The sequence below is a fragment of the Streptomyces sp. NPDC002054 genome (genome assembly GCF_040296685.1).
Lineage (GTDB): Bacteria > Actinomycetota > Actinomycetes > Streptomycetales > Streptomycetaceae > Streptomyces.
The window spans coordinates 55,167-111,431 of sequence record NZ_JBEOXT010000030.1 but is presented as its reverse complement, the minus strand read 5'-3'; the positions used below and the strand labels follow the sequence as shown (position 1 = coordinate 111,431).

The window sequence follows — 56,265 nt, the reverse complement described above, 5'->3', positions numbered from 1 at the left end:
GTCGCCGAGCACACCACCGGCCGCGCGCTCGGCGTGTTCGGTGAGCCGGCCGTCAACGTCGTCACGCTCAACCTGGCGCTGGACCGCGCGTACCCCCGGCACGACTCGAAGAAGCAGGGAGCCTGACCATGGCGGCCTGGATCCAGGCAACGATCATCCTCGCCGTGGTGGTGGGACTGCACGTCCCCCTCGGCGACTACATGGCCCGTGTCCTCGAAGGAGGCCGGCCGGGCCGGGCCGAGAAGGCGCTCTACCGCCTCTGCGGCATCAACCCGGACAAGGAACAGTCCTGGCGGCACTATCTCACCGCCGTCCTGGCCTTCTCCTTCATCAGCATCGCCGCTCTCTTCACGCTCTTCACCCTCCAGGGCAAGCTGCCCTGGTCGGCCGGGCACGAAGGCATGCCGTGGCGGCTCGCCCTGCACACGGCCGTCTCCTTCACCACCAACACCAGCTGGCAGAACTACGCGGGTGAGTCCACGACCGGGCACCTGGCCGTCATGGCGGGCCTGGGCGTCCAGGCGTTCGCCTCGGCGGCGGTCGGCATCTGCGTGGCCCTCGCCCTCGTCCGGGGCCTCGTCCGGCGCAGCACCGACGACCTCGGCAACTTCTGGGTCGACCTGCTGCGCACGATCTTCCGCGTCCTGGTCCCGATCGCGGTCCTCGGCGGGCTGGTCCTGATGGCGGGCGGTGTCGTCCAGAGCCTCGGCGGCGGCCACACCGTCACCACGGTGGCGGGCACCGCCCAGCAGACGATCCCGGACGGACCGGTGGCCTCGTGGGAGGCGCTGAAGCTCTTCTCGGGCGACGGCGGCGGAGTCTTCAACGCCAACAGCGCGCACCCCTTCGAGAACCCGACGGCGTGGACCAACGCCTTCGAGATCGTGCTGATGCTGCTCATTCCGACGGCCTGCATCCGCATGTTCGGCCGGCTGATCGGCAGCCTGAAGCAGAGCTGGACCCTCCTCACGGTGGTCGGCATCCTCTTCGGCCTGCTGCTTGCGGCCGGCACCCTCGCCCAGTCCGCGCACACTGGCACGGTCACCGAGGCCGTCGGCGGCCAGTACGAGGGCACCGAGACCCGCTTCGGGATCCCCGGCTCCACCCTCTTCGGCATCGCGGCCACCGGCAGCGCGGACGGCGCCGCCAACGCGTCGTACGACAGCTTCTCCAGCCTCGGCGGCGGCGTGCTGCTCGCCGCGATGATGCTCGGCGAGATCGCCCCCGGCGGCACCGGCAGCGGCCTCTACGGCCTGATCATCGTCGTCCTGGTGGCCGTCTTCATCGGCGGCCTGATGGTCGGCCGCACCCCCGAGTACCTGCGCAAGCGCATCGGTTACGCGGAGATGCGCTGGGTCGTGGTGTACGCGCTGATCCCGCCCACGGTGATCCTGACGTGCAGCGCGTTCGCGCTGGCGATGGGCGACGCCCAGTCCTCGATGGGCAACGCGGGGGCCCACGGCCTGACGGAGCTGATCTACGCCTACACCAGCAACACCAACAGCAACGGCAGCGCGATGGCGGGCTTCAACGGCGCCACCGACTTCCACAACCTGCTGATGGTGGTCGCCATGCTGGCGGGCCGCTACCTCCCGATGGTCTGCGTCCTGGCCCTGGCCGGCCGTCTCGCCAGGCAGCAGCCGGGTGTGGTCACGGTCGGCACCCTCCGCGCCCAGGGAGTCAACTTCGTCGTCCTGGCCACCGCGGCGTCCGTGATCCTGGCACTGCTCAACTTCCTCCCGGCCCTCTCCCTCGGCACCATCGCCGACGGACTCATGTAGCGGCCCGGGCCGTGGCCGCGGTCCTGGGGGCCGCCGCCGGAAGCATCAGCCTGACCTCGAACCCGGTGCCGGAGGCGCCGGGTTCGAGCGTTCCCCCCATGGTTTCCACCAGGTCCCGGGACATCCGCAGGGTCAGGCCGTGCACCGTACGCCCCGGGCGCGTCCCCGGCGTGCTGCCCTCGGATCCGTCCGTCAGCCGGATCTCCACGAAGCCGGGCCGGGCCTCGGCCGTCAGCAGCGCGGTCCGTTCCGGCGGACTGTGCCGCTGGGCCTCGGCCGCCAGCGCGGTCAACACGCGGGTGAGGACGGCCGCGTCGGTGATCACGTAGGGCAGCTGCTCCGGCAGGCTGCAGCGGATCGTACGGCCACCGGGGCCGAGATCGTCGAGAACGGCGGTCACCACGTCATCGAGGTCGACCGGCCGCAGGTACAGGTCGAGTGCGCCCACATGCAGACGGCTGAGGGCGTCGAGGTCCGAGACCAGCCGGGCGGCGTGGCGCACCGACGACCGTGCCGTGTCAAGGAGGCCGTCCTGCTCCGGGTCCGAGAGGGGTTTGCGGAGTCCGGTGAGAGCCTCACCCGCGGCGCGCAGCGGGCCCCGCAGCTCTCGGCTCGCGGTCAGGAGCAGTGTGGCCCGGGTGTGCTCGGCATCGGCTCGGAGGCCGGATTCGGCGTCATGGGCGGCGAGCCGGCCCTGGGAGTACGCCATGCCCAGTTGCGCCGCGCACACGCCGAGGACCCGCTGGTCGTCGCCGCTCAGCGGTCGCCCCCGGGCGGCCAGGGTGAGGCTGCCGCCGGCGGGGCTTTCCGCGTCGGCGTCGTACGGGCGCTCCGGCGGATCCGCGCCGGTGCTGGCGACGACGTACCAGCGCGGCTCGGCGGCGTGCCCGGTGTCCCTTTCCAGCAGACTCACCGAGTCCAGGCCGAAGTCCTCCCGGACCTGTTCGAGCAGGGTGGGCAGGTCCTCGCCGTGCATCATGGCGGTGGCCAGCCTGCTCAGCGCGGTGGCCTCGGAACTCGCGCGGACCGCCTGGTACGTGCGGCGCGCGGCCGTTCCCGCGGCCATGCCGACGAGAACGGCCGTGACGACGTACACCAGCAGCGCGAGGACGTCGGCGAAGTGCTCGACGCGCAGCGAGTGCAGCGGCGGGGTGAAGTAGTAGTCGGCGAGCAGGCCGGCGGCGAGGGCGGCCAGCAGGGCGGGGACGAGGCCGCCGACCAGGGCGATCACGACGACGGCCAGCAGATAGAGCACCAGCGCGAGGGCGAGGTCCACGCGCTCGCCGAGCAGAACCAGCAGGAACGTCAGGACCGGGAGTGCGACCGCCGCGAGCAGCATCGCCGTCCAGAACCGCCGCGGCCCGGTGGCCCGGGTCGGGTGCGGCAACCGCAGGGCGGGCGACGACCCGGCGGCGCGCTCATGGGTCACGACGAGTACGTCGATGGGGCCGGACCGCTGGATCGTCCGGTGCCCGACGCCGCCCCGGAGGAACGTGGAGAACCTCCCGCGGCGGCTCGCGCCCAGCACGATCTGCGTGACGCTCTCGGCCTCCGCGAACTGCAGCAGCGCTTCGGGAATGTCGTCGCCGGTGGTCTGGTGGTAGCTGCCGCCCAGCGACTCCACCAGCGCTCCTTGGGCCGCGAGGGCGGCCTGATCTCCCCGGACGAGACCGTCGCTCGGTACGACGTGCAGTGCCAGCAGCTCGCTGCCGGGATTGCGGGCGGTGACCCGGGCGGCGCGGCGGATCAGGGTGTCGCCCTCCGGGCCGCCGGTCAGGGCGACCATGATGCGCTCGCGGGTCTCCCACGGGGCGGTGATCCCGTGTTCGGCCCGATAGCGTTGCAGCCCCTCCTCCACACGGTCGGCCAGCCACAGCAGCGCGAGTTCACGCAGGGCAGTGAGGTTTCCCAGGCGGAAGTAGTGGGTGAGGGCCGCCTCGATGCGGTCCGACGGATAGATCTCGCCGTGCAGCATGCGCCGGCGCAGCAGCTCCGGCGGTAGGTCGACGAGCTCGATCTGGTCCGCCCGGCGTGCCACCTCGTCGGGCAGGGTCTCGCGCTGCGGAACACCGGTGATCTGCCGAACCACGTCGCCCAGGGACTCCAGGTGCTGGACATTGAGGGTGGTGACCACGTCGATCCCCGCGTCCAGAAGCTCCTCGACGTCCTGCCATCGCTTGGCATGGCGGGAGCCGGGCACATTGGTGTGCGCCAGTTCGTCGACCAGGGCGACCTGCGGACGGCGGGCGAGCACCGCGTCCAGGTCCATCTCGGTGAACGTCGCCCCGCGGTACTCCATGGTGTGCCGGGGAACGACCTCCAGCCCCTCAGCCAGGGCGGCGGTGGGCCGTCGCCCGTGCGGCTCGACAAAGCCGACGATCACATCGGCGCCGGCCGAGGCCAGGCGCTGCCCTTCCTCGAGCATCGCGTACGTCTTCCCCACCCCGGGGGCGGCCCCGAGGTACACCCGCAATCGCCCACGCGCCATGGTCGCGTTCCTGCCCGGTCGTCACGCCTTCGCCCTCCTCTCCATGGTGCGCCGCCGTGACCGCGCCCGCGCTCTGCCGCCGTCCGTACTTATGCCGCGTGTCTCAGCCCGGTGAGGACGGGCCGGTGGTCGCTGCCCAGGTCGGGCAGGACGCTGGTGCTGGTGGGCGCCAGGCCGCGCAGGAGTACGTGGTCGATCCGGACCATGGGGAAGGCGGCGGGCCAGGTGAAGCCGAAGCCTCGGCCTGCGTCTGCCTGTGCGGGGCTGAGGTGGCGGGCGAGGGGGGCGAGGCCGCGGTCGTGCACGCTGCCGTTGAGGTCGCCGAGCAGCATCACGCGGTCGGCCGGGTCCTCGGCTATGCGGTCGGCCAGCGCGGTGGCGGCGGCGTCGCGGGGCCCGATCGTGAAGCCCTCGTTCGCGCGGACGCGTACGGAAGGCAGACGCACGGCGTAGACGGCGGTGTCTCCGCCGGGCATGCCCGCAACGGCCCGGATCGCATGGGGCCAGGAGCCGCCCAGGTGCATGGCCTCGACGTCATGCAGTGCGTATCGAGACCACAGACCCAGGGTGTTGTAGGTGGCGTGGTGGTGGTAGGTCCCGGCGAGTGCCTTCTTGTACCTGGCCATGTCCGGCACCGGCACCTTCTCCAGGGCGACGAGATCGGCGCCGGTGGCGATCACTTCACGGGCAATGGCCTCCGGGGTGGTGCGGTCCCCGCCCACGTTGAAGGTCAGGGCCTTGAACTCGGAGTGGCCGGCGCGAGGGGTGCCTGCCAGAGCGGGCACGAAGACGTAGCACCAGGCCACCAGCGGCACCAGGGTTGCGGCCACCCCAAGGGGTGAGCCGCGCGTCAGCGCCCACAGCAGGAGCACCGGTATCAGAGCACCGAACCACGGGAGGACGTTCTCGGCGAGGCTGCCGAGTTGGCCCGGAGTGTTGGGCAGCAGCTCCGGAAAGAGCAGCACTACGGCGAGGAGGAGGGCGGCAACGGCTATGCGTTTGGTGTGCCGGGGCCGGCTCCCCGGTCCGTCCAGCACAACGACCACCTCTGTCATGTATCAATGAAATAAGGGAATAAGGGACTATCCCCTCGACAACAGACAGACCATGACATCCATAAATCATCCAGGTCAAATCTGAGCCCTGTGTGGCCTTGTTCATGAGGGCCGGTACTCATGAACAAGGCCGGACAGGGCATCACCGGTCCTGCAGAAGGTTCTTGCCTACGACTCCCGCACAAGTCGCCCCGCTGCCGGCCGCGGCGCGGGCGGGACCGGCGGAGGGTACGGGCCGTGACAGGCAGGCCGGTCGGGGATCGGTCTCTGGTCGGGCGGGCTGCCGAAGGGGGAGGCTCTCGAGGGGGCGAGCACCCCGGGCGGTTCGCCACCACCTCCTCGACTGAGGGTCCCCCAGGCGAATCCGACGATGCCGGCCTGGAGTCGTGACTCCACGTCGAGCTTCGCGAGGATCTGCGCCACATGGGCCTTGGCGGTGCGTTCGGTGATGGCGAGACGGACCGCAATGGTCCGGTTCGACGCCCCCTTGGCAAGGAGTTGGAAGACGTCGAACTCACGCTCCGACAGCAGCGGCACACGGGCCAGGACGGCGTCCCAGGCGCGGTCGTGGGGCGTGGCCCCCCGGTCGGTGACGAGGTAGGAGCCCCAGACGTGCGGGCTCCAGGTCTCTACGGCGTTCATGGTGTTGACGGACTCCTGAGTTCTCGACCGTGGGATGGGCCGTCGGCGGTACCGACGGTTCGACGCAGGCCGTGCGGGGCCTGGGCGTGCACCGCGCGCGAGTTGGGGGGAACACACCGCAGGCGCGCAGGGAGGGAGGCATGGGCAGCACCGTCCGCAGGCCCGACCGGTTCAAGGGGGATGCCGGTGGGCTCAGTGCGGAGGACGGACGGTGATGGTGGTCCGGGCGCGCGGCACGCCGCGCCAGTGACGCCCGGGGAGGATGCACACCACCGCAGATCTGGACGAAACGGACCTGACGGGACCGTAGGCGTCACTCCGGAGGCGTACTACACGGGGGGGTACGACCCGGCTGCGGGCTCTCACCCCCGCCCGGATCCGCCGGACCGGGGTGGTTGTGGTCGCGCGGTCCGGGCGGGCGCGCACTGCGCCCCGCGCGGCGGCGGGTTCTGGGAGGCGGCGCGGGCATGGTGCCGCCCGACCTCCCGCAGGCAGCAGAGAAATCGAGTTCCGTCGGCTACGGCCGAGCACAAGTCTCGGTCGCGGGGTATTGCGGCGACCCGACGCCGGATATCACCGACGGCCGTCACGGGTAAGCCGGCTTCCCGACCCCCGCCGTTCGCCTTCATTTTTTCAGCCATCTGGGCGGCGAATATCCGCCACCTGTTTTCCGGCCACGAGGGAATACAATTCCGGACACGGGAATCGGATAACGGACTCCTCGTCCCCGCAGGCACGCATCCACAGGGACAGAAGGCCCTTGCCGGCAGGAGCAGTTCCCCCCGCCCCACTGCGAGACGATCATGCTGAAGGTCCGTCTGGTCACAGGGTGTACGCCCCTCGCCCATGACAACTCCCTCGGGTGTCTTGAAGGAATGGGTGGCCCGGACGCAATTGGCCGACGCGTGATCGGCGACGAAAGGGATTACTCCCTGGTCACCACGTATGTCACGCTACTCGACGTATTCCTGTGGAGGCAATGCGTGATCCAATATCTGAGACAGTATCCGGCTGAAAATCGTCCGACGCCCGTCCGGATATCTCGCTTTTCTGGTTGCGAAATAAACCAGAAACACGGATGCGCCCGCCGGCGGTGCCGGCGGGCGCATCGGGTCGTTGAGGGACGGGTCTACGGGACTCCGGCCAGGCGCAGCAGCGCCGCCGTGGCTGCGGCGGCGAGCACCACCACCAGGAACGGCGCCTTGCGCCAGGCGAGCACGCCACCGACGACGACGCCGGCGGGCCGGGCCACGCCGGCGAAGTCGGCACCCTCGGCAAGTGCCGACGTGGCAGCGAGGGCGGCGAGCAGGACGACCGCGGAGACCTCCAGCAACTTCTCCGCCCGCTGCGGGAAGGTGACCCGGGCGCGCAGCGCCGGGCCGGAGAGGCGGAGCAGAAAGGTGCCGCCCGCCAGGGCCAGCATCGCGGCCAGGGCCGGCACCACGGGTACGGCGTCGCTCAACGGACCGCTCCTTCGGAGGACTCTGACGGATCGGATGACTCTGACGGATCGGAACTATCTGATGCTGTGGCGGGGGCGTCCTCCGGTCCGGCCGGCGGAGCCGAACCCTCCTGCCGCGCCGAGAGGAGAACGAACAGCGGCAGCGCGCCGAGCGCGACCAGGACGGGCAGGCCGGCGGGGAGGAACGCAACCGCCGCCAGGGCCAGGGCGCAGCCCGCCAGGGCGGTCCGCCGCAGTGCCCGCTCCTTGAGGGCGGGCAGGATCAGCGCCACGATCACCGCGGGGAACATGGCGTCCAGCCCCAGGGTCCCGGTGTCCTCGACCACACTTCCGAGCAGCGCCCCGAGGGCGGCACCGGTCGGCCAGCAGACCAGGATGCCGAGGCCGCAGGCCCAGTACGCGGCGCGCTTGCGCGGGAGGCCGTCCTGGGCGATGGCGAAGACGACCGTCTCGTCGTTCATCAGGTGGGTGCCGAGCAGGCGGCGCCAGCCGCGCCCCAGTACATCGGGGACTGCCAGGCCGAACGGCAGGTGGCGGGCGTTGACCAGCAGGCCGGCCAGGAGGGCGGCGATCGGGCTGCCGCCGGCCGCGATGATCCCGACGAAGAGGAACTCCGAGGACGCGGCGAGGACGAGCGCGCCCATCAGGACGGGGAACCACCAGGCGAAGTCGGCGGTGACCGAGACGGCGCCGTACGAGACGCCGATGACGCCGACGGCCAGGCAGACGAGGGCGATGTCGCGTAACGGGCCCCGGTCCAATGTTCTCCATATCGAACGCATGGCGTTTATGATGAACACCGCAGCAACGTTCGTCAAGGCGAACAATCGACCACTGGAGCGAACGCCGTGTCCGATGCCGATGCCGAAGCCAATCCCGCTCTCAAGCCCCCGCTCGAAGTGATCGCCGCCTCCCTGCGGGCGGAGCGCGTACGGGCGGGGCTCTCCCTCACCGAGGTGGCCCGCCGGGCCGGACTCGCCAAGTCCACGCTCTCGCAGCTGGAATCAGGCGCCGGAAACCCCAGCCTGGAGACGCTGTGGGCGCTGTGCGTGGCCCTGGAGATCCCGTTCTCCCGGCTGCTCGCCGCCCCCCGGCCACAGGTCCAGGTGATCCGGGCGGGCGACGGGCCGGCGGTGGACTCCGCACAGAGCGCCTACCGCGCGACCCTGCTCACCGCCTCCCCGCCGGGTGCCCGACGCGACGTGTACAGCATCGCGGCCGAGCCCGGGCCCCAGCGCTCCTCCGCCGCGCACCTGCCCGGCGTGCTGGAGCACGTGGTCATCAGCTCCGGCCGGGCCATGGTGGGCACCGCCGACGAACCGGTGGAACTGCACCCGGGTGACTACATCTGCTACCCGGCCGACGTGGCGCACGTCTTCCAGGCACTGGAGCCCGGGACCCGGGCCGTGCTCGTCTCCGAACACCACTGAGCGCCGGACCGGACCCGAAGGGGTCCGGTCCGGCGCTCGCCGCCGGCAGCCGGCCGTCAGTGGCCCATACCCAGCCCGCCGTCGACCGGCAGGACGGCGCCCGTGACGTACGCGGCGCCCTCGGAGGCCAGGAAGTGCACGGCCGCGGCCACCTCGTCCGCGTGGGCCCCGCGGGCCAGCGGCACCCGGTCCAGCATGGCGGCCCGCTGCCCCTCGCTGAGAGCCCGGGTCATGTCCGTCTCGACGAAGCCCGGCGCCACCACATTGCAGGTGACCCCGCGGGAGCCGAGCTCGCGCGCCACCGACCGGGCGAAGCCGACCAGGCCGGCCTTGGACGCCGCGTAGTTGGCCTGCCCTGCCGAGCCGAGCAGGCCCACCACCGAGGACACCAGCACGATCCGGCCCCTGCGGGCCATCAGCATCTCCCCCGCGGCCTGCCGCACCACTCGGAAGACACCGGTCAGGTTGGTGTCGAGGACGTCGGTGAAGTCCTCCTCGGCCATCCGCACCAGCAGCCGGTCACGTGTGATGCCGGCATTCGCCACCAGCACCTCCACCGGCCCGTGGGCCTCCTCGACCTCCCCGAACGCCCGCTCCACCGCGTCGGCGTCGGTGACATCGCAGGTGACCGCGAGGCATCCCAGTTCCTTCAGTTCCGCGGGCGGCTCACCGGTGCGGTACGTCACCGCGACCCGGTCGCCCGCCTCGGCGAACGCGCGCGCCACCGCGAGGCCGATACCCCGGTTCCCGCCGGTGACCAGGACCGAACGGCTCATCTCTCCCACGCACCCTTTCCGTACCTCTGTGTCGTCCCGGGGCCGCGAGCGCGGCCAGCGGGGTCAGGCGATCTTGTGGACCCAGCCGAACGGGTCCGGCCGGAGCCCGGTCTGGATCCCCGTCAGTTCGGTGTGCAGGCGCGTGGTGACCGGGCCGGGCTTCCCGCCGCCGATCGTCCAGTCGCCGTCCGCGCTGCGTACGAAGCCGACCGAGGTGACCATGGAGGACGTCCCGCAGGAGAACACCTCGGTCAGCGCCCCCGACTCCGCGTCGGCCCGCCACTGCTCCACGCTGATCCGGCCCTCCTCGGCCTCGTAGCCGAGTTCGGCCGCCAGGGCCAGCACCGAGTCCCGCGTGACGCCCGCCAGCAGGGTGCCCGACAGCTCCGGGGTGACCAGCCTCGACCCGTAGACGAAGAACAGGTTGCTGGTGCCCATCTCGTCCACCCAGCGGCGCTCCGCCGAGTCCAGCCACACCACCTGGTCGCAGCCCTGCTCCCGGGCCTGCGCCTGGGCGACCAGTGTGCCCGCGTAGTTGCCGCCGCACTTGGCCTCACCGGTCCCGCCGGGCGCGGCCCGGGTGTAGTCCTGGGACAGCCAGACGGTCAGCGGCTTTGCTCCCGCGGTGAAGTACGAGGCCGCGGGCGAGGCGATCACCATGAACCGGTAGGCGGCGGACGGCCCGTAGAAGCCGATGGTGTGCTGCGTCGCGATCATGAAGGGGCGCAGGTAGAGGCTGTGCCCCTGCTGCTCCGGGACCCAGTCGCGGTCGGCGGCCACCAGCAGTTCCAGCGCCTCCACGAAGGTCTCCTCCGGCAGGGCCGGCATCGCCATCCGGGCACAGGAGCGGTTGAGCCGCTCGGCGTTGGCGTAGGGGCGGAAGGTGGCCACGGTCCCGTCCGGACGGCGGTAGGCCTTCATGCCCTCGAAGACCTCCTGGCCGTAGTGGAAGACCTGGGCCGAGGGGTCGAGCACCAGCGGGCCATAGGGGTGCAGCCGGGCGTCGTGCCAGCCCCGTTCCCGGTCCCAGTCGATGCTGATCATGTGGTCGGAGAACACCTCGCCGAAGGCGGGTGCCTCGAGGAGCGCGGCCCGCTCGGCAGGGGGCAGCGGGTCGGCCGGCTCGTGGGTGAAGGTGATGGTCATGGCTCGCTCCGAGGCGTCGTCGCAGGGATACCGGTTCACAGCGGGGTGTTGGCGTGCTTGCGGTTGGGCTGGTCCGCGTGCTTGGTCCGCAGCATCCGGAAGGCCCGGATCAGCTGGGACCGGGTCTCGGCGGGGTCGATCACGTCGTCGACCAGGCCGCGTTCGGCCGCGTAGTAGGGGTGCATCAGCTCCGAGCGGTAGTCCTTGACCATCCGGTCCCGTGTCGCCTGCGGGTCGTCGGCCGCGGCGATCTCCCGGCGGAAGATGACATTGGCCGCGCCCTCGGCACCCATCACCGCGATCTCGTTCGTCGGCCAGGCGTAGGACAGGTCGGCGCCGATGGAGCGGGAATCCATCACGATGTACGCGCCGCCGTACGCCTTGCGCAGGACCAGGGAGATGCGCGGGACGGTGGCCTCGCAGTATGCGTACAGCAGCTTCGCGCCGTGCCGGATGACCCCGCCGTGCTCCTGGTCCACCCCCGGCAGGAACCCGGGGACGTCCACCAGGGACAGCAGCGGGATGTTGAAGGCGTCGCACATCCGCACGAAGCGGGCGGCCTTTTCGCTGGCGCGGATGTCCAGGACGCCCGCCAGCGCCACCGGCTGGTTGGCGACGATGCCCACGACCTGGCCGCCCAGCCGGGCCAGCCCGCACAGGATGTTGGGGGCCCAGCGCTCGTGGACCTCCAGGAAGTCGCCGTGGTCGACGATCTCCTCGATGACCTTGCGCATGTCGTACGGCAGCTTGCCCTCGGCCGGCACCAGGCTCAACAGGGCGTCGCAGTACCGGTCGTCCGGGTCGACGGCCACGGGAGCGGGCGGATCCTGCTGGTTGTTCGAGGGCAGCAGGGACAGCAGGTAGCGCACCTCACTGAGGCAGGTCCACTCGTCCTCGTAGGCGAAGTGGCACACCCCGGACAGCTCCGCGTGCACGTCGGCGCCGCCGAGCCGCTCCTGGGTGACGTCCTCACTGGTCACCGCCCGGACCACGTCCGGGCCGGTGATGAACATCTGCGAGGTGCCGCGCACCATGAAGACGAAGTCGGTCAGCGCGGGAGAGTAGGCGGACCCGCCGGCACACGGTCCGAGGATCACCGAGATCTGCGGGATCACCCCGGAGGCCCGGACGTTGCGGCGGAAGATGCCGCCGTAGCCGGCCAGGGCGGAGACGCCCTCCTGGATGCGGGCGCCGGCCCCGTCGTTGAGCGAGACCAGCGGGGCACCGGCCGCGATGGCCATGTCCATGATCTTGTGGATCTTCTCCGCGTGTGCCTCGCCGAGCGCACCGCCGAAGATCCGGAAGTCGTGGGCGTAGACGAACACGGTCCGGCCCTCGACCGTGCCCCAGCCGGTGATCACACCGTCGGTGTGGGGCCGGCGCTCCTCGATGCCGAACCCGACGGCCCGGTGCCGGCGCAGCTGCTCGACCTCGTTGAACGACCCCGGGTCCAGCAGCAGTTCGATGCGCTCGCGGGCGGTCAGCTTGCCCTTGGCGTGCTGGGCTTCGGTGGCCCGGTCGCTCGGGCCCCGGAGGGCCGCCTCCCGGGTCGCGTGCAGCTCCGCCACCCGCCCGCGGGCGTCGGTGCCCGGCTGCGGCGCCCGGCGGGGGGATTTCTGCTGGACGGTCATCTACTCTCGTTCTCCTTCCGGGGAGGCCGGCACGGCCGGTACGGCGACGGCGGTGACGAGTACGTCGCCCGAGACCCGCCAGCGGCCCGTGAGTACGTCGGGCAGATCAGGTACATCGGGCAGGTCGGGCACGTCGGCGCAGAAGGTCTCCGCCGACGGGTCGAAGCGGACGCGGGCCTGGCGGAAGCCCAGGAAGAGCCCGGTGGCCGGGAACCACGCCTTGTAGACGCTCTCTTTCGCGCTGAACAGCAGCCGGTCCCAGCGCACTTCGGGCCGACGGGCGAGCAGTTCCGCCACGAGTGCGCGCTCCTCGGGGCCGGCGACGAACTCCAGCACGTCGGCGTCCAGCGGCAGGTGCGGCTCGGCGTCGATGCCCAGCGCGCCGATCTCGCCGCGCCGGGCCACCGCGGCGGCCGTGTAGCCGCGGCAGTGCGTGATGCTGCCGACCACCGAACGGGGCCAGCCGGGCGCGCCGCGCTCCCCCGCCGGGATCGAGGCGGCGGGCGTACCGAGCCGTTCCAGGGCGCGGTGCGCGCAGTGCCGGCCGTTGGCGAACTCCCTGCGCCGCGCGGGCGCGGAGCTGTGCAGCGAGGCGGCCTCGGCCCGGTGGGGCACGTATTCCGGGTGGTCCTCCGAGGATTCCCAGGCGGCCACCGGCGGGGGCAGCAGCCCTGTGATCACCACCGGGCCCCCACCGGTTCCCCCGGCGCCGGCACCACGGCGGGGCGGCAGCGCTGCCGGTGTGCGCCCAGGCCCGCCACCTCCGCCTCGACCAGGTCCCCGGCCCGCAGGTACGGCTGGTCCGGCCGGCCGAGGGCAACGCCGCCGGGGGTGCCGGTCAGCACCACGTCGCCGGGGTGCAGCACCATGAAGCGGCTCAGGTACCAGACGAGGTGGGCCACGTCGTAGACCATGTCCGCGGTGGTGCCGTCCTGTACGAGTCGGCCGTTGACCTTGCAGGTCAGCCGCAGCGCCTGCGGGTCCCCGGCCTCGTCGGGCGTCACCAGGTACGGCCCCAGCGGGCCGAAGGTCTCGAAGGACTTGCCCTTCACCCACTGCCCGCCGCGCTCCAGCAGCCAGCTGCGCTCGGAGAGGTCGTTGGCGGTGGCGAAGCCCGCGATGTGCGAGGCGGCGGCGGCCCGGTCGGGCAGGTAGCGGGCGGTCCGCCCGATCACCACCGCGAGTTCGACTTCCCAGTCGGTCTTGTCGCCGCCCGGGGGCAGCAACAGGTCGTCGTGGGGGCCGACCATGGTGGAGGGCGCCTTGCTGGCGACGATCGGCTCGTCGGGCAGGGGCAGTCCCGCCTCGGCGGCGTGCGCCCGGTAATTGAGCCCGATGGACAGCAGGTGTCCGCCGGGGCGGACGGGCGGCCCGATCCGCTCGGCGGCCGGATCGACCTCCGGCAGCCTGTCGCCCTCCCGCTCCAGCCGCGCCGCGAGGCCGCGCAGCGCGTCGGGGTCCAGGTGGGCGCCCGTCCAGTCCTCCACCCAGGCGGACAGGTCCCGGACGGTGCCGCCGGGGCCGACGGCACAGGGCCGCTCCCGCCCCGGCGGCCCGATCCTCAGCAGCCGCATGTCAGCCGGCCGCCGGGCTCTGCTCGAGGTACTTCTCGAAGAAGCGGGTCTCCTCGTCGGTCAGCCGCCGGGGCCGTCCGGCCCGGTAGTCGAACGGCGCCATCACCGTCGAGGCGGTGGCGTAGACGGTGTCCCCGTCCCGGACCACGTAGTCGATGGCCACGGTCGCCGACTGGAGGTCGGAGACCCACATCTCGATCTCCACCGGCTCGTGCCGGTGGACCAGCTGCTTGCGGTAGCGGATGGAATGCTCCACCACCACCGAGCCGTCCCGGAAGAAGGCGTCACCGTCGGTCGGTGCCATCCGGAAGACGAAGTCAACCCGGGCCTCCTCCAGGTAGCGCAGGTAGGAGACGTTGTTGACGATGCCGTAGACATCCATGTCCGACCAGCGGATCGGGCAGGGGTAGCTGTGCCGTGCCATCAGGACCGGTCCCCTTCTGCATTGTCCGGGCCGTGTGCGCCGGTCTGCCCCTGGAAAGCCGTCACGTAGTCGTCGGCGGCGATCGGCGCCCGGAGCAGCTCCGGGGTCAGGCCGAACCCGTCGATGAGGGTCTGCACGTACGGCAGCAGGTCCGCGCACAGCGCGTCCCGCTGTTCGGCGATCTCCTCGACCTGGCCGGCGGTGAGCACACCGTTCGCCAGGTACCAGCCCGCGTCCCGGCCGATCTCGGTCAGCCCGTACAGCGCGGTCAGCAGGCCGAGTGCGGCGCCGGACTCCTCGGTGCGCGCGGCGTCGGCCGCCTCGGACAGGCATTCCAGCGCGGTGCGCACGCCGCGCGCCCGGGCCATCTCCAGTCCGGTGTTGATGGTGGCGTTCCACGCCTCGAAGTACGTCCGGTCCACGGAGTCGTCGGCCATGGCCGTACGGGCCCGGCGCAGCAGTTCCTGCTCCCGGTGGCGTACCGCGGCGACCAGGAACCCCGCGTCGCGCAGGTCGCGGCCGTGCGGGTCGGGCACGGCGGGCGGCTCCGCGTCGGCGTCGCCGCCGGCGATGATCTGCCCGGCGGTGGTGGCCAGCAGCACCTGGTTGTCGCCCTCCGCGGTGACCAGGCCCTGGAGCAGGGAACCGTAGTCCGCGATCCGGTTGACGCTGAAGATGCCCTGGGCGCCGCAGCGTTCCCGGCATACGGCGATGACGTCGGTCATCTCCCAGGTGGACAGCGCCTTGGTGATCGACACCAGGTGGTTCAGCTCGGCCGGCGCGGCGTTCGGCGGGGCCGCGGTGAACTCCCGCTTGGCGTGGTTGAGCAGCAGCGTCATCGCGTACGTCCGCGCCAGCGCGGTGAACAGCGCCAGCTGGTGGCTGCGGTACTCGATGACGGGCAGGTCGTTGCGGCCGGGGGCGTTGGTGAGCCGCTGCACCGCGTAGCGCAGGGCGACGTAGACGCTCGCGCGGCCGGCGCCGGTCGCCGCGCTGGAAACGCACAGCCGTCCGGGCAGGATGCGGCTCATGGCCCGCAGGAAGCGCTTGCGCTGGTTGCCGGAGGCGGGGCGGAACACGCCGTCCTCGCCGAAGCCGCCCATGTCGCCGTGGAGCAGGTTGCGGCGGGGGACGCGTACGTGGTCGAACCAGGTGAGGCCGTTGTCCAGGCCCTGCACCGGCTTCTCCGGGCAGGGGGCCGCGTGGATGCCCTCGCACAGCTTGGTGCCGTCGCTGATGCGCACCAGGAACGGGAAGACGCCGTGGTCCTTGCCGTCCGCCTTCAGGCGCGCCATCACCACGGCCAGCTTGGGGACGTCCCTGAAGCCGCTGTAGGACATGTACTTCTGCGCGAGCGCGTCCGGGGTGTTCAGGACGAACGTCTCGGTCTCGGGGTCGTAGACGGCCTCGGTGCGCAGCGCGGCCACGTTGTTGCCGTAGCCGAGCTCGGTGGCCATGTAGGGGCTGAAGGAGTCCAGCCGGTCCAGCTCGTCGACCAGGTCCTTGAGGTCCTCGCGGTCGCCGTGCTCCACGACGGTGCCGAAGGCCAGGTTGTAGTGGACCATCAGCAGCGAGAACGTCGATACGTCCACCAGCGAGGGCCACTCGGCCAGGGCGAAGAGCCGCCAGGGGTTCGCCAGGATCTCCCGCGGGCTCTCCAGGGCGCCGTGCACGGCGCGCGACCGCTCGTAGGCCAGCTTGCCGGCCTCGGTCATGTTCAGGCCCTCGCGGGGGTCGAACACGGGGTCCAGCAGGAGGTCGTGGAGATCCTGGTGGGTCTGCTCGTACCTGCCGTCGAAGAGCAGCCGGGTGAGGTCGGCGGAGGCCGACGAGGTCATCTGAGGGTCCTTTCCAGCGGTTCGGATCGTGCGGGTCGGCCGGCCGGCCGTCGGGGGGCAGTGGGTACGCCGACCCACCGCCCCCGCGCCACTCGAGCGGTCGGTGCCGTCAGGCGGACGCGATCAGCAGGGCGGCGTTCTGGCCGCCGAAGCCGAAGGAGTTGCTCAGGGCCACCTCCACCCGGCGGTGGCGCGCGGCGCCGTGGACGACGTCCACCTCCACCCTCGGGTCGATCTCGGTGGTCCCCGCCGACGGCGGGATGACACCGTGGTGCACCGTGAGCGCCGCGAAGGCGGCCTCGATGGAGCCGGCGGCGCCCAGCGGGTGCCCGGTGACCCCCTTGGTGGAGCTGACCTGGACATCCGTCCCGGCCACCCGGCGGATGACGCCCGCCTCGATCACGTCGTTGAGCGGGGTGGACGTGCCGTGGGCGTTGACGTATCCGACGTCGCTCCCGGTCAGCCCGGCGTCGGCGAGCGCCGCCCGGACCGCCAGTTCGGCCCCCTTGCCCTCGGGGTGCGGGGAGGTCACGTGATGCGCATCCGCGGAGGCGCCGTACCCGATCACCCGGGCCACGGGCTGCACGCCGCGCGCCCGTGCGTGGTCCTCGGACTCCAGTACGACCACGCCGGCGCCCTCGCCGAGGACGAAGCCGTCTCGGCCGGCGTCGAAGGGGCGCGAGGCGGTCTGCGGGTCGTCCAGGCGCCTGGACAGGGCCCGCATCCGGGCGAAGGAGGAGACGTACAGCGGGGTGATGGGGGCTTCGGCGCCACCCGCCACCACGATGTCGGCGAGTCCGGAGCGGATCAGCTCGCGGCCGAGGCCGATCGCGCTGGCGCCCGCGGCACACGCCGTGCACGGGGCCATGCAGGGGCCGTTGGCGCCGATGTCGATGGCGACCTGCCCCGCAGCCATGTTCAGCAGGCCCATGGGCAGGGTCATCGAGGAGACCTCCTCGGGGCCCTCCTCGATCAGCACCCGGTGCTGCTCCTCCAGCGTCGCGGTGCCGCCGGCCCCGGAACCGAGGATGACGGCCACCCGCGAGCTGTCCGCCCACTCGCCGGGGGTGAGCCCGGCCTGCGCCAGGGCTTCGCGGGCGGCGACCAGGGCGAACTGGGAGTAGCGGTCCCACTGCCAGGCAGCGCGCAGGCCCTGTCCGGCCGGGTCGAAGTCGGGCACCCGGCACGCCATCGTCACCGGCAGGCCGGCAAGGCCGGGGTGGTGCGCGGCCGTCGGCCGGCCGTCGACCACCCGGTCCCAGCTCTCCTTGACGCCGATGCCGGCGGGCGTGACGAGCCCGATGCCGGTGATGGCGGCGGCGAATCCGGTCATCAGACCGCGGCGCCCTTCTGCTCGACGAGGGCGACGATGTCCGCAACGACGGAGACCTCGGACAGCTCCTCATCGGTGATGGCGATGCCCAGGCGCTTCTTCAGGGCGGTGGCCAGCTCGATCTGGGAGAGCGAGTCGAGGCCGAGGTCGTCGAAGGTCGCGTCGGCAACGACCGTCGCGGGGTCGAGGTCGAAGCGGGCGACGAAGACCTCGACGACGGAGTCGTGGACAGAGCTCATGGTGTTCCTCCTGAAAGTGGAATGGGCAATGTGGATTGGGGAATTGGGTGCCCGACCGACGGGTCAGTCGACGGGCTCGGCGGGAATATCGGGCCAGACCAGGACGGTCGAACCCCACGACAGGCCGGCGCCGAAGGCGGAGAGCAGCACCCGCTGGCCCGCCTTCAGGTCGCCACGGGCGGCGTAGTCGTTGAGCAGGAGCGGCACGGACGCCGAGAGGGTGTTGCCCACCCGGTCGATGTTCACCGCGACCTTCTCCTCGGGGACCTCCAGCTCCTCCGCCACCGCCGCCACGATGCGGATGTTGGCCTGGTGGCCGACGAACCAGTCGACGTCCCCGACGGCCCAGTCGGCCCGCTTGAGGGCCGTCTGCGCCGACTGCGTCATCCGTTCGACGGCCTGGGTGTAGAGCGCCCGGCCCTCCATCCGCAGGTACCAGTCCTCGGTGGGGACGGAGGCGTGGCCGAGGCCGCCGTCGGCGGACCGCTGGCGCGAGCCGCCGGCCGGGATGGCCAGCAGGTCCGCGAGGGCGCCGTCGCTGCCGAGGTCGAACGGGCCCAGCGCGCCGGGCTCGTCGGGCTCCCCGCGGCGCAGCACCACCGCGCCCGCCCCGTCGCCGAAGATCGGCGCGGTGGCCCGGTCGGCGGGGTTCACCAGGGTGGTGAACGCCTCGGATCCGACGAACAGCACGGTGTCGGCGGTGCCCGACTCGATCAGCCCGGCCGCGGTGGCGAGTCCGTAGAGGAACCCGCTGCACGCCGAGGTGAGGTCGAACGCGGCGATCGTGCCCAGCCCCAGCCGGGAGGCGACCTCCGGCGCGACCGCCGGGCAGAGCCTCTCGGGCGAGGTGGTCGCCACGACGAGCGCGTCGACGCCGCTCAGCCCGGCCGAACTCAGGGCCCGGGCACCGGCCCGTACCGCGAGTTCGCCCGTTGAAAGACCCTCGGAGACGACCCGCCGTTCCCGGATTCCGGTCCTGGTGCGGATCCACTCGTCCGTCGTGTCCAGCGTGCGTGAAAGGTCGTCGTTCGTGACCGCGCTGGGCGGGAGGTACCCCCCGATCCCGGTGACCACTGCCGCCATTGACCCACCCCCTCGTAGAGGCCGCATCCACGGCCCGACCTGGCGTCAACAGACTTGCCGACACGGCTGTGACCAGGCAATTGGCCCTTGGTACACCCACTCTCGAGCGTGTACCAAGGGCCAATTGACCCCCCGGTCGGGCCGGTGCGAGCCTCCCGGCTATGAGCACGACAACCTCTGATCTCACTGATCTCGCCGGGCTCCTCGCCGAACTCCTCCCCGCCGGACGGGTGGTCACCGACCCGGTGCGGCTGGCGTCGTTCGCACATGACGAGGCCGCCGGCGCCCCGTACGTCCTGCCCGCGGCGGCGGTGGAGCCACGCAACACCGCCGAGGTCGCCGCCGTCGTCGCGTACTGCGCCGAGCGCGGCGTACCCGTCGTCGCCCGCGGCGCCGGGACCGGCCTGTCCGGCGGGGCCAACGCCGTGGAAGGCTGCGTGGTGGTCTCGTTCGCGGCCATGGACCGGATCCTGCGGATCGACGCGGAAGAGCGGCTGGCGGTGGTGCAGCCGGGCGTCGTCAACGACCACCTGCGGGCCGCCTGCGCCGCCGAGGGCCTGTGGTACCCGCCGGACCCGGCGAGCGCGCCCTGGTCGACCATCGGCGGGAACGTCGCCACCAACGCGGGCGGGCTGTGCTGCGTGAAGTACGGCGTGACGCGCGACTACGTGCTCGGCCTGGAGGCGGTCACCGGCCGCGGCGAGGTGGTGCGGCTCGGCCGTCGGACGGCGAAGAGCAGCGCGGGCTTCGCACTGGCCGGCCTGCTGGTCGGTTCGGAGGGCACGCTCGGCCTGGTCACCGAGATCACGGTGCGGCTGCGCGGGGAACGCGCGCCCGAGCACACGGTGGTCGGCTCCTTCGACGACCTGCCCGCCGCGGGCCGGGCCGTCGCGCGGGTGGTGGCCTCCGGGGTCGTGCCCAGCGCGCTGGAGCTCGTCGACCGGTACTGCCTGCGCGCCGTGGACGAGTGGAAGAACACCGGTCTGAGCGACACCGGCAACGTACTGCTGCTGGCCCGCTGCGACGCGCCCGGTGAGGCCGGGGTGCAGGAGGCCGACACCGTGCTGGCCTGCTTCCGGGCGGCAGGCGCCACCTGGAGCGCGCGCTCGGAGGACCAGACCGAGGCCGACGCCCTGTTCGCGGCACGACGGCTGGTCTACCCGGCGCTGGAGCGCCAGGGCCTGGTGCTCAGCGAGGACATCTGCGTCCCACGCACCCTCGTTCCGGAGATGCTCGCCCGGCTGGAGGCCACGGGCCGCGAGCAGGACGTACGGTTCGCCGGCCTGGCCCACGCCGGCGACGGCAACCTGCACCCGATGATCGTGGTGCCGCGCGGCGACGAGCGTGAGCTGGCGCGGGGGCGGGAGGTGTTCGAGACCATCGTCGAGGAGGCGGTCGCACTCGGCGGCACGGTCACCGGCGAGCACGGCGTGGGCCTGCTCAAGATGCGCGGGCTGGTGTCCGAGCTCGGTCCGGCGGTACTGGACCTGCACCGGGGCATCAAGCGGGTCTGGGACCCGGCGGGCATCCTCAACCCGGGCAAGATCTTCACGGCTCAGCCGTAACGGGGGCGGCCCCCGCGGAACCGGGGCCGGCGCGGGCCGCCGGGCCTCGGACCCGCAGGGGCCCGCCTCACGGGACGCCGTGGTGGGCCGTCAGCTCCACTGCTGGTGGGCCAGGGAACTCACCGGTACGGGCTTGCCGATGACGGCGAAGGGAATGAAGAAGCCGATCTGGCCGATCGCGGCCACCAGGGTCGCCAGGGCGGTGTCGTCGTAGTGCTCGGCGGCTCGTGCATACAGCTCGTCGGGAACCCGCTCGCCACCGGAGGAGGACGGCTGCCAGACCGCCTCCACCAGCGCCAGTGCTGCACGTTCGGCCTCGGTGAAGTAGGGGGCATCCTGCCAGGACGCCACCGCCGTGATCCGCTCCTCCGACTCCCCCGCCTTGCGCAGGCTGCTGGAGTGCAGAACGGTCAGGTAGGTGCTGCCCACGATCTGCCCGGCCCGCAGATGCACCAGGCTGATCGTCGTACGCGGAACCGAGCGGTTCCCCACCGCCCGGAACAGACTCGCGCTGACCTCCGCCATCCCCGGGAGTAACTCGGTCGGGTCCTGCATGCGCGGAGCGGCAGTCTTCGTCATGATCGACATCCTCAGCATCAGTGGCCACCGCTTGCTGCCGCGGCCTACACCGTACTGACGAAGCCGGGCCCAGGAGTGTGACAGGACCACCCAAGAATGTGGGAGCGGAAAGCAGAAGGACTCACCGGTTGTCGGGCCGGTGAGTCCTTGAGCGCGATGGATCACCAGGGTGAGACGAAGCCGGCTGACTGGTCGAGGTGGAACGGCGAGCCGAAGCTCTCGGGCGTCCAGCCGGCGGTGAGAGCGGTGCGGATGCTGTCAGCCACCTGGGCGGGCAGGACCGGACTGCCTTGTGTTCCCAACCAGTTGCTCGGGTGCGGCTGGTTGGTGGTGATGACCAGTGTGGTGCCGGGAGTCTCGGCGTGTTCGACTGCGTAGGTGAGAGGTGACTGGACCAGGCCCTGGTCATAGGTCGGCCGTCCGCGCAGCCGCCACCGGTAGGCGGTGCCGTCCACGGTGATGAGCCGTGATCCCTTTTTGACCAGTGCCATGTCCACATCCTTACAGGTGTGCGCGCACGGGAACTCTCAGCAGGTGATGGTGACCTCGTGGACCACCGGGTTGGCGGCCCAGGGGAAGGAGGCCACGCCGAAGGTGCCGCGGACGGTCGAGCCGCACGGAACCGTGCTGACCAGGCCGCGTACCTGGAGGGTCGAAGTGGCGAAGATGACCGGCCTGGCCTGCGTGTCGGGCGTGGCACTGCCGACGACCTCTGCGGACAGCGTCGTGAACAGCTCCCTCCCGACGGGCGCCGGGCTGCCCGGGGACGGCGGGCCGGCGAGTCCGACCGTGCCGTAGAACTCGACAGTGGTACCGGTGATTTCGGCGCAGACCCGCGTGGTCAGCCCCGCCTGGAGTCCGGAGTTCCCGCAGGAGGTGACGGTCTCGGTGGTGTCGGCAGGCAGGACGGCGGCGCCGGCCGGGGCGATCGCGAAAACGGCCAGACCTGCGGCACCGGCTGCAATAAGCGCTAAGCGGTTCATCGGTTTCTCCTCGTCATGGATCACCACCACCCGGGGTGCTCCCGGACGGTTCTTATGACATGTGATATTTCACATGTCATAAGAACGCGAGATGGTCAAGATCTGAACTCCTCCCGACTGACCCATGACACTCTCGGCCCAGGGGGACGACACCTTCCGGCTGCGGGACGTCGGGGCGCGCTGAGGCCGCGATAGGCGGTAACGCGTGCCCGGGCACCTGCTGCTGGCTCAGGGCGGAATCAGGGGCGGGTTCCGTCCGGCTGACGCCCGGCGGGCGGCGGGCGGCGCGGGAGGGTTCGGCCTCCTGAGCCGCCCGCCGGGGCGGGTCACATGGCGTTGGCGGAAACCAGCGTGCCGGTGGCCCTGTCGAGGACCGCGGCCGTGCCGCCGCCCCAGCCGCGCAGGTCGTTGCCGGTGATCCAGGCGCCGACGCAGCCCGGGAGCGCGACGATCGCGGCTTCGGCGGCAACCGGGCCGTCGCCCTTGCGGACGACGTTGCCTTGGCAGGACGCGTTGGCCGCGTTACCACCGAGGCGGATGCCGTACGTGGCCGTCGAACCGGACCGGTTGGCGCCGGTGATCTGGTTGTCGCGCAGGGAGACGTCGTTGGTGCCCGCGGCGATGCCGTGCCCAGCGGGGTTCAGGACGGTGTTGTGGGCGATCAGGGTGCCCACCGCGCCGGAATCGACGCCGATGCCGTCGCCCTGGGCATCGGTGACGGTGTTGCCGCTGATGACGGCGTAGGGGGCGTTCTGGACGTGGATGCCCTGGGAGTTGCCGCCCGGGCGTGCGGTTCCGTTGACGGTGTTGCCGGAGATCGTGACGCCGTCGCTCTGGGTGACGTAGATGCCGGCCTCGCCCTTGACCGTACGGATCGTGTTGTCGGTGATGGTGATGCCGTTGTGCCGGTCTCCGCCGCTGGAGACGACGATGGCGCCGCCGGTGGCGGTGTCAGTGCCGGTGCCGGTGTTGCGGATGATGTTGCCGGTGATGGTGATGTCGTTGAGCGCGTTGCCGGCCGGGGAGCCGACCTGGACGGCGGTGACGCCGACGGATTCGATGGTGTTGCCGGCGATGAAGGCCTGCTGCCAGTCGGTGGTGCGGATGCCGTAGGCGGCGCTGCGCTCGATGTGGTTGCCGACGATCCGGATGTCGCGGTGAACCACGTTCTTGACGCCGCCGTGGTCGCCGACGAGCGCGCCGAACGGGCGGCTGCCGTCGGCTCCCGCGCGCAAGGTGCAGCCGGTGATCTGGATGTCCTGGCAGGGCGTGTTGTCGTACGCCGGGGCCGGAAGGCTGGCTGCCGATATGGCGCCGGTAATCTGCACGGCCTCCCGGTTGGTGGCGGTGTCGGTGCCTTCGCCGGTGACGTGCAGCCCGTCGAAGAGGCAGTTGACGATGCGGGCGCGCCGTACCGCGTTGAGTTCGACGGCGTGGGCGGAGGGGGTGTCGAGCACCGTGCAGTCCTGGACGAGGATGCCGCCGGCGTGGGCGAAGCCGATGGCGTCGCTCTGCTGCTTGAACGCGCTGCCGCGCATGTCCCAGGTGCCGCCGAGCAGGGCGATGTCGCCGGCGCCCTCGTAGGCGGAGGCCGGGGTGACCGAGTCGAAGTTCTTGACCAGGGCCCCGCAGTCCTTGGTACGGAAGATGTGGGCGCCGTACGCGGACACGGTCATCCGGGGACCGAGGACGAGGCCCTTGGTGAGCGGGTACTTGCCGGGCGGGATGAGGAGGGTGGCACCCTCGGGCACGGCGCGTGCGTCGGTGAGGGCGGCCTGGAACGCGGCGGTGTCGTCGGTGGTTCCGTCGCCCTTCGCCCCGTAGTTGAGTACGTCGTAGACGCTGCGGCGGTCGCCGAACGCCGCGGCGGCGGGGCCGGCAGCCGCGACCTGGCCGACACCCACAGCCCCCATGAATCCGCCCGCCGCCAATATCACGCTACGTCGCTGCACTTCGTTCTCCCCGTTCATTTGCCCTGTTGAGCGGGCCGCTCAGGCCCGGAGGGGAGGCTATCCGCCGGTACGCGGCTGGTCAGCGGGCGGGGCCATCTCGGCGACGGACTCGGCCAACAGCCGGATCAGCAAGGCGGAGCCGAGCAGCGGTCCCGCAGCGCCTGAAGCCGGTTCTCCGCGCTCGCCAGCAGCATGTCCAGGGCGACCGGGTAGGCGCTGTGGGTCATCCGGGCGGCGAGCAGCCGTGCGGTGGCCGCGATGTGCGGGTACTCCTCGGCCGGCAACCGGGCGTACGTGGACTCCCACTGCTGCTCGTCGGAGGTACGGGAGGTCTCCGCCAGGGCGAGGGAGCCTGCGTCGAGGGCCGCGAAGGCCAGGCTCTGGTCGATGAAGGCGTGGTAGATCAGGACCGCCTCCGGGTCGGGGAAGCCGGCGGTGCGCAGGATGCCGAGGACGGCCTCGTCGGCGGCGATCTCGCGGGGCCGGCCGGTCACCCGGCTGGCGGTCAGCAGGGCGGCCTGCGGGTGGGCGAGGTAGGCGCCGTGAATCCGCAGGCCGAGTTCCCGCAGGTCACCGCGCCAGTCCCCGGTGGCTGCCCAGCCGTCGAGGGCCCGGCCGATCAGCTCCTCACCGATGGCGAGGGTGAGGCCGTCCATGCCGTCGAAGTACCGGTAGAGGGTGCTCGGATCCGCGCCGAGGGCGGCACCGAGCCGGCGGGCGGACAGCCCGGCGCTGCCGTGTTCGCGCAGCATCCGCAGGGCGGTCTCGATGATCAGCCGTTCGGACAGGACGGTGCCCTGCCGGGTGGGGCGTCGCCGCCTGCGGGCCTCCTCGGGGACCACCTGCTTCGCCATCGTGTGCCTGCTCTCCGCGCTATGCGACGTCCGCGTCCCTTATGCCAACACCATTGACCTTATCTCGTCCATCCGGCTTTCATCCCCTCCCATGAGGTGTCGCGGACCCCGCCGCGGATCTCGTCGAGAGAGGGTTTCGTCATGCGTGTTCTGCTTGTGGGCGCCGGTGGCGTCGGTACCGCGATCACCCGGATCGCGGCCCGCCGAGACTTCTTCGACCACTTCGTGGTCGCCGACTACGACCTCGCCCGCGCCGAGGCCGCCGTGGCTGCGGTGGACAATGGCGCCGGCCGGTTCAGCGCGCGCCGGATCGACGCCTCCGACGAGGCGGCGGTCGCCTCGCTCCTCACCGAGGAGCGGTGCGACGTGCTGCTGAACGCCACCGATCCGCGGTTCGTGATGCCGCTGTTCGAGGCCGCCCTCGCGGCGGGCAGCCACTACCTGGACATGGCGATGTCGCTGTCCCGGCCGCACCCCGACGTACCGTACGAGGAGTGCGGGATCAAGCTCGGCGACGAGCAGTTCGCGCGGGCCGAGGCGTGGCAGAAGTCGGGCCGGCTGGCGCTGGTCGGCATGGGCGTGGAACCCGGGCTGTCGGACGTCTTCGCCCGGTACGCGGCCGACGAACTCTTCGACGAGATCGAGGAGATCGGCATCCGTGACGGGGCGAACCTGACCGTCGAGGGGTATGACTTCGCCCCGTCGTTCAACATCTGGACGACCATCGAGGAGTGCCTGAACCCGCCGGTGGTCTACGAGCGGGAGCGCGGCTGGTTCACCACCGAACCGTTCAGCGAGCCGGAGGTGTTCGACTTCCCGGAGGGCATCGGCCCGGTCGAGTGCGTCAACGTCGAGCACGAGGAGGTGCTGCTGGTCCCGCGCTGGGTGGACGCCCAACGGGTCACCTTCAAGTACGGACTGGGCGACGACTTCATCGGCAAGCTGAAGACCCTGCACGCCCTGGGCCTGGACTCGACCGAAGCGGTCACGGTCCGCGGCACGGACGGCGCCCCGGTGCAGGTCTCCCCGCGCGACGTGGTCGCCGCCTGCCTGCCGGACCCGGCCACCCTGGGTGAGCGGATGACCGGCAAGACTTGCGCGGGCACCTGGGTGAAGGGCACCAAGGACGGCCGGCCGCGCGAGGTGTACCTGTACCACGTCGTGGACAACCAGTGGTCCATGCGGGAGTACGGCTCCCAGGCCGTGGTCTGGCAGACGGCCGTCAACCCGGTCGTGGCGCTGGAACTCATGGCAGGCGGCGTCTGGTCGGAGCCCGGCGTCCTGGGCCCGGAGGCCCTCCCGCCGCGCCCGTTCCTGGACCTGCTGACTGCCTACGGCTCTCCCTGGGGCATCCGCGATCAGGCCTGATCGCTCAGGAGAGCGGGCAGTGTGCGCATGTCGTGGAAGACGACGGTGTCAGGGCCTTCGAGCCGTTCCGCCGGGGTGAGCCCGCCGGCATAGCCGAAGGCGCGCATGCCCGCGGCGCGGGCGGCCTGGACGCCGGGCAGGCTGTCCTCGACCACCACGCAGGCCGCGGGGTCGATTCCCATCTGCTGGGCGGCGTACAGGAACAGGTCGGGGGCCGGTTTGCCGCGGGCGACTTCGGTGGCGCTGTAAATGCGGCCTGCGAAGCGGTCGTAGAGGCCGGTACGGCCCAGGGTGTGGCGCATCTTGTCGTGGGAGCCGCTGGAGGCCACGCAGGTCGGCAGGGTGATCGCGTCGAGAGCTTCGGGCAGTCCCTCGACGGGAGCGAGCCCGGCGTCCACGCCCTCGCGGTGGAGCTGTTCGAACCGTTCCTGCCAGGTCGCGGCCACCTCCTCGCCGAGCCGGCCGGCGACTTGCTCACGGATGGAGGCGTGCGAGCGCCCGATGAACCGTTCGATGACCTCGCTCTTGGTGAGTGGCCAGCCCAGCTCCGCTCCGAGGGCGACCTGGACGCGGGCGGCGATGCGTTCGCTGTCGACCAGCACCCCGTCGCAGTCGAATATGACAAGTTCTATCGGCTTGATCATCTCCGCAGCATAGGCGCCGGTGCTCAACCGGTCGTGCAGGCGGTCACGGTGTGTCCGGGCGGCGGCGGAGCAGCAGGAGGGCGATGTCGTCGGCGCGGGGGGCGGTGTGCCGGGCGTGCTGGATGAGGTCGTCGGCGACCGCGGCGAGGGGTTGGGAGTGGACGCGGTCGAGGTGCCGGGCGGCGGCACGGGTGGAGTCCTCGATGTCGTCGCCGCGGGATTCGACGAGGCCGTCGGTGTAGAGGGTGAGGAGGGTGCCGGGGGTGAAGGGGATCTCGGTGGTGGGGTAGCGGGCTTCGGGGTCGATGCCGAGGACCAGCCCGGGGTTCAGGTGCAGGATCTCCGTGGGGCCGCCGGGACGGTGTACGAGGGGTGGCGGGTGGCCTGCGGTCGCCAGGCGGGCGCTGTTCCGGGCCAGGTCGAAGTGGACGTAGAGGCAGCTGGTGAAGAGCCCCGGGTCGAGGTCGGTCAGGAGCCGGTTGGTGCGGGCCAGGACTTCGCCGGGCGGGGCCCCGGCGGTGGCGTGGACGGCGGTGCGGACCTGCCCCATGAGGGCGGCGGCGTTGACGTTGTGGCCCTGGACGTCTCCGATGGCGGCAGCGGCCGTGGTGTCGTCGATGCGGATGAGGTCGTAGAAGTCTCCGCCGATGTCGAGGCCCTGCGCCGCGGGGAGGTAGCGGGCGGCCACTTCCAGGGCCGGGATGTCGGGCAGGGTGTGCGGCAGGAGGCTGGTCTGCAGGCTGTGGGCGAGCAGGTGTTTGGAGTCGTAGAGGCGGGCCCGGTCCAGGGCCTGCGCGATCAGGCCGGCGATCGAGGTCAGGACGGCGCGTTCACCGGGGGCGAAGGGGCGCGGGTGGTCGTAGGCCAGGACGAGGGAACCCACGGGGTGGCCGGAGGCGATCAGAGGAAGGAACGCCCAGGCGGCCATGTCGTCCTGGACGACGGCCGACGGATACTCGGCCACGAGTTCGCCGGCGTCCGCGAAGAACAGCGGATCGCCGGTGCGCAGCACGCGGGTGGTGGCCGTGTCGGAGGTCACCGGTTCGCCGTCGAACCGGGCCATCAGTTCGGCCGTGTAGCCGCGGTAGCCGACGATGCGCAGGCGCTGGTCCTCGGCCACGAGCAGGGCCATCGCCTGCGCGCCGAGTGCGGGCACCAGCTGGTCGGCGGCCTGCTCAACCACATCCTGCGCGTGGTGGGCCTCGGTGAGGGTGGCCGCCAGATGCATCAGCTGGTAGAGGGCGGTGGCCCGGCTGGGCGCCGGCGCGGTGGCCGATGGGGCTGCGACCGGTGGCGGCGCGGGTTGGCCGTCGGCTCCCGCGCCGGCGCCGGCGCCTGTGTCCGTACTTGTGCCTGTGCCTGCGCCTGTGACTGCGGTGATGCGGACGCTGATGCCCGTGTCGTCGGGGAAGAGCTCGAAACGCAGGCGGCGGTCGGGGGGCCGCAGGGCGGTGAAGGACCGGGGCAGGCGGCTGATGACCGCGGCCCGGTAGTGGTCCTCGATCACGGGAGTGTCCATCCACGGCAGTGCTTCCCACGGCAGCGCACCGAGCAGGCCGGAAACCGGCGCGCCGAGCAGCTCGGCCGCCTCGGCCGTGATGAAAGTGACCTTTCCGTTCAGATCGAGGGCGCAGCTGCCGCCGGGCAGCCGGCGAGCGAAGGCCAGCACTGCTGCCGCCTCCAGGGGGCCGGGCGTGGGCGGCGGCAGGGGGCGCAGCATCACGGGGTGGGCGGCCGGCTCGACCGGACGCCCTTCCTCGGCGGCCTTCCGCAGTACGTCGGCCAGGCCGCGGCAGCCGGCCTCCATGGCGTGGCGTTCGCGCTCGGACAGGTGCGGTGGGTGCATGCCCGGCCACAGCAGCACCAGGCCGCCCGGAGCGAGCGCTCCGCCGGCCGGGGGACGGCCGGGCAGGGGGCTGGCGGCGAGCGCGAAATCGTAGGGCAGGACCAGGCCGAGCCTCGGATAGCGGCGGGCCGTCTCCTCCTGGCCGCCCAGCCACACGAGCCGGTGCTCGCGCACGGCGTCGGCCACGGGGATGGGGTCGTCCAGCCCCACGCGGGACCAGGGTGCGGCGAATTCCCGGGACACCCCGCAGGCCAGGGCGAGGTACAGGACGCGCCTGTCGGATCCGGGCAGGTAGACCATGCCGATGGACGCGCCCGTGGCACGGACCACCTCGTCCAGGGCCGCCTCCAGTGGCCGCCGGCCCGACGGCTCGGCTCCGGCGGCAGGTACTTCCCGCACCTGCTCATCGTCTCCCACCGGGGGCGGTGAGCACCTCCGGCACCGGGATCGCCCCTTTGGCACGCCTGAGCCGCCCGTGTACCGCCCGGCCGGGGCACCGCCCGGCCGGGGCCCGCGATCGGATCAGCCTTCGCCGGGTGCACGCGACCACTGGGCCGTGATGTGAGCCGCCTGCCGGATCAGGGCCTTGACCAGGTCCTGTGCACTGGAGGCCGCCGTGGACCGCAGCACCGCGACGCTGATCTCGCGCGCCAGGTCCGGCCCTTCCAGGTCCAGTGGCCGTACGACGATGTCCTCGCGCGCCGCCCCGAGGGCCAGGCGGGGAACCAGCGCGATGCCGGTGCCCGCCGCGACGAAGCCCTGCACCACGGCGTAGTCGTCGGTGCGCATGATGTGCGCCGGCTCGAAGTCGTGCTGGGCGCAGGCCCAGGCCAGCAGCCGGTCGCAGGGGTCGCGGGGGTCGGCCGCGCCCACCCAGTCCTCGTCGCGCAGCTCCTGCAGGGGGACGCGGTCGAGGTGTGCGCAGCGGTGGCCCTGCGGCATGGCCAGCAGGAGGGGGTCCGTCAGCAGGGCATGGAGCTCGAAGTCGTCGCCGAGGTCGAGGTAGTCGTCCGGCTGGGAGAACACGAGCGCTGCCTGCAGCTCGCGTGAGCGCAGTCCCCGGAGCAGCACCGGCAGCTCTCCCTCGGTGAGGGAGACATGGACTCCCTGCTGGTGCAGGGCCTTCACGGCCGGCGGCAGGAGGAGCGCCCCGGCGGTGGGGAAGGTGCCGATGTGCAGGGTCCGGATGCCGCGCTCGGCCAGGCCGCGTACTTCGCGGTCCGCGAGCTGGAGCCGGGAGAGTACGGCTTCCGCGTGCGGCAGCAGTGTCTCCCCCAGCTCCGTGAGGACGGCGCCGCGCGGGCCCCGCTGCACCAGCCGGGCGCCGAAGTGCGCTTCGAGGGCCATCAGGTGGTGGGTGACCGTCGGCTGCGCATAGTGCAGCAGGCGGGCGGCGGCAGCGAGTGATCCCGCCTGGGAGATGGCCCGGAGAACCTGGAGGTGGCGCAGCTCAAGATATAGACAGCGTATGGAGATCCATCAAGGAATGACGCATTCCTCGATGGCTCCCCCGCTGCCACTCTGACTGGCGTGAACAGCAACACCTCTCCCCGGGGCGCCACGCAGTTGCGCGCCCCGTACGCAGAAGCGCTCCGCAGGCACGCCGGCCGGGGCTGGCTCCGCCTCAACGTCCCGGGGCACGCGGGTGACGGCGCGGGCTCCTCCCCGCTCGTCGAGACGTTCGGCCCCGATGCGGTACGGATGGACTTCCCTCCGCTCCTCGACGGGATAGACCTCGGCAAGGACACGCCGATGGACCATGCCCTGGCCCTGGCGGCCGAGGCCTGGGGCGCCCGGCGCACCTGGTTCCTCACCAACGGCGCCTCCCAGGGCAACCAGATCGCCTCTCTCGTGGCCCCGGCGCTCGGCGACACCCTCGTCGTTCAGCGCAGTGTGCACTCCAGCGTGATCGACGGACTTGTCCTCTCCGGCCTCAAGGCGGCATTCGTCCAGCCCTCGCTCGACGCGGAGCAGGGCATCGCACACGGCGTGACGGCCGCCGACCTCGCGGAGGCCCTCGCCCGGCATCCCGGTGCCGCGGCTGCGTACGTCGTCTCCCCGAGCTACTTCGGTGCGGTGGCCGACATCCGCGCGCTCGCCGATGTGGCCCATGCCGCCGGGGTGCCCCTGATCGTGGACGAAGCCTGGGGTTCGCACTTCGGCTTCCACCCCACGCTGCCCGCCGGCGCCCTGTCCCAGGGCGCGGACCTCGTGACCTCCAGTACGCACAAACTCGCCGGCAGCCTCACCCAGTCCGCCATGCTGCACCTGGGCCACGGCCCGTTCGCCGACAGGCTGGAGCCGCTGGTGGATCGGGCGTTCCGGCTCGTCCAGTCCACCAGCGCGAGCGCGCTGCTGATGGCCTCGCTCGACCTCGCACGGATGGCCCTGGTGGCCGGGCGGGATGCCGTCGGGGGTTCCGTCGAGACCGCCGACAAGATGCGGGGGAGGATCCGCGCGCTCGGCCGCTTCGCCGTCGTCAGCGACACCTTCGACCGCTTCCCCGACATCGTGGCGGCCGACCCCCTGCGGATCGCCATCGACACCCGCGCCGGGGGGATCGCCGGGCACGAGGCCCGGCGGCGGCTGCACCGGGACCATCAGGTCATGGTCGAGGTCGCCACCGATTCGGCGGTGGTCGCGGTGGTCGGAGCCGGTGCGGCACCGGACTGCGACCGGTTCATCGAGGCGCTACACACCCTGCCGTCGCCGGCCGACGGCGGTTCCGGAGGTCCGGTACGGCTGTCCCTGCCGCAACCCGGGCCCGCGCGGCTGACCGCACGCGAGGCGTTTCTGAGCCCTGCCCGGGTGCTGCCCGCGGCAGCGGCGGTCGGGCGGATCTCCGCGGACACGCTGGCCGCGTACCCGCCCGGTATCCCCAACATCCTGCCGGGCGAGGTCATCACCGCCGAGACGGTCCGCTTTCTCCAGCACACCGCGACCGCACCGAACGGCCATGTCCGCGGTGCGCTCGACCCGGGAGTCACCCGGCTGCGCGTCGTTGCCTGAAGCCCCGCATCCGGCCCGGGGGGCAGGGGCGGGGCCGGTGCTACAGTGGCCGCGGCCGGGCTGTCCCGGCCCCGGACGAGATGCGCCGTACCCGGTTACGCACGACGACGCGCACGAACCTCTCGATCGAGAGGTTTCGTAGCGGTCTGCACCATCCCGGCAGGCCGTGTCGCCGAGCGGATGGACCCGTACACATGACCGTGCAACTGACCCGGACCCTCTACACCACCGCCGCACACGCCAGCGGAGGCCGGACGGGCACGGTGGCCACGGACGACGGCCGCCTGAATCTCGAACTGGCCCCGCCGCGCAAGAAGACGCCGACGGCCACCAACCCCGAGCAACTGTTCGCCGCGGGCTACGCCGCATGCTTCACCTCCGCCCTCGCCGAGGTGGCCGACGAGTTCGGGGTCGACACGGCCGCCGCCCAGGTCACCTGCCAGGTCCAACTCGGCACCACGGACACGCCGGCGGGCTACGGCCTGGCCGTGACACTCACGGTTGCCGTCCCCGGCCGGACTGCCGCCGAACTGGAGCCGCTGCTACACCGGGCAGACGCCACATGCCCCTACTCCCAGGCGGTCCGGGGCAACATCCCCCTGACGCTGGTGGCTATCGACGGAACCACGGCGCAGTGACGAAACCGCGCACGGGGATAGCCCCTCCGGCCCGCGGCGCATGGCTGCGGCGCGGGATCAGCCGCAATGGTGGCCCGCTGCTGGAGGAGCAAGAGGCCATCTGGCTGCAGGCGGGCCATCACTATGCGGACAGCCGGGGCTTCGCGGGCACCACCTCCTTCGACGGCCATGAGGTCCGCTTCCACCACGTGGTCGGTGAGCCCGGCGAGGACGTGGGCTGCCTGCGCCGGGACGGCGAGAACCTGGTCGAATCGGGTGCGAACCCCGACGGCTCCACCTTCCTGGAGATCTGGATGCCGATGCCGGACGCCTCCGGCCAGACCGGCTCCTGGACCGCCGCCGGATGCCAGGTCGTACGAGTCGGTCCGCACCTGGTGTACGTGGACGCCGAAACGAGCGCGTACCTGCGGATGTAGCCCGGCTGGTTGAGCCGCACCGCGCAGGGCGGGCACCCGGCACCGGGCGGATCACGGGTGGCAGAGGCGCCCGCGGGAAGCATCACGGGTGTGCGCCGAACCCCTGCCACCCTGGCCGTCCTGCCCGCCCTCGCCGTCCTCGCCACCGCGTTCTCCGCCCTCGTCCTGCCCGGGCCACCCGCCGCCGCAGCCCCTGCCACCGAAGCTCCCACCGCTGCCGGAACGGTCCAGCTGACCAGCTACAACATCTGCGGCAACATGTGCTCCCGCCCTCCGTACGACCCGGCGCGCCGCATCGCGGCCGTGGCCGCCGAGGCCGATCCCGGAGGCTGGGGTGCCGACCAGCTGTTCCTCCAGGAGGTGTGCGAACACCAGTACCGCGCCCTCCTCGACCGGCTGGGCCCGCTCGGCTACGCCGGGTTCCACTCCGCCACCCTTCCGGCCGGGAACCCGGCCATCTGCGAGGGCCACGCGTACGGGAACGCCGTTCTCGTACGCGGTCCGGTCTCGGCGACGGCCGCACTCGACCTGACGGTAGGGGGCGAACGCGAGCCCATCACGGTGCCCTGCGCCCTGACTTCCCTGGCGGACCGGCCCACCTGGTCCTGCTCGGTACACCTCTACTGGGACGACGGCACCCTCGCGGTGCCGGAAGCGGACCGGCTGGCGGCGCAGGCCCGCCAGTGGCTGGACGACGGATTCACGGTCGTCCTGGGCGGGGACTTCAATCACTCCCCACGCACCGCCACGCTGTCGCGCTTCTACCGACCGGAGCGGGGGGACGGCGCCGACGGGTCCTTCATCGAGGCCGACGAGAGCGACCCGGAGTTCTTCGACCCCGCCGTCTGCCCACCCGCCGTGTCGGCATGCCGGTCGGGCGAGGCGACCTTCGGCGCGAAGAAGCTCGACTACGTCTTCCTCAGCGCCCCGCACTTTCGAGCGGTGAGCGCCGACGCCTTCCCCCTCGACACGGCGGTCTCGGACCACAACCTGCTGCGCGTCTCGGCCACCACCTGACGGGGCCACCACGGCCAGGCCGACGCGAATGGTCAAGTTCTGAGTCTGGCAGCCTCCGCATGGGCCGCGGCAGCCTGTTCGCCGACCGTGGCGGACTCCTCCTGTCGTCCTACGGCAGACAACCGGTCGCCGAGAGCCTGCAACGAGACGGCGAGCTGGTACTGGAAGGCGACGGGGTTGCTCTTGGCCAGTCGGCGGTTGATCGCCACTGCCTCCTCGGCGGGTTCCAGGGCGTCTTCAGGCCGGCCCAGGCGGGCCAGGTGGTTGCTGAGGTTGCCCAGTTGCCGCGCCAGGCCTGGGAGATGTGCGTGCGGGTCGTCCTCGGCCAGCAACCGGTACATGCCGGCGGACGCCTTGGTCGGGGGCAGCGCCTCCTCCTGTCGGCCCATGCCGAGGAGGCAGGTGCCCAGGTTGCCCATGGCCTGCGCCGCCGAGGAGAGGTACTCGAGACCGTTGCTCCGGGCCAGCAATTCGACGAACAGTTCAACAGCTTCCGCGGTGGCGTCCAGGGTCTCCTCTCGTCGGCCGGTGGCCCACAGCCAGGTGCCGAGGTTGAGCAGAGAGTTCGCCAGGCCGGGCACGTACCCCGGGTTGGCCTCGGCCAGCCGTCGGTTGGCCGACACTGACTCCCTGGCCGCTGCCAGGCCTTCTTCCCGTCGGCCCTGGTCGAACAGGAAGAGGCCCAGGTTGTGCAGCGAGCCCGCCAGGTTGGGCAGGTAGGCGGCGTCGGCCTCGGCCAGCCCCCGGTACAAGCGGGCGGCCTCCTCGCCGGCGGCCAACGCTTCGCCATAGTGGCCTGCGGCACCGCGGCGATTGCTCAGCCTCGTGTACAGCCGCGCGCGTCGGGCGGAATCGGTGGTGCCGGTCAGGTGATGAGCGGCCAAGCGCTCGGCCACCGCCAGGATCCCGATGTCGAGGTCGACATGGCGCCCGTCTGGCATGACCTCCCAGACGGCCTCGAGTACGTGCAGGAGGTCACCGTCGAGGGCGTCCTGGGACATCCCCGGGACGGGTGGGCTTGTCGAACCGATCTGTGCCAGTGTGGTCAGTGCGGCCGACCCCGCCTCCAGGACGAGTCGCGGATCGGACAGCACCACCGGGTACAGGTGTCCCCGGCCGACATGGGGCCAGCGGGCCGCGGCGGCGGCGAGGAACGAGACCGCCCGGCGGACCCACCTCGGCACGGTCCCGTCGTGGCTGCGATGGAGCAGGACGGGAGTGCTCACGCTCGCCCATTCGTCCGACGGATACCCGGTGATCCGACTTCCCGGCAGCATGAGCGCGAGGAAGTCCTCGGCCAGTCGGTCGGGTAACAGAGGCGCCAGTGCGTGGGTCCGGCCGGGGTCGGTGGGCGGGTAGCAGAGGGTGTGGTCGGCGAGGATCTGCTCGGCAGGAAGCCCGGGCAGGAGCCTTTCGAGGATGGAGCGGGCGGTCTCCCGGTCGGTGGCCCCGGTGAGGCTCGCCGTGAACACCGCTCGCGCCATCACCGTGTCGGGTGTGCGGAAATCGAGGCCGCCGCCGGTGTTCTCGTAGAGCTGCCGCCAGTGCTCGTGCTCTCGGTCCAACAGGTAGAGGGTGAGGCCGACCATGTCGGCGGGCGGGCGACGCCCGTATGCTGCAGCGTCCACGGTGACCAGTGCGGCCATGTGCACCGCCAGTGTCAGCGCGAACTCCGGGTGGCCCAGTTGTTCCGGGGGTGCGATCGCTCCAGGGTCGGATATCCGAGGGTAGTGGCGGGCGAAGCAGTCTCGCGCGGCGGTGAACATCCGGTTGCGGCTGTGGCCGTCATCAGGAAGCGGCGGCACCTGCTGGTCGGAGGTGTCGATGGGCACGCGGAGCCGGTTGAGCCTGCCGCGCAGGGCCGGCCAGCCGATGGCCGACCGGCCGATAAGCAGGATGCGCGCCCGCACCGGTTGGTGCAGCAGCCGGTTCTGGAACAGCCAGCTCAAATCCGACAAGGGCCATCGGTCTGCGTAGTCGACCAGCAGCAGCACTCCCTCATGCCCGCCCAGGCGGAGGTCCTGGCTGCCTTCCGCGGGAGGGTGGGTTTCGGTACTGTGCACGGCGTCCACGACCCTCCACCCGGCGGACTGCGACATGGCGGCGAGCCGGGCCGCCAGGCGGGTCTTGCCCTGGCCGCCCTCGCCATGCAGCCATCGCACCGCCAGCCGTGCACCGGAGTCCCGCCAGGTGGTCAGCGCGTCGAGTTCGGCGTGGCGTCCGGTGAAGTCGACCACCTCGGCGCGCGCGTCGAGCATCCGGCTGGGCTGGGCTCGCAGCCACTGCGCGTCCGATCCGGTTACTCGGCGGTGCTCGAACAACAGGTACACGGGGGTGCCGTCGCCGAAGACGTGTATGTCCGCACCGACTGCGCCGTAGGCGTGCCCGCCCTGTGCATGCACCACCTGTTGGACCGCGCTCGGCAGGTGCGGACTGCCGCCGCCCGCCGCGGTCACCGGGACACGCCCTGTCCGTTGCGGCCGTGTTCTGGTGCTACCGGTGCCTGCACCCGCCCCACGATTTCCGCGTTGACCTCGCCGCCTGTGGGCGACTCCATCCCCCACTCCGACATCAGCCTTCATCGCCCTCTGGCTTCGCCTCGCCGACGCTTGGAGCGTCCGGGCGGCGAGCCGGAGCTTCAGCGGAAGGCGTGGGGTGGTGATGGTGAACGATCACGCTGCCGTGCAGTGCACCGTAGGCGCTCGCGTGATCGGAGGCGGTGACGTTCTGGACCGATGATCGCTCCGGGCCGGGAAGCGCGGCTCGAGTTCGGGCGACCAGGGCCCGGAGCTCCTCCGCCGCCTCGGGGTGTCGACGCAGTAGGTCCTCCAACTCGCCCTGCCACAACGGAATGATGCGCTCTCGCGCCGCATTCACGTCATCGGCCCTCTCGATGCGGGCCGCGGTGGACACCAACTGACCCTCGATCACATCCTGCTCGACGGCGCCACCGCGATGGAACAACCGCACAGCTGCCTCGCGTGTGCTCTCCCAGGCCGTGGTTGCCATGGATGCGACCAAGGCGGTCGCACCGGCCATGGCGAGTGTCGTGATCGGCTCCATAAGTCCCCCGGCCCGGTGAAAGATCAAGAGCTGTGCTGAAATTTGTTCGACTTCCCCTGCACCTTTCCTTCCACGGGCACCACAGAAATACGCCTGGATCCGCTTGTGTGGGTCGTTGACGGGATGGGTGAGGGCGAGCCGTATAGGGTTTTGGCAACCGTCCTTCTCGGCGCGGCCTGCCTGCCAAACCCGCCTGCCCGCCTCAGGAGTGCTGCCGTGCCGCCCATGGAGACACCGCCGGCATCCGGCAGCCTCGGTTGGAACCGTGGGACAGCGGTGCTGGTGCTCCTGTCGTTCGCCATGCTGATCGTTTCGCTCGACCAGTACATCGTGGTCGTGGCACTCCCTGACATCGCACGCGACCTCGGCTATTCCGCGCAGACGCTCCAGGCGGTCATCAGCGTCTATGCCGTAGCCTCGGCCGGCTTCCTTCTGTTCGGCGGGCGCGCCGCCGACCTGCTCGGGCGGCGCCGCATCCTGGCCACCGGCCTCGCGCTCTATGCCTGGGCATCGCTCGCGGGAGGACTCGCGACCAGCCCCGGCGTGCTCCTCGCGGCCCGCGCATTCCAAGGTCTCGGCGGAGCCCTCGTCTTCCCCACCACCCTGGCACTTGTCAACACCACCTTCACCGAAGGCCGCGCCCGCAACCGCGCATTGGGGATCTGGGGAGGGGCAGGCGCGGCAGGGCTCGTCATCGGTGTGCTGCTCGGCGGGGTTCTGACGCAGGCGTTCGGCTGGGAAGCGGTCTTCCTCGTCAACGTCGTCCTGGCCGTCCCTGCGCTGCTGCTGGCCTTCGTAGTGATCCCCTGGGACGGGGAGCGCGAGAAGGGCCGTACGTTCGACCTACCCGGTGCGCTCAGCATCTCTCTCGGCGTCACACTCATCGTGTTCTCCCTCGTGCAAGGCCCCGGACTGGGCTGGCTTTCGCCGGGCATCCTGGTCAGCGCAGCGGCAGGCCTGCTGCTGATCGGAGCTTTCGTCATCATCGAGCGGCGCAGCGACGACCCGCTGATGCCGCCCCGGCTGCTCTCCAACCCCAACCTGATCACCGGCGCTGTCATCGCCTTCATGTTCATGGCGACCTTCGGCTCCGTGCTCTACTTCCTGTCCCTCTACTTCCAGGAGGTCCTGGGCTACGACGCTTTGCAGACCGGCGCCGGCTTCGTCATCCCCACGGCGCTGGTGGTGGCCGGTTCGACCACCGCAGGCCCGCTCGTGACGCGGTTCGGTCTCAGGCGCACGTTGTCCGCAGCCCTCGCCGTCGGCGCGGTCGGTGCGGTCGCACTCGGCCTCGCGATCTCGCCGAACGGCACATACATTGGGCTCGTCCCCGGCCTCGTGGCGCTCAGCATCGGCGACGGGGTGGTCTTCACCACCATGTTCATCGCCGCCGCCACCGGAGTCTCCGACCGGCAACAAGGCATCGCCTCCGGCATTGCCTCCACCGCCTCAGGGGTGGGCGCAGCGGTCGGCCTCGCCGTCCTCGTACTGGTGGCGAATGCCGGCCTCGGTGGTCTCTCCGGTGAACAACTCCGAATCGCCACCGCCGAGGGGATCAGCACCACGCTCTTCGTCGTGGCGGGCGGGATCGGCCTGACCTTTCTCGTCGCCTTGAGCCGGTGCCCGACACCGACCGGACCGGTACCCGCTCCCGTGCCGTACCAGACCCGACGCTGCTGACAGCGTCCGGGACCTGGGTGACCGCTCAGGAGTGGCCATGGGGCGGCGCGCCGGGGGTGGGAGGGGGCGGGGCGTGGGCGGTGCCGGATTCGATGGTGCCGCCGAGGCGATCGCGCAGGCCCGGGAGTGCGGACTCCGGGTGGGCGGTGACCACCCAGCGCTCCCCCACCAGATAGGTGCCGCCGTACGCGCGGGCTTCCGTCAGCCATGCCTGCCGGCCGTCGGGCCGTGCGAAGGTGAGCATCCGGTACGAGGTGCCCTGCCCGGTACGGCACTCCCCCTGGCGCACCTCGTCCGCGTCCACACTGACCGCAGCCGTGCAGCCTATGGCGTCGGCGATCTCCTGCAGCGGGCCGGGGCGGGCGGACACCGGGCCGGCGGGGCCCGCGGTCCCGGTCGAGCAGGATCCGTACAGCAGGGCCGCGGCGAGGGCGCCGGCCGCCGCCCCTGTCCGCCGGGCTCGGGCGGGCAGCTTCCTATCCACCGGCCTTGGCCTTCTTCCCGGTGTCGGTGACCGCGAACCAGAGGCCTTGCAGTGCATGTCCCTTCGTGTCGCCGGGCTGCTTGTCGCCGGTGAACCGGTAGACCGGCCAGCAATCGACGGTCAGCTGCTCCGAGCCGTCGGGCCGCCGCACCGTACCGACGAGTTTCCCGGCGATTCCCGACACCTTTGTGCGGTCGACCGGTTCGGCCGGTTTCCACGTGTTCAGGCAGGCGCCGACGCAACCGATTTTCATCGGCCAGGCACTGTCCTTGTCGAATCGATAGAGGGTCATGCCCGTACCGTCCGTGATGATGTTTCCGAGCTCTGCGTTGCGCGTGACCCGGAGTTCCGGAGCGTCCTTCTCCTCCTTCTCCTCCTTCTCCTCGTTCTGTTGGTCTGCGGCCTTCTTTCCGTCGGGGGCGAACGCATGCCAGGTGTTGCCAACGCCCTCGCCGAGGGTGTCCCCTGCTTTCACGTCCTTGGCGTAGCGGTACACGGGCCACCCCGCGATGGTCAGTTGGCGGCTGCCGTCGGGGCGGCCCACCTCGCCCAGGAGGTCGGCGTCGATGCCCCCGGCGGCCGAGGCGCCCGCGGCGGGGACGGGCGGCCAGGCGCGGGCGCAGTCCCCGTCACAGGCCGAGGTGGGGGGCTCGGCCGTGTCGTTGTCGAAGCGGTAGAGCGTGAAGCCCTTGCTGTCCGTGGCCACGGTGCCGAGGGCCGGGACGTCCCGGACCGCCAGTCGGCCGGCCGGGCCGCCCTTGGCCGGCGCGGCCTCCTGCACGGGAGCGGAACCGCTGCCGCCGCCGCTGTAGGCGTCGTCCGCGCCGTAACCCGGTGCGATGCTCTTTTCGCTTCCGGCCGGCCTGACGGCATTTCCCACGGGGGAGGAATTTACGTCGCCGCTGCCGCATCCCGCGGCGAGCAGCATCACCGCGACTGCCGATCCTGCCGATATTCCGCGCATCTTCTTCTTCACGTTCGCTCCTTCGGGTTCGTTCGGGTCGTTCGCTTGTCCGAGAAAATTGATACGGGATCGCGGGCGATATGCGGTCGCCTCCACGGGAATTTGTCGGATCGCGTCAAGAATGAACTCGGGGCGGCTACCGGCCGTGCGCCGCCGTTCACTCCTGCATGCGCAGGGCCAGCGCGGGGCAGCGCCGCACCGCGCGCAGCGCCTTGGGCCGGTGCCGTTTCGACACCGGCATGGATGCCTCCGCCGGGTAGCCGTCCGCGCCCAGCCGTACGACATCGGGAAGGATCTCCCTGCACAGCCCGTGCCCCTTGCACAGCGTCCAGTCCACGACGAGCCGCTCCGGGCTCTCGTCCTCCGGCAGCGGCAGCACACCGAGCACCCGCCGACCGCAGCCGCGGCCCAGGGCGTGGGCCGTGAACTCCTCGGGGAACACGGCGAGCGCGGACGCGACGAACTTCGCCGTGCCGTCGGGGTGGCTGCAGGCACCGCGACCCATGACCGCCCGGGTGCGGGCCGTCACGGCGTCGAGGGCGGTCCGGCCCCCGCCGGCGACCGCCTCCTCCAGTACGGCGGCCAGCGACGGCAGCCCTCGTATGCAGGGCCCGCACTGGCCGGCCGACTCCTCCGCCATCCACCGGGCCACCCGGACCACCTCGCCCGCCGGGCAGGTGTCCTCCGGCAGCGGCAGGACCGCCCCCGCGCCCAGCACCGCCTCGAACGAGGCCAGGGACTGCCGGGAGACCAGCACGGTGCGGGCTGCCTCCGGTGCGAGCCACCGGCCGTGGTAGCCACCGACCAGCACCCCCTGCCCGGGGTCGGTGCCGCACACGTCCAGGATGTACGGCAGCAGGGACCCGGTCGGGGTCTCGACGACGGTGGTTCCGGCGACCGTCAGCAGGACGGTGCCGGGCTCGGTGGGCAGGCCGGCCGAGCGGTAGTCCAGTGCGCCGAGCCGGGCGGCCACGGCGAGTTGGGCGAAGGTCTCGGTGTTGGACAGCAGGGTGGGCAGGCCGGCCAGCCCGCGGTCGCTGGTACGCACCTTCTGTCCGGACGGGAGCGCCGTGCCGCCGTTGAGGCCGCCCACCAGGGCGGTGCCCTCTCCAGTGACAAAGCGTTCGGGCAACCGGATCACGCGCACCCGGCTGCCGTCCGGGCCGCGTTCGGCGACCGCGGCGCGCACCGACTGCTCCACGTCCGTACGGGTGACGCCGACCACCACGTCCTCGGCGGACAGGGCGGCAGCCGCCAGCAGGGCGCCGTCGAGGACCAGGTGCGGGACGTGCAGCAGCAGCGCGGTGTCCTTGAGGCAGCTCGGCTCGCCTTCGCTGCCGTTGACCACCACCGCGGTCCGGCCGTCCCGGGCGACGGCCGTGCGGGCGACCGCCCGGAGCTTGCGGGCGAACGGGAAACCGGCTCCCCCGCGCCCCCTGAGGTCGATGTTCTCGGCGAGTGCGACGAGTTCGTCCGGGCGGTACCGGGGCAGTGAGCCGTGCCGCGTCAGATGGGCGACGCGGTCCAGCCGTGCCGCCGTGTCGAGTCCCGCGAGCAGGCGTGGCGGCCCCACGGAGCCGAGCGCGGGCCGCGGCCCGGCGGTCACGGCCACCGCCCGGGGGCGTAGGTGCTGTCCTCGGGTGCGGGGGCCGGACTCGGTATGTACGCGGAGATGTACGGCGGTTGGCTGGGCAGGGGCGGCGGCGCCTTCGGATGCTCGACGACTGTCGGGATGCCCGCTCCCGGGGCTGCCGGGGGCCGGCGGGGCGCGGGAGGCGGGGCTGCCGCCGGGCGGGCGGCGCCGGCGCGCAGCCGCGACCGCAGGCGCAGCGCGAGCAGGACGGCCACGGCCAGCAGGCCGAGCGCATAGCAGGCCGTCACCCAACCATCCGCCGGGCGCCCGGACTTGAGCCCGTGGACCAGTGACGCACACCACGCCGGGTAGGCCCCCATGTGCAGGGCCCGCCACCATTGGGAGCGGGTCCGGGTGGTGGCGAAGGCGCTGCGGGCCGCTCCGGAGACCGCCACCAACACGAAGAGGTAGCCGGCCAGGGTGCCCAGCCCGATGAGCAGGGGTCGGTCGCGGTCGGCGAAGGGTACGACCACGGACGCGGCGCCCGTATGGTTCTCGGCCACTTTGACCCAGACGTGCAGGGCGAGGAATCCCAGTCCCGCCGCGGCGAGGCCGCGGTGCACTCCCTGGGCCAGAAGCCGGTGGCCCGTCCCGAGAACCAGGCGGTCGGTGGCCACGAGCCCCCACAGCACGGTGGCGGTCAGGGAGACCAGCGAGAGTACGCCCGCCCCGAAGTCGAGGAAGTCCCACATCCGGGTGAGGGCGCCCGCCCGGCCCGCCACGACCAGGGCGAGGACGAGGGCGAGCGCCGCGGCGCCCGCGTACAGGGCTCGGGGACGCCGTGGCCCGATGGTGGGCAGCAGGGTCGTACGGTGGACGGCCCGCCGTCCGGCTGCGGCCGGTACGGCTCCGGCGTGGCGTCTCCTGCGGCGGGCCCGATGAGAGCGGGGGGCGTGCATCTGGGACAGGGGCATCGAGTTCTCCCGTGCACCCGGGTACCGAGGCTCCACCTCTTGCTCGGCACCCGGGGTTCGTGGTCGGAACTGCTCGGCGGCGCTCTGACACACACGCGGCAGGGCCGGTCGCGGCACTGGCGGTGACAGGGGCCCGGTGGGCGGCGAGGGGTCTCCTCGGCGGCGCGGGGCCGGATTGCCAGAAGCATCGTGGAGAGTCTCAGCGCCCCCACGGGATTTATCGAAATGTGACAAGTTCTGGTGCCCGCATCGCCATCACATCGTGTAACGGCGGAGGATTCCCCTCCAGTGGTGCGGGTGGGGCGCCGAACGCCTCATGCGCCGCCTACTCCCTTGCCGGGCAAGGCAATCGGCAGCGGGAGACACGCGCGGGCAGGTCTGCCACCCTGCCATCCGGCAGGCCTTACCCAGGCACGAAGAGGTAACGATGTGCGAACTTCTGAACCGCATCTGGTCCCGCCCCCGCGGCGAGTGGACCCGCGTGCTGCGGAGGGAACTCCCTTCGCTGGCCGCTGAGATAGTGGAGGAGCTTCTGCATGGAACCCCCGGACTGTCCTTGCTCGTCGAGGACGTCGACGACGAACTGCTCAGACAGGCGGTGGAGGAGGCCCTGCTCGGTGCCCTGGGCTACCGGGCCCCAGCCCCGGGGCACGGCCGCCACGACGGCCTCGATCAGGACGGCCGCGGCGACCACGGCGATCACGGCGATCACGGCGGCCACGAGCGGGCCGACGGCCGGGACGAGGACCCCGCCGGCCACGACGGTCACCGCGAGGGCGACGTGCGCGGGCATCACGAGGCGCCTCCCGAACGGGCGCGCCAAGAGCTCTTCAATGCGCTCACCAGCGACTGGAGCCCGGACGACGGCACCGTGGCCGAACTGGCCCGGCAGGCCTCCTGGCCGCTGCCGGAAGCAATTCGTGCCATCGCCCTGACCAGCCCCGGGGAGACCCAGCAGCTGGCCGGCATGCTGGACGACGGCCTCGCCGGCATGGCCGGGGGCCAGCCGTGCCTGCTGGTGCCGAGCCGCGACGGCGACACCCGCACTCCGCTCGAACTCGTCCTGCGCGGCCGGCTCGCCGCCGTGGGCCACCCCGTCGCGCTCCGCGACACCGCCTCCTCGCTGCGCTGGGCCGTGCGCCTGCTCGCGCTGACACCGCCCCGTACTGGCCCGGACACCCGGGCGGTGTTCGTCGACGACCACCTCTCGACCCTGCTGCTGCTCCAGGACGAACCGCTGTCGCACGCACTGGCAGCCCGCCGACTCCGTCCGCTGGCCGACCTGACACCACGGCAGAGCGAACGGCTGGAGGTCACGCTCCTCGCCTGGCTCGAGGGCGGCGGCGCTCCGGAGGCTGCGAAGGCGTTGAGCGTGCATCCGCAGACCGTGCGGTACCGGATGCGGCAGCTGGAGAAGCTGTTCGGGTCCGACCTGCGGGACCCCGGCACCCGCTTCGAGCTGGAAATGGCCCTGCGCAGCCGCCGGTTGATGGCTCAGGTGCGGCGCCAGTCCTCGCGTACCGGACGCAGGGGGCGGCCCCCGCTCTCCCCGGAATTCCGCCCGCTGGGCATCGGACGGATGGCGCGCGTCAACGGACTGTGACCACCGACCATCGACCACCGGCCACGGCCGACGGCCCCGGTCTTCCCCCCGCGCCGACAGGAGGGGAAGACCGGGGCAGGTCTAGCGGCAGGCGCGCCCGCTGTTGATGCAGCGCACTGCCTTGGCCATCAGGCCGTCCGACATCACGTTGATGAAGTCACCATGGTCGGTCACCGGTTTGTGCAGCTGCTCGGGGAAGCTGTCCACGGCGAACCGGGCGCCCGGAGGAACGCTGTAGACGATGCGCTGGACAAGTTGCGGCAGGGCGGTGAACCCGTTCGCGCAGCGGCCGTTGCGGTCCGCGAAGGCCACGTGGGTGCGGTGGTTGGCGCTGTCGGTGTTCCGGCCGTCCCAGCAGCTCTGGAAGTTGAAGGTGCGCACCACGTCACTGCCCCGCGGGCAGAGCGGGTACTTGTCCTTCAGCTGCCGGTTCTCGAACCCGGTGCAGCTCCAGGAGGCGTTGGCGTTGGCCGTGCCGTTGGTGAAGGCCTTGGCGTCGCCCGTGATGATCCGCAGGAATCGCGGCATGGCCTGTACCCGGCCGACCGGACTGCCCTTGAACTCGATGGTCACCTGTTTCGGCCGGAGGATCGTGCCGACGTTGCCGTCCTGGCCGCCGCCGGGGGCGTTGGCGTCCCGTTCCGCCCGGCCGTCGCGCAGCCGCAGCACCGGCCAGTAGTAGGTGGACCGGTCCCCGTTGGTGCAGGTGGTGCCGGCCGCGGCCAGGCTGTCGTTGGTGGAGAAGGCGTCGGTGGAGAGGTTGCCCACGTAATCGTGCATGTGGTGGGCGCCGTTGCTGATCCCGGGCGCAACGATCACGTTGTCCGGGTTGAAGTGGCCGTTCTCGTTTCGGCCGCACCGGGCGGTGAAGGAGCCTTTGGAAGCGCCGGCCGCGGGGGCGGGCTTGCGTACGTTCGGCCGTACGGAGGTGATGGGGGTGAAGTCGCCGCGCGCCGGGCCGCTGCCCTGGCGGGGCGAGCCGCTGCCCTGGCGGGCGGCGGCATTCGGCTGGTCCACCGCCGCATCGGCCGAGGCCTTCTTCATCTCGCAGGCGCGCAGGGCTTCCAGGCCCGTGGGCGCCTGGGCTCCAGTCGCCGCCTGTCCGATCGCGCCGGACAGTTCGGCGATGGCCTCCCCCCGCTGCTTCTCGAGCTCGCCGAGGAGCGGGCCTTCCGCGGCTGCGCCGTCCGCCAGTTTCCGGTAGGCGTCGGCCACTTGGACGTCGAGTTCCGCCAGTTTCGCGTCGACCTGCGGTTTGGCCTGGGCGGGGACGTCACGCAGCCGGTCACCCACGTCGGGGCAGTCGATGGTGGCCGTCACGATGTCCGTACTGCCATCGGCAACCTCTGAAACATCTGAGACTTCTGAGACATCTGCAGCTCGCCCGGAGATGCCGGCGGATGCCGACTCCGCGACGATCGCGATCCCGCCGGCGCCCACGATCACGGCGGCCAGGAGGGCGAGGGAGCTGCGGGACAATCGACGGCGTTTGTGACCCTGTCGACTCATGCCATCACTTCACTTCTTTGACTTGGGGGAGGTGTCGGTCAGTGCCTCGAAATCGACCAGCCCGCTGTCCTCGAGGACCGTGATGTGGTCCAGGACAGTGGCGTTGGCGTCGGTGGCCAGATTGCGCACCATGGTGTTGCGGGTCTGGGCCCGGACCTGGGCCACAAGGGCGAACACCTTGCCGTGCGCCCGGCGCAGGAGCTGGATGAACAGCCTTTCGTAGTCGTCTCCTTGAGCCTGGGTCAGTTCGGCCAGCCAGCCCTGCTGTTGTTCGTTCGGCTGATTGGGGAGATCCAGCCCCAGGGCCTGGCCGACCTGGATGGCGCGCCGGTCGAGCTCGGTGTGTCCTTCGACGAGGTGATCTCCGGCGGTACGCACCGTGTCGCGGCTTCCGCGCTGCTGGGCCTGACGTCCGGCCGGCAGTTCCCACAGCCCGGCCAGCCGTACCTTGCGGACGAAGTCCCGGTCCTGGGCGGTCAGTGGCCCGAACGGCGTACTCATGGTGCCGAGACCGTCGTCATCGGCCGCGGGGGCGGCGGACGCGGAGCTCCTGCCGCCGAACGCCTCCACCGGGATCAGCAGTGCCAGCAGGGTGAAGGCCAGAGCGCCGATGACGATGGCGCTCGCGGTCACGTATCTTGCGCCGGCCGAAAGGCCGACGCCGGACCCTCGACGCAGTGTCAGCACAGTGCCCTCCTTGCTCCGTGGGCCGGGAGGGGTGCACCCCCGTTCCCGGGATGCCAAGGGACGCTAGTGCCGTTGTGGTGCGTACGCGGGAGGGCGATCACCATCGGACAAATATCCGGGCGAGCCCGCGAAAGGCTGCTACATTCCGGCGCCGCCCCATCCGCATACCGCGCCGGACGCACGAAAAATCGCCCGGCCGGGGAGTCCGGCCGAGCGATTTTTCGTGCGTTCTGTTGCTGTCCGCTGGTGGCTTAGTACCAGTGGTTGGCCTGCCAGAAGTTCCAGGCCTCGACGGGGGAGCCGTAGCGCTCGTTCATGTAGTTCAGGCCCCACTTGATCTGGGTGGCCGGGTTGGTCTTCCAGTCCGAGCCCGCCGAGGCCATCTTCGAGGCCGGCAGGGCCTGGACCAGGCCGTAGGCGCCGGAGGAGGCGTTGGTGGCGGTGTGGTTCCAGCCGCTCTCGTGGGAGATGATCTTGTCGAAGGCGGCGAACTGAGCCGGGTCCTTGATCATCTGCTGCGCGATCGCCTTGGCGCTCGTCGGCGCGGCCTGGGCCGGAACCGTGGCGGCCAGCATGGAACCGGCGGCGGCGAGACCGACGACGGTGCCAGCAAAGGTCTTCTTGGAGGTGGCGATGCGGCGGATGACAGAGATGGACACGGATGAGCCTTCCGAAGGGGACAAGGACGGTCGCGGCATGCCGAAGACATGCGTGAGCCACTCACGCGGTGGAGAGGGGTTCGTCCTGGCGGGGGGCGGGAGCCCCGGCCGCCTCGGCGACAACACCAGTTAGCCAGGCCCCGACCGGCCTGGCAACGCCCCCATCTACTAGCGGGATTCGCAGAGCGGGCGGAACGACCCGCGCTGCGGTGGCTACGGAGGCGCGCCCAGAGGCTACTAGGCCGGGTCGTATGTGACCTGGGTCCTGTGGGCCGCCTCACCGGGAAGGGGTGTTTTTGTCGCTTTCTGTGAGGTCTTGTACCTGTTTTTGGGGTGTGTCCTGGGCCACTTCGACCCCTGAATCGAAGGTGTCGGGTCGCCCGGGGCGTCAGAAGCGGGAGCTGTGAACCGGGCCCGTGGAGGAGAGCGGATCGCGGGGGTGGGCCAGCCACAGTGGGGCCACCGCCGCCGCGAAGGCCCGGAAGGCTTCCTCGTCCCCGGCGGCCTCCGGTTCCGGTGCGGCGGCGACGATGTCGCGGGCGATCTCCTCCTCCGGCCGGTCGTCCGCCGGTCCCGGTCCGTCCATGCCCAGCTGCTCGCCCCACGGCTCGGGCCCCAGCTGCCGCTGGAGCGTGCTGAAGTCGGCCGGCAGTGCCGCTCCCTCCGTCCACGACGTGGCGTGCTCGTACAGCACCTGGCCGGGCGCCCGCTCGCGCAGGGCCGGCAGGAGGTCCCGGTCGTGCGCATTAAGGTCGTACGCCACCACCAGCGTGTCCGGCCGCCCGGGCTCGTACGGCACCGGCTCCAGGCCCAGCAGCTCGGCCGCCGCCCGGGCCAGGATGCGGTCCGAGCGCCCGGGCAGGGCACTCACCGCGGCCGGCCGGCGCCCGGCGGCCTCCAGGGCGGTGCCCAGCCGGTCCAGGCCCAGCCGGCACAGCTCGTAACTGTCGGAGAGGTAGGCGTAGCGCCCGGTCATGACCTCGAAGCCGTGCGGCGACAGCGACCCCAGCACCGTCCCCGTCAGCGCGAACTGCCAGCCGCGAAGGTCCGTGGCATCGAGCGGAGCGACCGCCGCGACGGCCTCGGCCCGGGCGAGCATCCGGCCGAGCCGCCCGTGCGCCCAGGTCCAGGTCCCGTCCACGGGGTCCGGCAGCCGGGCGGCGCGGTCCCGGGCCGTGGCGAGGTCCCCGGCCAGCAGCGCGTTGTAGGCGAGCAGGTACTGGCCCGGCCACGGCTCCAGCAGGGACTCGTGGCGCAGCAGCTCCCGCGTGGCCTCGGCATGCCGGTCATCGGACTCCAGCGCCGCCACCAGCTCGGACAGCAGCGGGCGGGCGCCGGGGGCCAGCCGCAGCGCCTCGCGCAGGGCCGGTACGGCGGCGAAACCGAGGCCCCGCTCGACGCAGAGGTAGCCGAATTCATGGAGCCGGCGGGGCTCACCGGGCTTGCGGGCGGCCTTCTTCGCCGCCTTGGCGAGGTCGCCGAAGCCGACGGCCTCGGCGAGGTCACGCACCTCCGCCGCGAGCTCGCCCACGGGGACGGTCTCGGCGACAGGGCGCAGGGCACGGACGGCGGAAGGGATGTCACCGGCGCGGACATGGCGCCGGACGTCTTCGAATGCGTGTGTCATCGCTCCTGATCATGCGCGGAGGCTCCCGGCGGCGGCAACGGATTTTGGGCCGGCCATCAGACGCACTCGGACTTCGCACTCACCGGGGTGAAGTCCGAGGGGCCGACGTTGTTGACCGCCCGCACCTGGAAGCACTGCTTGCCCAACGGCAGGCCGGTCCAGACGAACGACGTGGCGTTCGCAGCCACGCCCTTGGTCTGCTGGAGGGAGCTGTTGAAGATCTGGTACCCCGTCTCGTCGGTCGCGGCGTCCGTCCACTCCAGCTGCACACGAGTCGGGTCCCCGGCGACGCGGGTGGCGATCACGTTCGACGGCTCGGCAGGCCTGCCGATGCCGATTCCGGCGCCGGCCTCGTGCTTCAGGCTGAAATTCACCCGGGTGTAGTCGTCGGAGCCGACCTCACCGTTTTCGGCGGCCAGCCTCCAGTTGGTCAGACTCGTGCCGGGGCGGAATCCGTGCTGGATGCCCTCATCCTGGCCGTCGAGGTCCCTGGAGAGACAGCTCGACCCCTCGAAGAGCCGGAGCGTGGGAGTGGCCACGACCGTTTCGTCGGGCCTGAGCTCGACGTGGACGCTCAGTTCGCCCGTGGTCTCGCCGCCCGCACACGCAGAGGCCGTCAGCGTGTCCTGCGGCCTGTCGTGGCTCAGCCTGACCAGCCTGGTGATGGGGAAGTTTCTCGTGGTCCTGCTCGAACCGAAGCTGGGTGCGTCCGACACGGTCAGTGTTCCGGACATGGAGATGGTGTGCGTGCTGGCCGCGGCGGCCGGTGGGGCCGTCCACACGCACAGCAGGGTGATCGGCACAACCGCCGTCGCGGTGGCGGCACGTCGCAGCCTCATCGCCACACCTCGCAATCGCCTCGTTCAGGCTCGCGGGAAGGATCTGAGCGGACTGCAATGCGTCTTCATCGTCCCGCCGCCCCGTTGCCACGTCCACCGCAGACGACACCGACGCAGTCGCGTCAGCGGGTTGGTTCGATTCCCCAGGCGGCGGCTCGGGCTGCGGCAGCCGCGCGGTTGGGGAGGTCGAGCTTGGCGAGTATGTGCTCGATATGGGTCCCCACGGTGCGCGGTGTGATGTACAGCCGCTCGGCGATCTCCCGATTGGTGCGGCCTGCGGTCAGTTCGGCCAGCACCTGGAGCTCCCGTGGCGAGAGTCCGCCGGGCCGCGGGTCCGCGCGGGGGTCGACGGCCGCGGCGAGGGCCTCGGTGAGCAGGGTGACCACGGCGCGCGCCGGATCGGGCGTGCGCCGTGGCCGGCGGGTGCTGACGTTCAGCATGCCGACATACCGGCCGTCGGCGGCGAACAGGCACTGGGCCACGCCGTCCTCGATGCCGAGGGGAGACAACACCTCCTGGAAGCCCGGGGATGCCGCCAGGAGCTGCCGGGGGACGTCCCTGAGCCAGAGACCGCCGCGGGCCGGGCTGTGGAGCACGGGGAACACCGGGTCGTGGTGGAGGCGCGTCTCGATATAGGCCGTGGCCTCGTCCGGGTAGCTCCCGGCCAGGGTGGTGTGGCGCCGGCGCAGCGGATCCCACCGGACCAGGGAGGCGTGGTCGTACTCCACCACCTCGGTCAGCGCCGCCAGGACCGTCTCGACGCCGGTCGCGCCGATCGTGGCGCTTCTGGCGGCTGCGCGGACGTGGACGGCCGCGTCCAGGATGTCCGCCGTGGTCCGTTCCGCTGTCATTCCCCAATGATGATCATGTGCCCGGTATACGTCAATCGCGAAGGGTGTCGTGCACGACCTTCCCGTCCATGACGGTGAGGACAACGGGCAGTTCGGGGATGTTGTGGGGGTCGGCGGTGAGCAGGTCTCCGTCGAGCACACAGAGGTCGGCGACCTTGCCCGGCTCCAGGGAGCCCTTCCAGTCGTCGGCGAAGTCCTGCCAGGCCGCGTCGATCGTGTACGTACGGATCGCCTCGGCCAGGCCGATGCGCTGCTCGGGGCCGCTGACCTGGCCGGCGGCCTTCGATTCGCGCAGCATCATGGTGGCGATGCCCTGGCGCCAGTCCGGGTAGGTGACGGGAGCGTCGGAGCCGCTCGCGACCCGCACGCCGGCGTCGATGGCATCGCGGTAGGGCCATGCGTACGCGGCCCGTTCGGCGCCGACGAACTGCTCCTCCATGTCGGCGACGGTCCACTTGATGGTGGGGTTCATATTGACGCCGAAGCCGTGCGCGGCCAGCACCTTCATGCTGTGTGCGGTGAGGAAGTCGCCGTGGATGACGTAGTGGCGGGCGTCGGGCCGCGGGTGCTCGGCCATGGCCGCGGCGAAGGCGTCCGCGACGGTGTCGATGGCCCGGTCGCCGGTGACGTGGACGCCCAGCTGGTGACCGGCGGCGTGGGCGTGCCGGATGATGGCGTCGATCTCGGCGGTCCGCTCGGCGTCGGTCTCGCCGCCGACGCACAGGGAACCGCAGCCGCCGCCGACGTACGGCTCGTGCATCCAGGACGTCTTGTTGGGGACGATGCCGTCGGCGAAGACCTTGACCCCGTGGATCGCGAGGCGGCGCGGATCGGCATCCCGTGACTCGCCGAGGGCGGAGAGGGTGCGGGCGAACTCCTCGGCGGTGCTGGCCATTCCGGTGGGCAGGAGCAGGACGCCGAGGCGGGCGGTCAGTTCGCCGTCGGCCAGCAGCCGGCGGTAGACGTCGAGGGTCTCGGCGCCGAGCGCGCCCCGCATGATGCCGTCGCCGCCGGGGCCGAGCCCGGGCTCGGTGTAGCTGGTCACCCCGAGCCGGGCGAGCGTGGCGAGGGTCGACCTGATCGCGTCGGTCCGCTCCTGCCGGCTGAGCGGCGGCAGCGCGTTCTGGACGAGGGCCTGGGCCCCCTCGTGGAGCAGCCCGGTCGGCTCCCCCGCGTCGTCCACGACGATGGCCCCGCCGGGCGGCGCGACGGTGTACCGGTCGATCCCGATGAGTTCCAGTGCCTTGGAGTTGACCCAGGTGGCGTGCCCGGAGAAGGAGTACAGGACGACGGGATGGTCCGGGCTCACGGCATCGAGGTCGTGCAGCGAGGGCAGCCGCGACGGATCGGAGACGCACTCGTCGAGGTAACCGGTGTCCCAGCCGTGCCCCGTGATCCACTGCCCGCCCGGCACCCGCCCGACAGCCTGCCGTACCGCTTCGGCCACGTCGGCGAGGGAGGACACGGCGGGATGGCCGAGGTCGAGGGAGAGTGGCGGGGTCGCCATGCCGAAGGCGCATCCATGCAGATGGGAATCGTTGATACCGGGGAGCAGCGTCGCGCCCCGCAGGTCGACCACGCGGGTGCCGGGTCCGACGAGCGGCGCGACATCGTCCCGCCCACCGACGGCACTGATGATCCCACCGGTCACGGCCAGGGCCGAGGCGACGGAGAACTCCGCATCGACCGTGACCACTCGGCCACCGACAAACACCAGATCCGCATACGTGTCCACAGAAGGGTCCTTTCCAAAACCGGGTGCACCACGGCCACCCGCGAACGTCTCCCGAGGACTATGGCCAGGCCCCCACTGCCCGCACATCGGTCATCCCACCGATACCCGCTCGCCTCCCCCAGCGGCTCTTACACTTGGTCATGTGCCTGACAACGGCACCACCACGAAGGGGGCGATCGGCGCATGACCAAGCCTGAGAGCGCGGCACACGACTACGACGTCGTCATCAGCGGAGCCAGCCTGGCCGGGAGTGCCGCGGCGATCCTGCTGGCTCGGCGCGGTGCCCGCGTCGCGCTGCTGGAGCGCCGCTCGGACCCCGAAGCGTACAAAGTGCTCTGCACCCACTCCCTCACCGCCAACGCCTACCCGGTGCTGGACGAACTCGGGCTCGTCCCCGCTCTCGAGAAGGCGGGAGCCGTCCGCAACCACGCCCGCTGGTACACCCGCTGGGGATGGATCGAACCGAAGGCCGCGCCGGCGGGCCCCGAGCTGCCGTACGGATACAACGTGCGCCGCAGCATCCTCGACCCGTTGATCAGGTCCCATGCGGCGGAAACCCCTGGCGTCGATCTGCTCCTCGGCCACCAGGTGACCGGGCTGGTCCGGGAGGCCGGGCGAACCGTGGGGGTGCGTGCGTCGGCACCACAGGGCGAGCGCGAGATCCGGGCCCGCCTGGTGGTCGGCGCCGACGGCAAGGACTCGGCCCTGGCGAAGTTCGCCGGGGTGCCCACCCGGCAGCACGAGAACGCACGGTTCGGCTATCTCGCGCAGTTCCGCAACCTTCCGCTGCCCGACGGGATCGCTCACGCCTGGTTCCTCGAGCCCGACCTGGCGTACGCGTTTCCCAACGACGACGGCGTGACCGTCCTCGCGGTGCTCCCGGACAAGAAGCGGCTGCCGGCCTTCCGGGAAGACCTGGAGGGCAGCTTCCTCGCGTTCGTCCGCGCCCTGCCCGAGGCACCGCCCATCGACACCGCCGAGCGCATCACGAAGATCATCGGCTCGGTCAACTACCCGCTGCACAGCCGCAAGCCGACCGCACCGGGCCTCGCACTCATCGGCGACGCCGCCCTGACCGGCGATCCCCTGTGGGGAGTGGGATGCGGGTGGGCGCTGCAGTCCGCGCAGTGGCTGGCAGAAGCGGTCGGCCCGGCCGTAACGAGCGCCACCGGCCAGAGCGACGGCGACCTCGACAGGTCACTCGCGGCGTACGCCCGCACACACGGGCGCCGGCTGCGCGGATACCAGTACCTGGCCGCCGACTTCGCCACGGCCCGTCCGTTCAACCCCATGGAACGGCTGATGTTCTCGGCGGCAGCACGCGATGCATCGATGGCGCGGCACATGCACCTGTTCGCATCCCGCCTGATCGGTCCGCTGCAGTTCTTGAACCCCGTGGCGCTGGCCAAGGCTTCGGCCGTCAACATCAGGCATCGCGGGTCGAATCCGAGTCCGAGTGCGAGTCCGAGTGCGACCGCCACCGGAGGCCCGGCGCACTGATATTGCCGTGCCGTGCCAACGCCGGAGGTGCAAACTCGCTCCATGGTGGAGATGCGGGCGTTCCGGGACGAGGTCAATGGCTGGGCGAGCGGCGGTCCCGGCGGGCCGGCGAGTGAGCTGGCTGTGCGACTGGGGGTACGGACGGCCGTGCTGCTGGAAGGGCTGAGTGACCTCGCGGCCGTTGAGGCACTGGCTGCCCGACGCGGCCGGGACCTGGCCGCCGAGGGGGTGTGCGTCGTACCGATGGGCGGGGCGATGAACGTCGGCCGTTACGCCGGCCTCCTCGGTCCGCCCGGCCTCGGCCTGCGCCTGGCTGGACTGTGTGACGAGGGTGAGCAGCGCTTCTACGAGCGCGGCTTGGAGCGGGCACGGGCGCAGCAGGGGGACATCTTCGTGTGCGCCTCGGACCTGGAGGACGAGCTCATCCGCGCGCTGGGCACGGCACGGGTCGAGGAGGTCGTCCGAGTCGAGGGCGACCTCCGTGCCTGGCAGACCTTCCTGCGCCAGCCCGCACACCACGGTCGGCCCCGGCAGCAGCAGTTGCGGCGCTTTCTCGGCACGAAGAAAGGCCGCAAGATCCGCTACGGCCGCCTCCTCGTCGAAGCCCTCGACCCCGAACAGGTGCCGGCCCCACTCGACGACCTCCTCAAGAGCCTGTGAGGGCGGCGTAGCGGACCGGGAGCTCCTTCAGGCCGCGTGCCCGGAGTGACTGGCGCCACTGGGGCGCAGGCCCGACGGGTTCGAGGGTCGGGTAGCGCTCCAGGAGGGCAGCCAGGGCGATCTCGGTCTCGGCGCGGGCCAGGGGGGCGCCGAGGCAGTAGTGGATGCCATGGCCGAGCGCGAGGTGGCCGGAGGTGTCGCGGTCGAAGTCGAGGGCGTCGGGGCGGGAGAAGCGTGCCGGGTCGCGGTTGGCCGCGGACAGGGAGAGCAGGACCGTCTCCCCTGCCGGGACGGTGACCCCGGCGATGGTGATGTCCTCGGTCGCGAATCGGCGGATGGCGAGGAGGGCGGGGCCTTCGTATCGCATGAGTTCGGTGACGGCTGCCGGCAGCCGGGAGGGGTCCTTGCGGAGCAGCGCCAGGTGGTCCGGGTGCTGGAGGAGGGTGTGGATCGCGTTGCCGATGAGCTGGACGGTGTTCTCGTACCCGGCGAAGAGGATGAGGAAGGCGAGGGACATCAGCTCGTCCTCGCTGAGGCGGTCCCCGTCGCCGTCCCGGACCGCGATCAGGTCGGACAGCAGGTCGTCGGCGGGCTGGCTCCGCTTGTGCGCCATGAGTTCGGTGAAGAAGCCCAGCATCGCCCTCACCGCTGCTTTGGCGGCCTCGGGCCGGCTCGGGTCGGGGACGATGAGCGCGTCGGTCCAGGTGCGGAAGTCGAGGCGGCGGTCTTCGGGGATGCCCAGCAGGTCGCAGATGACGATGATCGGCAGCGGGGCGGCGTAGGCGGCCACCAGGTCCGCACTCCCGGCCGGCCCGAGGGCGTCGAGGAGGCGGTCCGCCGTTGCGCGGATGGGTGTGCGCAGCTGCTCGATGCGGCGCGGGGTGAAGGCACGGCCCACCAGGCTGCGGATGCGGGTGTGGTCCGGGGGGTCCATGTTGAGGAGGTTCGCGTCGAGGGCGGGCGGCAAGGAGAAGCCCCGGTAATTGCCTTCGGCGGCGTTGGTCTTGTCCAGGGACAGCCTGGGGTCGGCCAGAGCCTCGCGTACGTCGTCGTACCGCGTGACGAGCCATGCCGGTGCGCCGTCGGTGCCGCTGATGCGGCACACGGGCGCGGAATCCCGCAGCCGCTCGTAGACGGAATACGGGTGCTCGAGCAATTCGCCCTGAAGATCCATGAGTCCACCCTAGGAGGTGCGCTGAATCATCCCGCGGGCCGGGCTCCGCATGGGCGGACGTGCGGACCGGGCCGGACCGGGCCGGACCGGGAAAGTCCCGGCACAACCCGTCGCACATCACATGACCGGCTCGCCGATGCCCAGCAGGTTTCCCTCGCTGTCACGGAACCAGGCGGCCCGCTCCCCTCGCGCGCCCTTGCTCGGGTAGTTCCCGGCGATATCGGCGAGCCCGCCCTTCGTCCGGAACCCGGGCACGTCGACCTCTTCGAACACCACGCCGCGCTGCTTGAGTTCCGACACGGCCTGCTCGATGTCGTCGACCTCCCACCCCATCTGGGTGAAGGTGCCGGGCGAGGATCCTGTCGACTTGAACAGGGCAAAATCCGTGCCTCCGCACCGGTACAGCAGCCCGCCGGGCCGTTCATCGACGGGCTCCAGACCGAGCTGCTCGGCGTAGAAGCGCCGCGCCCGGTCCAGGTCCTGGGCTGGAAGCCTGGTCGCCACGCGCCCCCGGGCCAGAATGTTCCTCTCGTCCGCATTCATGCCTCTACTGTGCCCTGAGTCGCGGCCCAACGGAGACAGGCGCGTGCCACCGTGTCGACTACCGGGGAACGGCGGCGAACACCGGGCCGCCGACGGCCCGCTCCAGGCGGTACCCCCTGAGCACCCGGTCGAAGCGGGCCCGGCTGCCCGGCAGGGCGCCGCGAAGGTCGGCGATCACCGCGCCGTCCGGCACCCGCGCGAGGAGCCCGCCGACCAGTGGGTCCGTACCGGCGCAGCCCCGGAGCTCGGCCGCGGGATACAGCGGCAGCTCGGGGCCGTCCAACTGCAGGCAGTCCCAGAAATCGTCGGCGTACGGTTGGACGCCGTCCTCGAAGCCCGTCTCGTCGACCAGGTCCTCCGCCGTCCC

The 56,265-nt window shown here is 71.6% G+C and carries 52 protein-coding genes and 1 riboswitch (2 of these 53 running past the window's edge); of the genes, 13 read left to right on the top strand and 39 right to left on the bottom strand.

What is annotated here, in order from left to right; genetic code table 11:
• Positions 1-126, top strand: the 3' portion of a protein-coding gene (locus ABT123_RS25960; RefSeq protein WP_351318858.1) for a potassium-transporting ATPase subunit C. 786 nt of this gene lie to the left of the window's left edge; 126 of the gene's 912 nt are visible here — the last part of the coding sequence; its start codon lies off the left edge, out of view; it ends in the stop codon at positions 124-126.
• Between the two features lie 2 nt (positions 127-128).
• The gene (gene kdpA, locus ABT123_RS25955) at positions 129-1,781 is read left to right on the top strand and encodes a potassium-transporting ATPase subunit KdpA (protein ID WP_351318856.1); all 1,653 of its coding nucleotides are present in this window, start codon (positions 129-131) and stop codon (positions 1,779-1,781) included.
• On the opposite strand, the gene ABT123_RS25950 is transcribed toward kdpA, so the two are convergent.
• The 5 genes from ABT123_RS25950 to ABT123_RS25930 all read right to left on the bottom strand — a co-directional run bounded on the left by ABT123_RS25950 (position 1,774) and on the right by ABT123_RS25930 (position 8,210).
• Positions 1,774-4,269 carry a sensor histidine kinase gene (locus tag ABT123_RS25950; protein WP_351318854.1) on the bottom strand — a complete coding sequence of 832 codons (2,496 nt, stop codon included), beginning with the start codon at positions 4,267-4,269 and terminating at the stop codon, positions 1,774-1,776. The genes kdpA and ABT123_RS25950 overlap by 8 nt on opposite strands.
• Before the next feature lie 89 nt (positions 4,270-4,358).
• On the bottom strand, positions 4,359-5,324 hold the full coding sequence (locus tag ABT123_RS25945; RefSeq protein WP_351318852.1) for an endonuclease/exonuclease/phosphatase family protein: 966 nt from the start codon (positions 5,322-5,324) through the stop codon (positions 4,359-4,361).
• Between the two features lie 168 nt (positions 5,325-5,492).
• On the bottom strand, positions 5,493-5,966 hold the full coding sequence (locus ABT123_RS25940; RefSeq protein WP_351318850.1) for a helix-turn-helix domain-containing protein: 474 nt from the start codon (positions 5,964-5,966) through the stop codon (positions 5,493-5,495).
• Between the two features lie 1,129 nt (positions 5,967-7,095).
• Complete coding sequence (locus tag ABT123_RS25935; protein WP_351318882.1) at positions 7,096-7,389, bottom strand: AzlD domain-containing protein; 294 nt, start codon at positions 7,387-7,389, stop codon at positions 7,096-7,098.
• Between the two features lie 35 nt (positions 7,390-7,424).
• Positions 7,425-8,210 (bottom strand): AzlC family ABC transporter permease, encoded by a 786-nt coding sequence (locus tag ABT123_RS25930; protein ID WP_351318848.1) that lies wholly within the window; start codon positions 8,208-8,210, stop codon positions 7,425-7,427.
• Between the two features lie 66 nt (positions 8,211-8,276).
• Here ABT123_RS25930 and ABT123_RS25925 point away from each other — a divergent pair, with 66 nt between their 5' ends.
• Positions 8,277-8,858, top strand: a complete 582-nt coding sequence (locus ABT123_RS25925; protein WP_351318847.1) for a helix-turn-helix domain-containing protein — start codon at positions 8,277-8,279, stop codon at positions 8,856-8,858.
• Between the two features lie 56 nt (positions 8,859-8,914).
• On the opposite strand, the gene fabG is transcribed toward ABT123_RS25925, so the two are convergent.
• The 10 genes from fabG to ABT123_RS25875 form a co-directional block, all read right to left on the bottom strand.
• Complete coding sequence (gene fabG / locus ABT123_RS25920) at positions 8,915-9,634, bottom strand: 3-oxoacyl-[acyl-carrier-protein] reductase (protein ID WP_351318845.1); 720 nt, start codon at positions 9,632-9,634, stop codon at positions 8,915-8,917.
• A 63-nt stretch (positions 9,635-9,697) separates the two neighbouring features.
• Positions 9,698-10,780: a branched-chain amino acid aminotransferase gene (locus tag ABT123_RS25915; protein WP_351318843.1), complete on the bottom strand. Its 1,083-nt coding sequence runs from the start codon at positions 10,778-10,780 to the stop codon at positions 9,698-9,700.
• A gap of 35 nt (positions 10,781-10,815) precedes the next feature.
• Complete coding sequence (locus tag ABT123_RS25910; protein WP_351318841.1) at positions 10,816-12,411, bottom strand: acyl-CoA carboxylase subunit beta; 1,596 nt, start codon at positions 12,409-12,411, stop codon at positions 10,816-10,818.
• The gene (locus ABT123_RS25905) at positions 12,412-13,095 is read right to left on the bottom strand and encodes a 4'-phosphopantetheinyl transferase family protein (protein WP_351318839.1); all 684 of its coding nucleotides are present in this window, start codon (positions 13,093-13,095) and stop codon (positions 12,412-12,414) included.
• Positions 13,089-13,985 (bottom strand): fumarylacetoacetate hydrolase family protein, encoded by an 897-nt coding sequence (locus tag ABT123_RS25900; protein WP_351318837.1) that lies wholly within the window; start codon positions 13,983-13,985, stop codon positions 13,089-13,091. The genes ABT123_RS25905 and ABT123_RS25900 overlap by 7 nt, the downstream gene beginning before the upstream one ends.
• A 1-nt stretch (position 13,986) precedes the next feature.
• The gene (locus ABT123_RS25895) at positions 13,987-14,409 is read right to left on the bottom strand and encodes an acyl-CoA thioesterase (RefSeq protein WP_351318835.1); all 423 of its coding nucleotides are present in this window, start codon (positions 14,407-14,409) and stop codon (positions 13,987-13,989) included.
• Entirely contained in the window at positions 14,409-16,247 is a 1,839-nt protein-coding gene (locus tag ABT123_RS25890; protein ID WP_351318833.1) for an acyl-CoA dehydrogenase family protein, read from the bottom strand. Before ABT123_RS25890 ends, ABT123_RS25895 begins: the two co-directional genes overlap by 1 nt.
• A gap of 109 nt (positions 16,248-16,356) precedes the next feature.
• Positions 16,357-17,580, bottom strand: coding sequence for a beta-ketoacyl-[acyl-carrier-protein] synthase family protein (locus ABT123_RS25885; RefSeq protein WP_351318831.1), 1,224 nt, complete (start codon positions 17,578-17,580; stop codon positions 16,357-16,359).
• Positions 17,580-17,819: an acyl carrier protein gene (locus ABT123_RS25880; RefSeq protein ID WP_150211556.1), complete on the bottom strand. Its 240-nt coding sequence runs from the start codon at positions 17,817-17,819 to the stop codon at positions 17,580-17,582. The genes ABT123_RS25885 and ABT123_RS25880 overlap by 1 nt, the downstream gene beginning before the upstream one ends.
• Before the next feature lie 63 nt (positions 17,820-17,882).
• Entirely contained in the window at positions 17,883-18,902 is a 1,020-nt protein-coding gene (locus ABT123_RS25875; RefSeq protein WP_351318829.1) for a beta-ketoacyl-ACP synthase III, read from the bottom strand.
• Positions 18,903-19,063: 161 nt separating this feature from the next.
• Here ABT123_RS25875 and ABT123_RS25870 point away from each other — a divergent pair, with 161 nt between their 5' ends.
• Positions 19,064-20,467 (top strand): FAD-binding oxidoreductase, encoded by a 1,404-nt coding sequence (locus tag ABT123_RS25870; RefSeq protein ID WP_351318827.1) that lies wholly within the window; start codon positions 19,064-19,066, stop codon positions 20,465-20,467.
• Between the two features lie 90 nt (positions 20,468-20,557).
• Here ABT123_RS25870 and ABT123_RS25865 read toward each other — a convergent pair whose 3' ends face one another.
• The 5 genes from ABT123_RS25865 to ABT123_RS25845 all read right to left on the bottom strand — a co-directional run bounded on the left by ABT123_RS25865 (position 20,558) and on the right by ABT123_RS25845 (position 24,835).
• A complete protein-coding gene (locus ABT123_RS25865; protein WP_351318825.1) occupies positions 20,558-21,046 on the bottom strand; it encodes a carboxymuconolactone decarboxylase family protein in 489 nt (162 codons plus the stop codon).
• 161 nt (positions 21,047-21,207) lie between these two features.
• Entirely contained in the window at positions 21,208-21,537 is a 330-nt protein-coding gene (locus ABT123_RS25860; protein ID WP_351318823.1) for a hypothetical protein, read from the bottom strand.
• A 36-nt stretch (positions 21,538-21,573) separates the two neighbouring features.
• Positions 21,574-22,029, bottom strand: coding sequence for a hypothetical protein (locus tag ABT123_RS25855; protein WP_351318821.1), 456 nt, complete (start codon positions 22,027-22,029; stop codon positions 21,574-21,576).
• 326 nt (positions 22,030-22,355) lie between these two features.
• Complete coding sequence (locus ABT123_RS25850; protein WP_351318819.1) at positions 22,356-23,981, bottom strand: right-handed parallel beta-helix repeat-containing protein; 1,626 nt, start codon at positions 23,979-23,981, stop codon at positions 22,356-22,358.
• A 125-nt stretch (positions 23,982-24,106) separates the two neighbouring features.
• Positions 24,107-24,835: a TetR/AcrR family transcriptional regulator gene (locus ABT123_RS25845; RefSeq protein ID WP_351318817.1), complete on the bottom strand. Its 729-nt coding sequence runs from the start codon at positions 24,833-24,835 to the stop codon at positions 24,107-24,109.
• A gap of 141 nt (positions 24,836-24,976) precedes the next feature.
• Between ABT123_RS25845 and ABT123_RS25840 the strand changes: the two genes are divergently transcribed.
• Complete coding sequence (locus tag ABT123_RS25840) at positions 24,977-26,203, top strand: saccharopine dehydrogenase family protein (RefSeq protein WP_351318815.1); 1,227 nt, start codon at positions 24,977-24,979, stop codon at positions 26,201-26,203.
• Here the strand turns inward: ABT123_RS25840 and ABT123_RS25835 are convergent.
• The 3 genes from ABT123_RS25835 to ABT123_RS25825 form a co-directional block, all read right to left on the bottom strand.
• Positions 26,194-26,847 (bottom strand): HAD family hydrolase, encoded by a 654-nt coding sequence (locus ABT123_RS25835; protein ID WP_351318813.1) that lies wholly within the window; start codon positions 26,845-26,847, stop codon positions 26,194-26,196. The genes ABT123_RS25840 and ABT123_RS25835 overlap by 10 nt on opposite strands.
• A 43-nt stretch (positions 26,848-26,890) precedes the next feature.
• The gene (locus tag ABT123_RS25830) at positions 26,891-29,092 is read right to left on the bottom strand and encodes a SpoIIE family protein phosphatase (RefSeq protein WP_502971046.1); all 2,202 of its coding nucleotides are present in this window, start codon (positions 29,090-29,092) and stop codon (positions 26,891-26,893) included.
• A gap of 123 nt (positions 29,093-29,215) precedes the next feature.
• Positions 29,216-30,142, bottom strand: a complete 927-nt coding sequence (locus tag ABT123_RS25825; protein WP_351318878.1) for a LysR family transcriptional regulator — start codon at positions 30,140-30,142, stop codon at positions 29,216-29,218.
• 81 nt (positions 30,143-30,223) lie between these two features.
• Here ABT123_RS25825 and ABT123_RS25820 point away from each other — a divergent pair, with 81 nt between their 5' ends.
• The 4 genes from ABT123_RS25820 (at position 30,224) to ABT123_RS25805 (ending at position 33,773) form a co-directional block, all read left to right on the top strand.
• Positions 30,224-31,702, top strand: coding sequence for an aminotransferase class I/II-fold pyridoxal phosphate-dependent enzyme (locus ABT123_RS25820; RefSeq protein WP_351318811.1), 1,479 nt, complete (start codon positions 30,224-30,226; stop codon positions 31,700-31,702).
• 50 nt (positions 31,703-31,752) lie between these two features.
• Positions 31,753-31,816: riboswitch (guanidine-III (ykkC-III) riboswitch) on the top strand.
• 80 nt (positions 31,817-31,896) lie between these two features.
• Positions 31,897-32,340, top strand: coding sequence for an Ohr family peroxiredoxin (locus ABT123_RS25815; RefSeq protein ID WP_351318809.1), 444 nt, complete (start codon positions 31,897-31,899; stop codon positions 32,338-32,340).
• The gene (locus ABT123_RS25810) at positions 32,337-32,756 is read left to right on the top strand and encodes a hypothetical protein (RefSeq protein ID WP_351318807.1); all 420 of its coding nucleotides are present in this window, start codon (positions 32,337-32,339) and stop codon (positions 32,754-32,756) included. Before ABT123_RS25815 ends, ABT123_RS25810 begins: the two co-directional genes overlap by 4 nt.
• Before the next feature lie 90 nt (positions 32,757-32,846).
• Positions 32,847-33,773: an endonuclease/exonuclease/phosphatase family protein gene (locus ABT123_RS25805; RefSeq protein WP_351318805.1), complete on the top strand. Its 927-nt coding sequence runs from the start codon at positions 32,847-32,849 to the stop codon at positions 33,771-33,773.
• A 32-nt stretch (positions 33,774-33,805) separates the two neighbouring features.
• Here the strand turns inward: ABT123_RS25805 and ABT123_RS25800 are convergent, their stop codons facing one another.
• Both ABT123_RS25800 and ABT123_RS25795 read right to left on the bottom strand, forming a co-directional pair.
• Positions 33,806-36,229 (bottom strand): tetratricopeptide repeat protein, encoded by a 2,424-nt coding sequence (locus ABT123_RS25800; protein WP_351318803.1) that lies wholly within the window; start codon positions 36,227-36,229, stop codon positions 33,806-33,808.
• 115 nt (positions 36,230-36,344) lie between these two features.
• Positions 36,345-36,836, bottom strand: a complete 492-nt coding sequence (locus tag ABT123_RS25795; protein ID WP_351318801.1) for a hypothetical protein — start codon at positions 36,834-36,836, stop codon at positions 36,345-36,347.
• A 225-nt stretch (positions 36,837-37,061) separates the two neighbouring features.
• On the opposite strand from ABT123_RS25795, the gene ABT123_RS25790 reads away from it, so the two are divergent.
• Positions 37,062-38,516, top strand: a complete 1,455-nt coding sequence (locus ABT123_RS25790; RefSeq protein WP_351318799.1) for an MFS transporter — start codon at positions 37,062-37,064, stop codon at positions 38,514-38,516.
• Positions 38,517-38,541: 25 nt separating this feature from the next.
• On the opposite strand, the gene ABT123_RS25785 is transcribed toward ABT123_RS25790, so the two are convergent.
• The 4 genes from ABT123_RS25785 to ABT123_RS25770 all read right to left on the bottom strand — a co-directional run bounded on the left by ABT123_RS25785 (position 38,542) and on the right by ABT123_RS25770 (position 42,511).
• Positions 38,542-39,000 carry a hypothetical protein gene (locus tag ABT123_RS25785; protein WP_351318797.1) on the bottom strand — a complete coding sequence of 153 codons (459 nt, stop codon included), beginning with the start codon at positions 38,998-39,000 and terminating at the stop codon, positions 38,542-38,544.
• Positions 38,993-39,976, bottom strand: coding sequence for an SCO0930 family lipoprotein (locus ABT123_RS25780; RefSeq protein WP_351318795.1), 984 nt, complete (start codon positions 39,974-39,976; stop codon positions 38,993-38,995). The genes ABT123_RS25785 and ABT123_RS25780 overlap by 8 nt, the downstream gene beginning before the upstream one ends.
• Positions 39,977-40,121: 145 nt before the next feature.
• A complete protein-coding gene (locus tag ABT123_RS25775; RefSeq protein ID WP_351318793.1) occupies positions 40,122-41,570 on the bottom strand; it encodes an NADH-ubiquinone oxidoreductase-F iron-sulfur binding region domain-containing protein in 1,449 nt (482 codons plus the stop codon).
• The gene (locus tag ABT123_RS25770; protein ID WP_351318791.1) at positions 41,567-42,511 is read right to left on the bottom strand and encodes a hypothetical protein; all 945 of its coding nucleotides are present in this window, start codon (positions 42,509-42,511) and stop codon (positions 41,567-41,569) included. Before ABT123_RS25770 ends, ABT123_RS25775 begins: the two co-directional genes overlap by 4 nt.
• A gap of 427 nt (positions 42,512-42,938) precedes the next feature.
• Here ABT123_RS25770 and ABT123_RS25765 point away from each other — a divergent pair, with 427 nt between their 5' ends.
• Positions 42,939-44,114 (top strand): PucR family transcriptional regulator, encoded by a 1,176-nt coding sequence (locus tag ABT123_RS25765; protein ID WP_351318789.1) that lies wholly within the window; start codon positions 42,939-42,941, stop codon positions 44,112-44,114.
• Positions 44,115-44,195: 81 nt separating this feature from the next.
• Here ABT123_RS25765 and ABT123_RS25760 read toward each other — a convergent pair whose 3' ends face one another.
• From ABT123_RS25760 to ABT123_RS25730, 7 genes are all read right to left on the bottom strand, one after another.
• A complete protein-coding gene (locus ABT123_RS25760; protein WP_351318787.1) occupies positions 44,196-45,623 on the bottom strand; it encodes a DUF1996 domain-containing protein in 1,428 nt (475 codons plus the stop codon).
• Positions 45,624-45,632: 9 nt separating this feature from the next.
• A complete protein-coding gene (locus ABT123_RS25755; RefSeq protein ID WP_351318785.1) occupies positions 45,633-46,256 on the bottom strand; it encodes a DUF4142 domain-containing protein in 624 nt (207 codons plus the stop codon).
• 305 nt (positions 46,257-46,561) lie between these two features.
• Complete coding sequence (locus ABT123_RS25750; protein WP_502971045.1) at positions 46,562-46,969, bottom strand: aggregation-promoting factor C-terminal-like domain-containing protein; 408 nt, start codon at positions 46,967-46,969, stop codon at positions 46,562-46,564.
• Between the two features lie 388 nt (positions 46,970-47,357).
• Positions 47,358-48,596, bottom strand: a complete 1,239-nt coding sequence (locus ABT123_RS25745) for a hypothetical protein (RefSeq protein WP_351318781.1) — start codon at positions 48,594-48,596, stop codon at positions 47,358-47,360.
• 56 nt (positions 48,597-48,652) lie between these two features.
• Positions 48,653-49,435, bottom strand: a complete 783-nt coding sequence (locus ABT123_RS25740; protein ID WP_351318779.1) for a fibronectin type III domain-containing protein — start codon at positions 49,433-49,435, stop codon at positions 48,653-48,655.
• A gap of 122 nt (positions 49,436-49,557) precedes the next feature.
• Positions 49,558-50,286: a helix-turn-helix transcriptional regulator gene (locus ABT123_RS25735; RefSeq protein ID WP_351318777.1), complete on the bottom strand. Its 729-nt coding sequence runs from the start codon at positions 50,284-50,286 to the stop codon at positions 49,558-49,560.
• 31 nt (positions 50,287-50,317) lie between these two features.
• Entirely contained in the window at positions 50,318-52,021 is a 1,704-nt protein-coding gene (locus tag ABT123_RS25730) for an amidohydrolase (RefSeq protein WP_351318775.1), read from the bottom strand.
• 183 nt (positions 52,022-52,204) lie between these two features.
• Here ABT123_RS25730 and ABT123_RS25725 point away from each other — a divergent pair, with 183 nt between their 5' ends.
• Both ABT123_RS25725 and ABT123_RS25720 read left to right on the top strand, forming a co-directional pair.
• Entirely contained in the window at positions 52,205-53,521 is a 1,317-nt protein-coding gene (locus tag ABT123_RS25725) for an NAD(P)/FAD-dependent oxidoreductase (RefSeq protein ID WP_351318773.1), read from the top strand.
• Between the two features lie 42 nt (positions 53,522-53,563).
• Positions 53,564-54,181 (top strand): TOPRIM nucleotidyl transferase/hydrolase domain-containing protein, encoded by a 618-nt coding sequence (locus tag ABT123_RS25720; RefSeq protein WP_351318771.1) that lies wholly within the window; start codon positions 53,564-53,566, stop codon positions 54,179-54,181.
• Here the strand turns inward: ABT123_RS25720 and ABT123_RS25715 are convergent.
• From ABT123_RS25715 to ABT123_RS25705, 3 genes are all read right to left on the bottom strand, one after another.
• Positions 54,168-55,355, bottom strand: a complete 1,188-nt coding sequence (locus ABT123_RS25715; protein WP_351318769.1) for a cytochrome P450 family protein — start codon at positions 55,353-55,355, stop codon at positions 54,168-54,170. The genes ABT123_RS25720 and ABT123_RS25715 overlap by 14 nt on opposite strands.
• A gap of 117 nt (positions 55,356-55,472) precedes the next feature.
• Positions 55,473-55,898: a VOC family protein gene (locus tag ABT123_RS25710; protein WP_351318767.1), complete on the bottom strand. Its 426-nt coding sequence runs from the start codon at positions 55,896-55,898 to the stop codon at positions 55,473-55,475.
• Between the two features lie 58 nt (positions 55,899-55,956).
• Positions 55,957-56,265, bottom strand: the end of a protein-coding gene (locus ABT123_RS25705; protein WP_351318765.1) for an SMI1/KNR4 family protein. The gene runs 384 nt beyond the window's last position; only the last 309 of its 693 coding nucleotides appear in the window; the start codon falls outside the window, past its right edge; the stop codon is at positions 55,957-55,959.

Coding starts and splice junctions, on each gene's coding strand:
- kdpA (WP_351318856.1), top strand. CDS start 129: ATGGCGGCCTGGATCCAGGCAACGATCATCCTCGCCGTGGTGGTGGGA.
- ABT123_RS25950 (WP_351318854.1), bottom strand. CDS start 4,269: ATGGCGCGTGGGCGATTGCGGGTGTACCTCGGGGCCGCCCCCGGGGTG.
- ABT123_RS25945 (WP_351318852.1), bottom strand. CDS start 5,324: ATGACAGAGGTGGTCGTTGTGCTGGACGGACCGGGGAGCCGGCCCCGG.
- ABT123_RS25940 (WP_351318850.1), bottom strand. CDS start 5,966: ATGAACGCCGTAGAGACCTGGAGCCCGCACGTCTGGGGCTCCTACCTC.
- ABT123_RS25935 (WP_351318882.1), bottom strand. CDS start 7,389: ATGCTGGCCCTGGCGGGCGGCACCTTTCTGCTCCGCCTCTCCGGCCCG.
- ABT123_RS25930 (WP_351318848.1), bottom strand. CDS start 8,210: ATGCGTTCGATATGGAGAACATTGGACCGGGGCCCGTTACGCGACATC.
- fabG (WP_351318845.1), bottom strand. CDS start 9,634: ATGAGCCGTTCGGTCCTGGTCACCGGCGGGAACCGGGGTATCGGCCTC.
- ABT123_RS25915 (WP_351318843.1), bottom strand. CDS start 10,780: ATGACCATCACCTTCACCCACGAGCCGGCCGACCCGCTGCCCCCTGCC.
- ABT123_RS25910 (WP_351318841.1), bottom strand. CDS start 12,411: ATGACCGTCCAGCAGAAATCCCCCCGCCGGGCGCCGCAGCCGGGCACC.
- ABT123_RS25900 (WP_351318837.1), bottom strand. CDS start 13,985: ATGCGGCTGCTGAGGATCGGGCCGCCGGGGCGGGAGCGGCCCTGTGCC.
- ABT123_RS25895 (WP_351318835.1), bottom strand. CDS start 14,409: ATGGCACGGCACAGCTACCCCTGCCCGATCCGCTGGTCGGACATGGAT.
- ABT123_RS25890 (WP_351318833.1), bottom strand. CDS start 16,247: ATGACCTCGTCGGCCTCCGCCGACCTCACCCGGCTGCTCTTCGACGGC.
- ABT123_RS25885 (WP_351318831.1), bottom strand. CDS start 17,580: ATGACCGGATTCGCCGCCGCCATCACCGGCATCGGGCTCGTCACGCCC.
- ABT123_RS25880 (WP_150211556.1), bottom strand. CDS start 17,819: ATGAGCTCTGTCCACGACTCCGTCGTCGAGGTCTTCGTCGCCCGCTTC.
- ABT123_RS25875 (WP_351318829.1), bottom strand. CDS start 18,902: ATGGCGGCAGTGGTCACCGGGATCGGGGGGTACCTCCCGCCCAGCGCG.
- ABT123_RS25870 (WP_351318827.1), top strand. CDS start 19,064: ATGAGCACGACAACCTCTGATCTCACTGATCTCGCCGGGCTCCTCGCC.
- ABT123_RS25865 (WP_351318825.1), bottom strand. CDS start 21,046: ATGACGAAGACTGCCGCTCCGCGCATGCAGGACCCGACCGAGTTACTC.
- ABT123_RS25860 (WP_351318823.1), bottom strand. CDS start 21,537: ATGGCACTGGTCAAAAAGGGATCACGGCTCATCACCGTGGACGGCACC.
- ABT123_RS25855 (WP_351318821.1), bottom strand. CDS start 22,029: ATGAACCGCTTAGCGCTTATTGCAGCCGGTGCCGCAGGTCTGGCCGTT.
- ABT123_RS25845 (WP_351318817.1), bottom strand. CDS start 24,835: ATGGCGAAGCAGGTGGTCCCCGAGGAGGCCCGCAGGCGGCGACGCCCC.
- ABT123_RS25840 (WP_351318815.1), top strand. CDS start 24,977: ATGCGTGTTCTGCTTGTGGGCGCCGGTGGCGTCGGTACCGCGATCACC.
- ABT123_RS25835 (WP_351318813.1), bottom strand. CDS start 26,847: ATGATCAAGCCGATAGAACTTGTCATATTCGACTGCGACGGGGTGCTG.
- ABT123_RS25815 (WP_351318809.1), top strand. CDS start 31,897: ATGACCGTGCAACTGACCCGGACCCTCTACACCACCGCCGCACACGCC.
- ABT123_RS25795 (WP_351318801.1), bottom strand. CDS start 36,836: ATGGAGCCGATCACGACACTCGCCATGGCCGGTGCGACCGCCTTGGTC.
- ABT123_RS25790 (WP_351318799.1), top strand. CDS start 37,062: ATGGAGACACCGCCGGCATCCGGCAGCCTCGGTTGGAACCGTGGGACA.
- ABT123_RS25770 (WP_351318791.1), bottom strand. CDS start 42,511: ATGCCCCTGTCCCAGATGCACGCCCCCCGCTCTCATCGGGCCCGCCGC.
- ABT123_RS25765 (WP_351318789.1), top strand. CDS start 42,939: ATGTGCGAACTTCTGAACCGCATCTGGTCCCGCCCCCGCGGCGAGTGG.
- ABT123_RS25760 (WP_351318787.1), bottom strand. CDS start 45,623: ATGAGTCGACAGGGTCACAAACGCCGTCGATTGTCCCGCAGCTCCCTC.
- ABT123_RS25745 (WP_351318781.1), bottom strand. CDS start 48,596: ATGACACACGCATTCGAAGACGTCCGGCGCCATGTCCGCGCCGGTGAC.
- ABT123_RS25740 (WP_351318779.1), bottom strand. CDS start 49,435: ATGAGGCTGCGACGTGCCGCCACCGCGACGGCGGTTGTGCCGATCACC.
- ABT123_RS25735 (WP_351318777.1), bottom strand. CDS start 50,286: ATGACAGCGGAACGGACCACGGCGGACATCCTGGACGCGGCCGTCCAC.
- ABT123_RS25725 (WP_351318773.1), top strand. CDS start 52,205: ATGACCAAGCCTGAGAGCGCGGCACACGACTACGACGTCGTCATCAGC.
- ABT123_RS25720 (WP_351318771.1), top strand. CDS start 53,564: ATGGTGGAGATGCGGGCGTTCCGGGACGAGGTCAATGGCTGGGCGAGC.
- ABT123_RS25715 (WP_351318769.1), bottom strand. CDS start 55,355: ATGGATCTTCAGGGCGAATTGCTCGAGCACCCGTATTCCGTCTACGAG.
- ABT123_RS25710 (WP_351318767.1), bottom strand. CDS start 55,898: ATGAATGCGGACGAGAGGAACATTCTGGCCCGGGGGCGCGTGGCGACC.